This window comes from Prauserella oleivorans (assembly GCF_042685745.1).
GTDB lineage: Bacteria > Actinomycetota > Actinomycetes > Mycobacteriales > Pseudonocardiaceae > Prauserella_A > Prauserella_A oleivorans.
On sequence record NZ_JBHUNT010000001.1, the window covers coordinates 1,123,383 to 1,180,181 of the forward strand.

The following is a 56,799-nucleotide window of genomic DNA, read 5'->3' on the forward strand; positions in this document are numbered from 1 at the left end:
GTACCCCGGAACGCATCCCGATCAACGACACGGCCCCGCAGGAGCACGTCCAGATCACGGTCACCGTTCGGACGCCTGACGTCGCGCCGGTCGACTGCACGGTGTACTGGAAGATGGTCGACGAGGCCGGCCAGGCCCTGCTTCCCGGTTACCGCCCGATCTTCTTCGCCGTTCACGTGCGCCGGTAGGTCCAGGCCTGCAAGGCGTTTGCGGGCGACCGGCGACCGGTTCGTGTCGTCGTGTCTGCCGTTCCGGTAGCTGTGTCTGCGGTTTGCGTCGTGGTGTTGGCCGTTCCCGTTGCGGTGTCTGCCGTTCCGGTCGTCGTGTTGGCCGTCCAGGTTGTCGTCTTGGTCGCGCTGGGCGTGGTGGTGCGCGTTCGTGTCACCGTGTTCGCGGTGCGCGTCGCTGTGTTTGCCCTTCTCCTCGCTGTGTCGACGGTTCCGGAAGGCGTGTCCGCTGTTTCCGTCGCCGTGTCGGGCTGTTCTTGTTGCCGTGTCGGCCGTCTGTATCGCTGTGTCCGAAGGTTCAGGGTGGCGGGTCGGTCCGGCTGGTCACCATGTCGGCCCGGAATTGGTGTGAGTGGGCCATTCACGTTATTGGTTGTCGTTGTTGTGGTTGCCTTGGTTGCTTGGGTGGTTGGGTTTCAGGCACGCCTTCGGCGCGCCGTGGGAAACTGCCACTCCACACATGACCATGCATTGTCTGGTGGTTAGCGGCGGTTCCCCACGGAACGGGTTTCATGGTCACGTTCCGTTGTTTGCGGCTTCACCCATATGATTCGGTATTTCGCGGTAGAATCGTGGGCATGGGGGAAAGTTCTCTTGATGAGGTCGTTCGACTGGAGCGGGAGATTGCTCGGCTGCAGGCGTTGCAGGTGCGGGCTTTGGCGGAGTATTCGGCGTCGCGGGATGATGCTGCCGATGTGGCGTCGGAAGTGGCGCTCGCGTTGGCGATTTCGGAGAATGCGGCGCGGATTAAAATATGGTTGGCGCGGGATTTGGTGACTCGGCTTCCGGAAACGCTCGACGCCATGGCGCGGGGCGAGATTGATTTGTACAAGGCGTCGAAGGTGTCGGAGCCGACAGCGGTGTTGTCCGATGGCATGGCCGGGGAAGTGGATGCGGCGGTGGCGGGTCGGTTGGTGGGGCGGGGTCCGGCGTCGATTCGGCGGATGGTGAATCGGGCGGTGTACAAGGTGGATCCGGAGGGTGCTGCGGCGCGGGCGGAGGCGCGGCGGCGGGAGCGGCCGGTGGAGTTGCGGCACGCCGACGACGCGATGGCCACGTTGACCGCCGAGCTGCCCGCCGAGCTGCCCGCCGAGCTGCCCGCCGAGCTGCCCGCCGAGGTCGCCTCGGCGGCCTATGCCTGGATCGACCGGTGTGCGCGGGCGCTGCGCAACGCCGGTGACGAGCGGACCATGGATCAGCTGCGGGCGGACGTGTTCGCCAGCCTGCTGCTCGGTGGGGCTTCGGGTGGTGGGTCGGTGAGGGCGGAAATCTTCATCCACATCGACTTCGCCACCCTCATCGGGCTCGCCGACAAACCGGCCGACCTCGCCGGGCACGGCCCGCTGCCTGCCTCGATCGCGCGGGCGATCGCCTTCGACCCCAACTCCACCTGGCGGCGGATCATCACCGACTCCCACACCGGCGCCCCGATCGACGTGGGCCGCGAGCGTTACCGGCCACCGGCCGTCACCGCCGACCATGTGAAGGTCCGGGATCGGGAATGCCGGTTCGCAACCTGCCACCGCCCGGCGCACTTTGTCGATCTCGACCACGTCGTCCCGTACCAGCGCAACGGCGACACCAACACCGGAAACCTCATCGGCCTCTGCCGACGCCACCACCGCACCAAACACACCCCCGGCTGGCGATTCGAGCTGACCGACACCGGCGAACTCCACATCACCACACCAGCCGGGCGTACGCACATCGCCTCGGACGAGCCCGGCCGCCCCAACACGGCGTGAACCGTGAGCCGTCGCGACACACTCGGATACGCGCCGGTGCGGCCCGCTACGGACCGAGGCGTGCGATGGACCAGGCCAAAGACCAGCGGAGCCGTGGTCCAACCCGGCGGGCCTGTGACCTACCGGCCATCCAGGCCGAAGCCCTGCCAACTCAACGCGAAAACTCAAGCCGCCGTGGGCTCACTCCCGTTCACGTTGCCCAGAGCAGGCGGTGTTGTGGGCCGCCAGGCTTCGTCCTGCTCTCAGCCGTCGCGCCAGGCTTGGCGTCGCGGCAGCACTCGCCGATGCCGAGGGTGACGTGCCGGCCAACACGGCATCGGTCTCCAGCTCGCGGCGCCGGTTCCCACTCGGGCCTCCGCCGCCAGGTGCGTCGAACTCGGCAGCGGCCTACCTCGCGATCCGCGCTCGCCCACGGAGCGCGGAGCAGCCCCGCCCCACACCCCTCGATCAGCGCCCAGCCGCTTGCCGGGCGGCCTGCTCGAGCCGGTCGCGGTAATCGGCCCACCACTCCCGCTCCTCCTCGGGCAGGTTGCCCGTCTCCGGCCGGTGCCCGGCGGCGCCGTCGAGGTGTTCGCGGAGCAGGTCGGCGTGCCCTGCGTGCCGATGGGTCTCGGCGACCACGTGCACGAGAATCTGGTGCAGCGTCACGGGGTTCCGCCGCGGCGCCCAGTGGGGAACGTGACCGGGCGTGTCCAACTCCAAGGCCCCGATCGTCGCGTCGGAGTGCGCCCACGCCCGCCGATACAAGCCGACGATGTCCTCCCGCGACTCCTCCGGCTTCGCCCACATATCCACATTGGACTCCGACTCGTCCGCGAGCCATGCGGGCGGATCGGCCACCGGGCGAGCGAAGACGACCCCGAAGTAGATCATCTCGACGCCCGCGAGGTGCTTGACGAGCCCGAGCAGGTTGGTGCCGGTGGGCGTCAACGGCCGCCGGATGTCGTATTCGCCGAGCCCGTCGAGCTTCCACAGCATCACGTCGCGGCCGATCTGCAGGTAGCGGAGCAGGTCCGCCTTGGGGTTCGCCATACCGCGGAGTCTGGCACCGCGGACCGACAAGCCCGGCCTACTTCTGCCCGTAGCCGCGCAGCCGGTGGACGACGTGCTCGATCTCGCCGTGCGGCAGCAGCCGGGGAGACCCCGCCGACGCCGCCGTCAGCCACACCTGGCACAACCACTCCAGCTGCTCGGCGCGATGGTAGGCCGACTCCAGGTCGGCGCCGTAGGTGAGCGTGCCGTGGTTGGCGAGCAGGCAGCCGCGGCGGCCGTCGAGCGCGGCGAGCATGTTCTCCGCCAGCTCCGGCGTTCCGTACGTGGCGTAGGGCGCCACCCGCACAGTCGGCCCGATCGTCGCCACCAGGTAGTGGATCGGCGGCAGCTCGTCGGCCACAGTGGACGCGGCGGTCGCGTGCACGGAGTGCGTGTGCACCACCGCGCCGATGTCCTCACCGTCCGGATCCCGAGCCTGCCGGTAGACGGCGAGGTGCATCGGCAGCTCGCTCGTCGGCTTGAGCGCGCCGTCCGCGACGGATCCGTCCAGCCGGACGACCACGATGTCGGCGGGCCCGAGTTCGTCGTAGCTCACGCCCGTCGGCGTCACCGCCACAAGGTCGCCGGAGCGCACCGAAAGGTTGCCGGACGTCCCGACCACGAGCCGGTCGGCCACCATCCGGCGCGCGTACCGGCACACCGCGATCCGTGCCTCCGCCAGCAGCATGCCGGCCATTCTGCCGCTGCGTAGCGGGCCGGGTTTCCCCGGTGCCGCGGCGTGGAAGCCCGTGCGCACGGACCGTGCCCGAGTAAAGGAGTCGACGTGACCGACACCAACGACGCGCCCCAGCCCGACGAGGGCAAGCTCGAGAGGTCGCAGCGGCTGATCGACGAGGCGAAGCAGGCGGTCAAGGACGACCAGGAACTGGCCCGGCGGCAGGAGAACCGGGACGTCACGCCCTCGGGCAACGAGGGACCCGGCGGCAGGCCGACCTGACGTCACCGCCTGCCCTGCTCGTCGAGCACCATCCCGGCGATGTCCCGGCCCAGCAGCACCGGATCGTGCCCGCCACCATCCCGGTTGGTGAGCACCGCAACGACGAGCCGGGCCTCGGGATAGACCCGCAGGTAGGTGCGGCTGCCTGCCCACCTGCCGTCCTTGTCGGCGAACCTCAGCCCGCGGTCGGTGCCCGTGCCCCAGCCGTAGGCGTAGCGGTCGAGCCGGTCGGGCGGCGTCACCATGTGGTCCAGGGACGCCTTGCGCAGGATCGTGCCGTCCAGTACCAGACTCCCGAACCGGGCCATGTCGAGCACGGACCCTTCGAGCCCGCCGCCGAGCACCTTGTAGCTGTAGTCGTGTGGGGTCATCGCGGTGTTCTTCGCGGTGTACAGCGTCATCCTGCGCACCCCGCGATCAGCCGGGTCGACGGGCCGGATGCTGGTCAGGCCGTACCGGCGGGCCCAGTCGCTCACGAGGCGGCCGATCGGCTTGCCCGTGTACTCCTCCAGCACCCAGCCGAGCACCGAGTAGCTGTGGGTGCTGTAACGCCAGTCTTTGCCGGGCTGGCAGACGAGCGGAACGTCGGCGAACTCGGCGACCGATGCCCGCGCCGTGCGGTAGGGGCCGTCGGTGAACGTCGCCGCCGGGATCTGCCCGTAGTGGCCGACGCAGCCGCGCAGGTTGAGCAGCTGGCCGACGGTGTGCGTGTGGTGGGCGGGCAGACCGGGCAGGTGGTCGCGGGTGCGCTCGCCGAGCTGGAGCCGCCCCCCGCCGGACTCGATGAGGTCGAACGTCAGCGCGCCGGCGATCGCCTTGCTCACCGAGTTGTACGGACCGGACACCGTGCCGTCCATCCACACGTCCTTGCCCACGTCGGCGTGGCCGAACCCGCGCAGGTACCGCAGCGTGCCGCCCTGCATGACGGCGACGCTGATGCCGGGCACTCCGGTGGAGTCCAGCTCGTGCCGCACGCGCTGGTCGACGGCCTGCTTCAACGCCCATCGCGGGCGGTCGCTGTTCTGCCGCCACGTCCCGGCGTACCGGACGCCGTCGGCGGTGTCGTAGCGGTTGAGTCCGGTGAGGCGGTAGCCCTCGTCGAAGTAGCGCCGCCACCAGTTGACGAACCCCTGCGCGGTGAGGTCGCGGTGGGCCGCCCACGCGCGGTCGCCGGTGTTCTCCACCCAGATCGCCGCGTAGCGCTGGCCCGCGGGCGTGCGGACGGAGTCGACCGTCAGCAGCCGGAACGTGCCGCGATACCGCTCGAACGTGGCGCGGTACTCCTCGCCGGTGAGGCCGAGGTGGAGCCGCCACGGCACCTGTTCGGCGTTGTCGGCCCAGACGAGCGCGTACGACGGGCGGGAGCCGTACACGTCGACGTCCACGGGTATGCGGGAGCCGCGCTCCTGTTCATGCATCCGACGGGCGTCGGCGAGGGAGAGGTCGCGCCGCGACGTCCAGTCGAGATCACCGGCGTTCTCCACGAACACGCCCGCGTACCGGCGCGCCCCGTCCAGCAGGTAGCTCTGCTGGTCGACGAGTCGCAGGCCGGCCGCGCGCAGGCGGTGCGATTCCATGCCGAAGCGTGTGCCGTCGAGGTCCCGGAGCACGCGCCAGTCGAGGCCGTCGGTGTTGCGCTGGAAGACCGCTGCCGCGCGGTAGCGGCCGTTCGCCGTGTCGATGTCGAGGTCGACGGGAAGGTAGCCGTTCGCGCGGTAGGCGGTGAGGTGCCTGGCGAGCTGGGCGCGGTCCGCGTCCCGGACGGACGCCCACGCGGTGGAGGCGGGGTCGGAGAGCGGGGACGACGGATCGGCGTGCGCGGCGATCGGCAGCAGCGCGATGGGCAGGAGGACGAGGGCCAGGACGGCGGCGAGGGGCTTGCGGGAGCGGGATCTTCGACGCATGCCGCTGGTTCTACCAAGATCGCCGACCCGCCGATCGGGCCCGGCGGGTGTGTTGCACCGCCTGTCCGGGGATCACACCAGTCGCATGGCCTCGCCGATGAGCTCCAGCGCGTCCTCCGGCTCCGGACCAAGCTCACCCGAGAACGACACGGCGCCGACTCCCGCCTCCCGGAGCCTGCGCAGCCCCGCCACGAGGTCGTCCCGGTCGCCCGCGGCCATGAACAGGTCGAGCGTGCGGTCGCTGATCTCCGCGAGCCTGTCCGTCTCGCCGTCACGGGTCGCCGCCCTGGCCGCCGCCACTTCGCTGTCCGGGACGCCGTGGAAGGCCAGCAGCGGGCCCATGTGCGGCAGGAACGTCGCCAGCACGCGGCGGGCGCCGTGCCTGGCGAGCTCCCGGTCGCGATGCACGAAGGTCCAGTTCTCGGCGACCAGGTCGACATCCTCCGGCCGCCTGCCCGCTGCGACGGCGCCCGCGTGCAGCTCGGCGCGGATCACCTTCGTGACGTACGCGGGATCCCATTGGGCGGCGATGCGCAGGCCGTCGCAGTGCTCGCCGGCCAGCCGGGCGCCCTTGGGGCCGAGCGTGCCGAGGTAGACGGGGACGCGGCGGCCGGTGCCGAAGTGCAGCTTCGCCGACTTGCCGAGCGGGAAGACCTCCCCGGCGTAGCCGGTGCCGTCGCCGCTGATGACCTCGCGGATGACGTCGACGGCCTCGCGGAGCCCCCTGAGTGTCGCCGGGTTGCGCATGCCGACCAGGTCGTACATCGAGCCGCGCCCGATGCCGAGGACCGCGCGCCCTCCGGAGAGCTCGTCGAGGTGGGCGATGTTGGCGGCGATCTGCACCGGGTGGGTCAGGTACGGGTGCGTGACATTCGGGCCCACCTGGACGCGCGAGGTGGCGCGCGCGATGTCGCAGAGCACCGGCCAGGCGGGCCTGCGCAACAGGACGTCGTGCAACGTGACGTCCTCGAACCCGAGTTCCTCGGCGCGGGCGGCGAGGCGTGGGTACGCGTCGATGGGGAGGTTGCCGTGCAGTTGGAGCAGGTAGCGCATGGCGGTCACGCGCCCGAGCGTAACGGGCGGACTAGACCACGTTCGCCGGGTCGGTGGTTACCGCATCCGGTTTGCCCAGCTTGTTCAGGCAACTGACGATTCCGCCGACCGGACCCACGGGGGAGTACCGTGCGCAGACTTCGCTGGCTCGTTCCCGCCCTGCTCGTCATCGGTTGGCTCGCGGTCGGGGCGTTCGGTGGCCCTTACGCGGGCAGGCTGAGCGACGTCGCGGAGAACGACACCTCGTCGTTCCTGCCGGCGTCGGCCGAGGCCACCGAGGTCGCCGAGCTGCAGCAGCGGTTCTCCCGCAGCGACGCCGTGCCCGCCATCGTCCTCGCCGAGCGCGCCGGCGGCCTCACCGAAGCCGATCGCGACTTCCTCGAGCGAACCCGCACCCGCGCGGAGGGCGTGCCCGGTGCCACCGGACCCGCCTCGCCGGTGATCCCGGCGCGGGACGGGCGGGCCGCCCAGTTCGTCGTCGGCCTCACGGGAGAGCCGAACGAACCCGTGGAGGCGCTGCGCGGGCTCACCGACCGGGACCGTCCCGCCGGTCTCGACGTCCACGTCACCGGGCCCGCCGGTCAGATCGCCGACCTGAGCGAGGCGTTCGCCGGCATCGACGGCATGTTGCTGCTCGTCGCGGGCTCGGTCGTGGCGCTGATCCTCGTGGTCGTCTACCGCAGCCCGCTGCTGCCACTGGTGGTGATCGTCTCGGCGGTGTTCGCGCTGGGGCTCGCCAGTCTGGTCGTCTACCTCCTGGCCGACAGCGGCGCCCTCGCGCTGAACGGGCAGAGCCAGGGCATCCTGTTCATCCTCGTGTTCGGCGCCGCGACCGACTACGCGCTCCTGCTCGTGGCCAGGTTCCGGGAACAGCTGCGCGACACCGACGACCGGTTCCGGGCGATGCGGCGGGCCTGGCGGGGCACGGTGGAGCCGATCGTCGCGTCGGCGGGCACCGTGATCCTCGGCGTGCTGTGCCTGCTGTTCAGCGACCTCAACTCCAACAAGGGGCTCGGCCCGGTCGCCGCCATCGGCATCGCCGCCTCGCTGCTGGCGTCGCTGACCTTCCTGCCCGCGGTCCTCGCGCTGCTCGGCCGGGCGGCGTTCTGGCCGTTCCGGCCGGTGGCCGGATCCCCGCACCCGGAGGCAAAGGGGATCTGGGGCAGGGTCGCCGGGTTCGTGGGCAGGCGCCCGCGCGCGATCTGGCTGGTCACCGCGCTGGTCCTGCTGGCGGGTGCGGCGTTCGTCCCCCAGCTCAGGGCGAACGGCACCGCGCAATCGGACGTCTTCCTGACCCGGGTCGAGTCGGTGGCCGGGCAGGAGGCGCTGGGCAGGCACTTCCCCGGCGGCATCGGGTCACCGACGATCGTCATCGCCCAGGACCGGGCCACCGGTGCCGTGCTGACGGCGACGAACGACGTCGACGGCGTCGCGTCCGCACGGCCCGCCGGCGCCGTGGACGGCCTGGTGCGCATCGAGGCCGTGCTCGACGCGCCCGCGGATTCCGCGGACGCCGTGGGCACCGTCGAGCGGATCCGCACCGCCGTGCACGCCGTTCCGGGCGCCGAGGCGAAGGTCGGCGGCGACACGGCGGTCATGCTCGACACCCAGGAGACGTCGACGCGTGACCGCACGCTCATCATCCCGATCGTGCTGGTCGTGGTGTTCGCGGTGCTCGCGCTGTTGCTGCGGTCGCTGCTGGCGCCGCTGCTGCTGATCGCCACCGTGGTGCTTTCGTTCGCCGCCACGATGGGCGTGTCGGCGCTGATGTTCAACCACGTCTTCGGCTTCCCCGGCGCCGACCCGGCGGTGCCGCTGTTCGCGTTCGTGTTCCTGGTGGCGCTGGGCATCGACTACAACATCTTCCTGATGACCCGGGTCCGCGAGGAGGCCGTCGAGCGCGGCACCCGGGAGGGCACCCTGCGCGGGCTCACGGTGACGGGCGGGGTCATCACGTCGGCGGGCATCGTGCTCGCGGCGACGTTCTCGGCACTGGCGGTGCTGCCGATCCTGTTCCTCGCGCAAATCGCGTTCATCGTGGCGTTCGGCGTGCTGCTCGACACGCTGATCGTGCGCTCACTGCTGGTGCCCTCGCTGACCGTGGACATCGGCCGGAAGGTCTGGTGGCCCTCGCGGCTCGCGCGGTGACGTTTCCGGCCAACGCATTCGGGAATGCCTATGCGCGCATGCGTCTACGGAGGTGAGCCCGGATGGGTAAGTGCGAAGTCTGCGGCAACGAGTACGAGATGGCGTTCGAGATCCGCACCAAGGGCGGCGGTTCGCACACGTTCGACTCGTTCGAGTGCGCGATCCACAAGCTGGCACCGGTGTGTGAACACTGCGGCTGCCGGGTGATCGGCCACGGCGTGTCCGTGGACGGCCGCTTCTTCTGCTGCGCGCACTGTGCACGGGAGTCCACGGAGCAGGGTTCCCAGGCTCGCGACGCCGTGACCACAGCTTGACCGCCGCCTGACCACCGCCTGACCACCGCCTGACCGTGGTCGCGGCGCACAGGGCGGGCGTACCGGTCCCGTCCTGGCGTCGTCGTGCCGTCGACGCGGGCTGGCCTGCGTGCGTGGTGATCGCGTACGGTTCCGCACCGGGACGGCGGTGTCCAGGACACGGAGGTCGCATGGTCGACGATGCGCGAAGCCCGGATCATGCGGGCGACGGCGATCGAGCCGGGCTGACGTGGGGGCTGAAGCGCAGTTTCGTCGCCTACGTAGCGCGGCTCCGGGACGGTGCCTGTGGCGCCAAGGACGGCGGCTCGGTGGTCGACTCCAGCTATTTCCACTTCGAGCACGCGGACGGATCCGGTTACGACCCGGCCACCGGGAAGGGCGTGCTGAAGTTCCGCGGCGACGTCCGCCTCGTCGGCCACGCCGGGCTGCTGTACGTGATGCTGCTCGACCCGTGGCTGGAGTTCACCGGCGACGGGGCCGTGCTCAGCGTCGTGGACATCGAGCACTGGCCGGACCGCTCGCATCGCCTACCGCTCGCCACGCTCGACGTGGTGGAGCCGGCCGTCGGGGCAGGCGGTCGCACCTGGACCGGAATGCCCGCCTACCTCACCAGCGAGGGCCAGGAGGTCTTCAACGGCCAGTACGTGGTGGGCGAGCGGCTCGACCCTGTGTCCGTGGTCGTACCGGAGGACCGCTGAGCGGGTCACAACGGGGGTCCCTCCGACCGGTTGTCGTGGTTGAATTTTGATCGGACGATCGGCGAAGGGGTGGATGTGGCGAGGCTCGGAGAACTGGAGCGCGCGGTGATGGAGGTGCTCTGGGCGCGAGGTGAGCCGGTCAGCGTGCGTGAGGTACACGCGGCGCTCGCGGATCGGGACCTGGCCTACACGACCGTGATGACCGTGTTGACCCGGCTGGCCGCGAAGAACGTCGTGCGCCGACAGCGCGAGGGCCGGGCGTGGCTCTACGCGCCTGCGGCGAGCCGGGAGGAGTACGTGGCCGAACTGATGCTGGAGGCACTGGAGCTCACCGGAGACCGGGGATCCGCGCTGGTCCGGTTCGCGCAGTCGGTCAGCAGTGACGAGGCGGACGCGCTGCGCCAGGCGCTGGAACGGGGCGAGAAGACGTGACCCTCGCTGCGCATCACCTGGCAGCGGGCACAGCGGCCGTGCTCGTGGCGCTGTGGCTGCTGCGCAGTCGCTGGACGTACGCCTACCCGAGGGCTGCGTTGATCCTGTGGCAGATCAGTTCGCTGACCATGATCGTCGCCGCGGTCGGCGCGCTGCTGGGGTTCGGGCTCGCCCCGTACGGCCGGGGCCTGCTCCCGGCGTTGCTCGAACTCCCGTTGCACGCCACCGAGCTGGACATCTGGCACTTCGCCGCGGTGACGCTGGGGCTCGCGCTGGGCGGCTGGCTGGTGGTCAACCAGCTGCTGTGCCTGCGCAGCACTGCCCGGGCGCGGGCGCGGCACCGGCTGTTGCTGCAGCTGGTCGCCAGGCCGGACACCGGTGCGCTCGTGGTGGACCACCCGGTCGCGGTGGCCTACTGCCTGCCCGGCCGGACGCCACGGATCGTGGTGAGCGCGGGGGCCCGGCGGTTGCTGACCGATGCGGAGCTCGCGGCGGTGCTCGCCCACGAGCGTGCGCACGCGCGGGAGCGGCATCACCTGGTGGTCGCGCCGTTCCAGGCGCTGCGCAGGCTCCTGCCCAACAGCGCGCTGCTGACGCGGGTGTGCGCGACCATCGAGCTGCTCGTGGAGATGTGCGCCGACGACAAGGCGGCCCGGCAGCAGGGCAGGGAGCCGCTGGCCAGCGCGCTCGAACGGTTTCACGCCAACGGCAGCGGGGGCACTCCGGCCGGGGCGCTCGCCGTGGCCGACGCGCCGGTGCAGGCGCGGATCCGCAGGCTGCGGCAGCCCGAGCCGTCCGGCTTCCCGGTGGCGTGGCCGGTCGCGTGTGCGCTGACGGTGACGGCGCTGGCCACGTCGGTGTCGCTGTTCGCCGTGCCGCTCTGATCTTTACTACGTAATGTAGTAGATTTCCGTCATGGAGATCGTTTACAACGCACTGGTCGTGCTGCATCTGCTGGGCATGGCGGGCATCGTCAGTGGGGTGGTCGCGCGCCTCGTGGCGCCGGAGAGTCCCTCGGCCAAGATCATGCTGTGGGGTGCCGGCGCCCAGGTCGTCACCGGTGTCGCGCTGGTGGGCATCGCCTCGGCCGGGCTCGTCGACAACGAGGTGGACAACACCAAGATCGCCGTCAAGCTCGTCGTCGCGATGGCCGTGCTCGTGCTGGCCCACGTCCTGTGGCGCAGGCCCGAGTCCGGGCGCGGTCTTTTCTACTCGCTCGCCGGGCTGACGCTGGCGAACGTGCTCATCGCCGTGTTCTGGTAGGCGCGCTCCGGCGCAGCCACAGCAGCCCGATCACGGGCAGCACCAGCGGGATGAACAGGTAGCCCATGCCGTAGTTCGACCAGACGGCGGCGTCCGGGAACGCCGCCGGGTCGAGCACGCTGAGCGTCCCGACGACGAGCACGCCCGCCATCTCCACCGAGCACGCCGCGAGCGCCACCCGCCACCACGTCACGCCGGAGCGGGCGAGCGCGACCGTTGCGAGCACGTACACGACCGCGGCGAACGCCGAGAGCAGGTACGGCACGGGTGCCTCGTCGAAGCGGGTGGCGATCTGCACGGCCGCCCGCGACGTCGCGGCGATCGCGAAGATCGCGTAGACGGCCACCAGCACGCGGCCGGGGCCGCTCGACGTCGCGGGCCGTTCGGCGGTGTCAGGCATTCGCGCCACCCCAGACCTCCGTCATCCGCAGGATCAGCACCGGAACGGTCAGGCACGCGATGCCGAGCACGGCGGTGCTGGAGCGGGTCCGCTCGGCCAGTGCCCACACCGTGCCGAGCGGAAGGACGAGCAGCGACCCCGCCAGGTAGGCGACGAACGTGACCATGCTGCCGGGTCGCTCGCCGCCGATGAGCAGCGCCACCGCGATGACCACCTGGACCACCAGTAGCACCTCGACCGTCGCCAGCCCGAGCAGCAGCGGCTTCTCCGGCGGCCGGTTGAGCGCCACCTGCACGAAGGCCCACACCGCGACGGCGGCCGCGCAGAACGCCACCGCGAGGGCATAGCCAGTGATCACCGTGCGGGTACCTCCGCTTCTCTTGTACTACTACCCGTAGCATACGGGTGGTGGGACGGTCCGGTGTGGACCCTCAACCGGCCCGCAGGGCCTCCAGCGCGCTCCGCAAGGTGCCGGTGAGCTCGACCGGCCGCCGCGTCTCGCGGTCGACGAACACGTGCACGAAGTGGCCCTCCGCGACGCACTCCGAGCGGTCCGCGCGGTGGATTCCCACCTCGTAGCGCACGCTCGACCGCCCGAGATGACCCACGCGCAGGCCGATCGCCAGCCGTTCCGGGAACTCCACCGCGGCGTGGTAGTTGCAGTGTGATTCGACACAGAGCCCGATCACCGGGCCGCGATGGATGTCCAGCCCGCCCTCGGCGATGAGCCAGCTGTTGATGACCGTGTCCATCAACGAGTAGTGGACGACGTTGTTGACGTGGCCGTAGACGTCGTTGTCCTTCCACCGCGTCGGCACGACTTCCCAATGCGCATAACCCACGCTGCGTGAATGTACTGTCAGCCGGATCGGTGCATGGCGGCCTGCCGGTTCCTCGGGTAGCGTCGCCGGTGTACTGGCCGTGAGGCCCCGCCCACGCTGAGCAGATCGGAGTCCCCCGGGCGGTCGGCTTCCGAAGTCGCTGTTCAACAACCGGTCAGGCCGGTGGGGGTCCGGCCGTCTCGAGCCGAGCCGCACAGATTCGCGGTTGCGGGCGCCGTCCGTGGGTAAACCCATCTCGACGTTGCCTCGTCGTGCCAAGATCCCGAAGCAAGAGGTGTTCATGTCCCTTACCCAGACCCCGACCGAAACCAGACGACCGAAACCGATCATCTCGGGCAACAAGTCGCTGTCCGAGCACATCACCGTCAAGGCCTTCGTGCTGGCGCCGCTGGTCGCCATCGCCGCGGCCGTTCCGTTCGCCTGGGGCTGGGGCCTGAGCTGGCTGGACATCGCACTCGGTGCGTTCTTCTTCGTGGTCAGCGGCCTCGGAGTCACGGCCGGTTACCACCGCTTGTTCACCCACGGCTCGTACAAGGCCAAGCGCGGACTGCGGATCGCGCTCGCCATCGCGGGCAGCTTCGCCGCGCAGGGGCCCGTGACGATGTGGGTGGCCGATCACCGGCGCCACCACGCGTTCTCCGACCGTGCGGGCGACCCCCACTCGCCGTGGATGTTCGGCACGAGCCCGGCCGCGCTGGCGAAGGGCTTCTGGCACTCGCACATGGGCTGGCTTTTCGACCGCGAGGTCACCAACGCCGAGCGGTTCGCCCCCGACCTGCTCGCCGACCGCGACATCCGGACCGTCGACAAGCTGTTCCCGCTGTGGGTGGCGCTGAGCTTCCTGCTGCCCGGCGTGCTCGGCGGCCTCATCACGTGGTCGCTGTGGGGCGGTGTCACGGCGCTGTTCTGGGCCGGCTTCGTGCGGATCGGCCTGCTGCACCACGTGACGTGGTCGGTGAACTCGATCTGCCACATGATCGGTGAGCGCCCGTTCTCCAGCCGCGACAAGGCCGCCAACTTCTGGCCGCTGGCGATCTTCTCTTTCGGCGAGGCGTGGCACAACCTGCACCACGCCGACCCGACGTGCGCCCGGCACGGCGTGCTCCGCGGGCAGATCGACATCTCCGCCCGGCTCATCTGGATGTTCGAGAAGCTCGGCTGGGCGACGAAGGTCCGCTGGCCGACGCCGAACCGCCTCGACCGGCTGACCGTCAAGGCGTAACCACCACGACGAACGCGGCGCCCCCGTGGGTCCGGAATTCCGGGCCGGCGGGGGCGTTCGCCTGTCCGGACGTGCGGCGTACCGGATGCAACCCCCTGCAACCCTTTCGCTCGACCCGCTCGGTGGAGTGCCATAGAGGCACGGCGTCGATGGTGACGCCCGACACACCGGGAGGTGACAGGTGTCGTGTCCGGGGTGACGGCCGGGATCGTCGCGAACCCCGCGTCCGGGCGGGACATCCGGCGGCTGGTCGCTCAGGCGTCGGTGTTTCCCACGGCCGAGAAGGCCAACATGGTGCAGCGGCTGCTTGCCGCGTTCGCCTCGGTCGGCGTCGAGCGCGCCCTGGTTTCCACCGACCTCGGCGGCATCTCCTCCGCCGTCCTGCGCGCGCTGCGCACCCGGCGGCCCGGCAAGGACAGTCCGTGGCCCGAGGTGGAGTTCTGCGCCGACGACCCCATCACCGGCACCGCCGAGGACACCACCAACGCCGTCCGCCGCATGGTCGGCGCCGGTGCCCGCCTGATCGTCTGCCTCGGCGGGGACGGCACCGCGCGCGTGGCCGCCGCCGCGTGCGGTGACGTGCCGCTGCTCGCGCTGTCCACCGGCACGAACAACGCCTTCCCCCGGATGCGGGAGGCCACCGTCGCCGGGCTGGCGGGCGGTCTCGTCGCCACCGGCGCGGTCGCGGACGGCACCCGCCGGGCGAGCGTGCTCGAGGTGACCGCGGGCGCCCGCACGGAGATCGCGCTCGTCGACGTCTGCTCGGCCACCGCCCGGCACGTGGGATCGCGCGCCCTGTGGGACCCGGAGAGCCTCACCGAGCTGCTGTGCACCTTCGCCGAGCCCGACGGCATCGGCCTGTCGAGCGTCGCCGGCCAGCTGTGCCCCAGCCCGCGTGACGTGCCGCACGGCGTGGCGTTGACGTTCGCACCGCCCGAGCGGGCGCGCTGGGTGGTCCACGCACCGATCGCCCCCGGTCTCGTGGTCCCCGTCGGCGTCCGCGACTACCGCACACTGCCCGTGGACGAACCCGTCGAGCTCACCCAGCGCGGCGGCGTGATCGCCGTCGACGGCGAACGCGAGCTCGAGCTGCGCGACGACCAGCGCGCCACCGTGCGGCTGCGGGCGGACGGGCCCCGCTGCGTCGACGTCGCCGGCGTGCTCGCCGAGGCCGCGCGCCGCGGGCTGCTGCGCACCGAGTTGTCCCCTGTGTCGACGACAACGGCGACATGAGGAGGCCGGGACCGGATAGGCCGGAAAGTTAGGAGCGTCAACGATGACGGATACCTTGTCCACCGCGGCCAGGCACGAGCTGGACGAGAACGCACTGCTCGACGCCTACCGCACGATGCGTACCATCCGCGCCTTCGAGGAACGGGTGCACGACGAGTTCGCCACCGGGGACATCCCGGGGTTCGTGCACCTCTACGCCGGCGAGGAGGCATCCGCCACCGGCGTCTGCATGCACCTCGACGACCGGGACGCGATCGCCAGCACCCACCGTGGCCACGGGCACTGCATCGCCAAGGGCGTCGACGTCAAGGCGATGATGGCCGAGATCTACGGCCGCAAGACCGGATCCTGCCACGGCAAGGGCGGCTCCATGCACATTGCCGACCTGTCGAAGGGCATGCTCGGTGCCAACGGCATCGTCGGCGGCGGGCCGCCGCTGATCTGCGGCACCGCGCTCGCGGCGAAGCAGCAGGGCACCGGCGGCGTCGGCGTCGCGTTCTTCGGCGACGGGGCGAGCAACCAGGGCACCACGCTCGAAGCGCTCAACCTCGCGTCGGTGTGGAACCTCCCGGCGATCTTCGTGGCGGAGAACAACGGCTACGCCGAGGCCACGGCCAGCACCTGGTCGGTCGCCGCCGACAACATCGCCGACCGTGCCGCCGGATTCGGCATGCCGGGCGTGATCGTGGACGGCTTCGACTTCTTCGCGGTGTACGAGGCGGCGGGCGAGGCCATCGCCCGCGCCCGGGAGGGCGGCGGACCGACGCTCATCGAGGTCAAGTTCACCCGCTACTTCGGACACTTCGAGGGCGACCAGCAGACCTACCGCGCCGAGGAGGTCGCGAACGCGCGCGAGAAGCTCGACTGCCTCAAGCGGTTCCGGGCCCGCGTTACGGAGACCGGTGAGCTCGACGAGTCCACGCTGGACGCTGTCGACGCCCAGGTCGCCGACCTCATCGACGCCGCCGTCGAGGAGGCCAAGGCGGCGCCCAGGCCCGCTCCGTCCGACCTGCACACCGACGTCTACGTGTCCTACTGAGGGAGGCAGCCATGGCACGCACGATCAGTTACCGCGAGGCGCTCAACGAGGCACTCGCGCAGGAGATGGAGCGCGACGAGTCCGTCGTCGTGATGGGCGAGGACAACGCGGGCGGCGCGGGTAGCCCCGGCGAGGACGACGCCTGGGGCGGCGTACTCGGCGTCACCAAGGGCCTGTTCCACCGCTTCCCCGGCCGAGTGCTCGACACCCCGATCTCGGAATCGGCGTTCGTGGGCGCCGCAATCGGCGCGGCGACGCGCGGCCTGCGCCCGGTGGCCGAACTGATGTTCATCGACTTCATGGGCGTCTGTTTCGACCAGATCTTCAACCAGGCGGCCAAGTTCCGCTACATGTTCGGCGGCAAGGCCGAGACGCCCGTGGTCATCCGCACCATGTACGGCGCGGGACTGCGCGCGGCCGCGCAGCACTCGCAGGCGCTGTACCCGATCTTCACCCACATTCCGGGACTGAAGGTGGTCGTGCCGTCGAGCCCGTACGAGGCCAAGGGGCTGCTGATCCAGTCCATTCGCGACAACGACCCGGTGATCTTCTGCGAGCACAAGGCCATGTACGACGTCACCGGCGAGGTGCCGCAGGACAGCTACACCATCCCGTTCGGCGAGGCCAACGTCGTGCGCGACGGTGACGACGTGACGATCGTGGCCATCGGCCGGATGGTGTCCGTGGCCGAGGAGGCCGCCGAGCAGCTGGCGGCGTCCGGGGTGGAGGCCGAGATCATCGACCCGCGCACCACCAGCCCGCTCGACACCGAGACGATCCTGGAGAGCGTCGAGAACACCGGCAGGCTCGTGGTGGTGGACGAGGCCACCCCGAGGTGCAACCTCGCCACCGACATCTCCGCGCTCGTGGCGAAGGAGGCGTTCGGCTCCCTGCGTGCACCGATCGAGATGGTCACCGCGCCGCACACGCCGGTGCCCTTCGCCGACGTCCTGGAGGACCTCTACATCCCGGACGCCCAGCGCGTGACGAACGCCGTCAAGTCCGTTGTGGAGTGGAAGCGCTGATGGACGAACGTATCCGCAAGGTCGTCATGCCCAAGTGGGGCCTGTCGATGAAGACCGGCAAGATCACCGAGTGGATCGCCGCAGAGGGCGACGAGGTGGCCGACGGCGACGATCTCGCCGAGATCGACACCGACAAGATCGCCGGCGCGCTCGAGTCCTCCGAGGAGGGCGTGCTGCGCCGGGTGATCGCGCAGGTCGGCGAGGAGGTGCCGGTCGGCGGCACGATCGCGCTCATCGCGCCCGCCGACGTGCCCGATGCCGAGCTCGACGAGGCCGCCCGGGCGGCCCGGGAGGAGCTCGACTCGGGTGCCGTGGAGGAGGTGGCGGGCCCGGTCACCGGCACGGTCGAGGTGGACGGACGCACGCTCGCCTACGCCACCCTCGGCGAGGGCGAGGAGGTGGTGGTCCTCGTGCACGGCTACGGCGGCGACAAGAACTCCTGGCTGTTCGTGCAGGAGCCGCTGTCGCAGACGCGCACGGTGCACGCGCTCGACCTGCCGGGGCACGGCGAGTCGAGCAAGGACGTCGGCGACGGGTCACTGGACACCCTTGCCGGCGCGGTGCTCGGCTTCCTCGAGGCCAAGGGCATCGAGCGGGCGCACCTGGTGGGGCACTCGCTCGGCGGTGCGGTCGTGGTGGCCGCGGCGGCCAGCCGGCCGGAGCGGGTGGCGTCGCTGACGCTGGTCGCCCCGGCCGGGTTCGGTGACCGGATCAACGCCGACTACCTGCGCGGCTTCGCGGCGGCGACGTCGAGGCGGGAGCTCAAGCCGCACCTGACGGCGTTGTTCGCCGACCCGGAGCAGGTCACCCGAAAACTGGCCGACGACCTGATGAAGTTCAAGCGCCTCGACGGCGTGGACGCGGCACTCGACACGCTGCTGGGCACCCTGCTCGACGGCGACGCTCCCGCGCTGGACGTCGCGCCGCTGCTGTCGCGGATCGACGTGCCGGTGGCCGTGGTCTGGGGCAGGCAGGACGCGGTGCTGCCGGTGGAGAACGCCTCGGGGCTCGACGGGGTCGTCCACGTCGACGCGGCAGGCCACATGGTGCACATGGAGCAGCCGGGGGAGGTGGTGTCCGCCATCGGGACCGTTGTCAAGTGAGGGGGTTCTCCCGGACCGCCAGGCTTGCGACACTCGTCGGGTGCGCCAGGAGCACCTCGAAGCAGCGGTGCCGGCGGGGACGGACCTCCGGCGGTACACCCGCGTGCTGGCGCAGGTCCACGAGGCGGCGGTGGCCGGGCGGCGGCCACCCGCCTCGCCGCGTGCCGTGATCGCCGCGTCCTGGCAGCGCATGCGCAGGCTGGGGCTGGACCCTGATCGCGGCGGTCCGGGAGAACCCATCACGGTCGACGAGCTCGAGGCGCGGAGGCGGGCCGGTGGTCTCGGCGCCGTGCTGCCCGTGTTGCGCGGCGGTCTGATCGGGGTCGCGGAGGAGGCCGCGCACATCATGGTGGTCGTCGACGCCGACGGCCACGTGCTCTGGCGCGACGGCAGCACGGCCGTCCGGCACCGCGCCGACCGGCTCGGCTTCACCGAGGGTGCCTCCTGGAACGAGAACCACGTGGGCACCAACGCCATCGGCACGGCCCTGGTGGCGCGCAAGCCGATGCAGGTCTACTCCGCCGAGCACTACGTCCGCTCCCACCACGCCTGGACGTGCGCGGCCGCCCCGCTGCACGATCCACGCGACGGCAGGCTGCTCGGCGTGGTGGACCTGTCCGGGCCGGCCGACACCGTCCACGCCACCACGCTCGCGCTCGTCGCCGCGGTCGCGAGACTCGCGGAGGCGCATCTGCGCACCGGCCACCTCGCCGAGCTCGAACGGCTGCGGGCCACCGCCGTGCCCGTGCTGGCGAAGGTGGCCGGTCCGGCGCTCGTGACCGACGAGCACGGCTGGGTCGCCGCTTCCAGCGGGCTCGCCGCGCCCGACCGGGTCGCCCTGCCGTCCGGCCGCGTTCCCGGCGAGGCGTGGCTGCCCACGTTCGGGCGGTGCCACCTCGAACCGGTACCGGGTGGCTGGCTCGTCCGACCCGGTGACACCGAGGCCGAACCCCGCCGCGTGGTGCTCGATGTCCGATCGCCGCACGCCTGCACGCTCACGGTCAGCGGACCGGGTGGCACGTGGTCGCACCCCCTGAGCCCACGGCACGCCGAGATCCTCTACCTCCTCGCCCGCCACCGGGACGGCCGATCGGCCGCGCAACTGGCGGTCGACCTCTTCGGCGATCCGGCCCGGACCGTCACCGTCCGTGCGGAGATGTCGCGCCTGCGCAGACAGCTCGGTGCGGTCCTCGCGCGCAGGCCGTACCGGTTCGCCGACGACCTCGAGGTCGTGCTCGAGCAGCCGGACGCTCCCGAGCTCGTGCTGCCGCATTCCACGGCGCCCGCCATCCGAGGCTGAGCGTCACCAGGGCGGGTTACGGCGCCGCCACGATCTTGACCGGGTTGCCGGAGTCCTTGGTCGCGTCGTGGTGATCTCGGCTACGGTCATGCGGGTGCTGAAACTGGGTGGAGGAACGCGATGACGAGCACCGTGACCCGTCGCGGTCCGGCCGGGCAGCCGCTGCCCCGGACGGGACCGCCGGACGAGCCACGTGGTGGGCGTTCCGGCCTCGCCTGGCTGCTCGACCTGCCCGCCAACGCCGTGCGCGGGCTCCGCCGCTCGGCGGCGACGACTCCCGGCAAGCTGACGCTCATCGGCGTCGCGCTTGTGGTGCTGTCCCTGCTCGCGGGCGCCGTGGGCAGCGCGGCCATCGGGGAGCGCAAGGGCACGATCGACGGGCTCATCGACCACCGGGAGCCGCTGGCCGCGGCGGCTCAGGAGCTCTACCGCTCGCTGTCGGACGCCGACGCCACCGCCGCGAGCGCGTTCCTCTCCACCGGCGCCGAACCACCCGAACTGCGGCAACGCTACGAGCTCGACATCGCCACGGCCGGTGCCGCGCTGGCCAAGGCCGCGTCCGATTCCGGGGGTGTGCCCGAGGCCGCCGCCCAGGTCGACATGCTGTCCCGGCAGCTGCCCGTCTACACCGGACTCGTGGAGACGGCGCGCGCCAACAACCGCCAGGGCTTTCCCGTCGGCGCCGCCTACCTGCGCGAGGCGTCGGAGCTGATGCGCGCCAAGATCCTGCCCGCCGCGAACGAGTTGTACGAGATCGACGCCGACCGCCTCGCCGAGGAACAGGACGACGCCGCCGGGGTGCCGTGGCTGACGGCGTTGCTGGCGCTCGGCCTGCTCGGCGCGCTCATCGCCGCGCAGGTCTACCTCAAGCGCAAGACCAACCGGGTGTTCAACGTGGGCCTGGGCGTCGCCACGATCGCCGTGGGTGTCGCGGTCCTGTGGACGGCGGCGGCGGTGACCGTGCAGAGCGTGCTGGTGAGCAACGCCGCGGAGGACGGCACGGGGCAGGCGGACGTCCTCGTGCGGGCCAGGATCACCGCGCTGCAGGCCCGGGCCGACGAGACGCTCACCCTGGTCGCCCGAGGTGGCGGCGAGGCCTACGACAACGAGTTCAACGAGCTGTTCGGGCAGCTGGCAGGCGAGGACGGCCGATCCGGCCTGCTCGCGCAAGCCCGCGAACGCGCGGAGGATCTGCCCTCGGCCGAGCACGTCGATTCCGCCGTGCAGAACGCGGTGGCCTGGGGCGCCGCGCACGGTCAGGTGCGCGAATTCGACAACTCCGGTGAGTACGAGCGGGCGGTCTCGCTCGCGATCGACACCACCGACGAACAGAGTGCCGCGGCCGCGTTCACCCGGTTGGATGAGGACCTTGCCGCGGCCATCGGCTCCGGCAGGCAGATCTTCCTCGACGACACCACCAACGCGTCCCGGGCACTGACGCTGCTCGCCCCCGGGTTCGCCCTGCTGGCGCTCATCGCGGCACTCGGCACGACGCTCGGAATCCGGGAACGTCTTCGGGAGTACCGCTGATGAAGCGCACGACATGGTTGGGCTCGCTGCTGGTGACGGCCGCACTGGTCGCGGGCTGCGGCTCACCGGGAAAGCCGGTGGATCCCGCGCCCGTGGGGTCGGTGGAGCGGCCGATGCCCGCGGGCGCGGGCCTCGCGCGCGACGTGGAAGGCAACGGAACCGCCGACCGGAGCTGCGACCCCACCGCCAGCCTCGCGCCCGACCCCAGCATTCCGCCGGGGTCCACAATGGACGAGATCCGGGATCGCGGCTATCTCGTCGTCGGGGTGGACCAGAACACCTTCCCGTTCGGGTTCCGCAATCCGACGACGGGGCAGCTCGAGGGGTTCGACATCGACATCGCCCGCGAGATCACCCGGTCCATCTTCGGCAACCCGGACGCCGTGCAGTTCCGCGCCATCAGCTCGGCCCAGCGAATCGGGGTGCTCGGGGGCGACCCGGAGTACAAGGGCGAGCAGGTGGACATCGTCGTGCGCACCTTCTCCATCACGTGCGATCGGTTGGAGGACATCAACTTCTCGACCGTCTACTACGTCGCCGGACAACGTGTGCTGGTCAACGAGAACTCGTCGGCCCGTGGTCTCGGCGACCTCGGCGGCAAGCGCGTGTGCGCGGCCGACCAATCGACGTCGCTGCAGAACATCGCACGTGCCGAACCTCGGCCGGTGCCGGTGCAGGTGGACGACTGGTCGGACTGTCTGGTGCTGCTGCAGCAGGGGCAGGTCGACGCGGTCTCCACGGACGACACGATCCTGGCCGGAATGGCGCAGCAGGACCCGACCACGAAGGTCGTCGGCGAGCGGTTCACCGACGAGCTCTACGGGGTCGGCATCCCGAAGGACGACGAGGACATGGTGAGGTTCGTCAACGCCGTACTCGAGCGGGTGCGGGCGGAAACGTGGCGGGACAGCTACCGGCGGTGGGGGCTGCAGGACTGGCTCGGACCCGCCCAGCCGCCGGCCCCCAACTACCGGTGACATTCTTCGGAGGTAGCAGTGTCGGATGAGCCACGGCGTCCTCGGCACGCCGCGCCGGACGACGGCGAAGGCCGGCCGGAGCAGGCCGGGCCGCGCGCCGTGCCCGAGTCCGGTCCTCGACACGCCGCGGAGCCGCCTCGGCACCCCACCGGATCGGAGCAGCGGGCACCGCAGTCGCAGCAGGGCGGGACGGGCACCCAGCCCGGCCCGCAGGAAGCACGGCAACCGAGCCGGTCAGGTCGGCAATCGATCCAGCCGGGCGGCGGGCCGCAAGGCGCGCCCGGACCGCACACCACGTCCGGTCCGCCGTCGGGACCGAGCGCGCCCGGCGGGCCGCAGATCATGCCGGACACCCGGCTCGCGCGACCCGACTGGCAGAGCGGCAACAACGAACCCCTGCCCACCAGTGTGCTCGCCCAGCCGACGCCGGGCACCGAGCTCATCGCGCCGCCACCGCCACCGTCCGAACCCAGCGGACCGGTGTCGCTTCCCGACCCCGGCACCGGCAGTGTCCTGCCCCCGAGCACCAGCGACGGCTTCCGGCCCGGCACCAGCGATGCCTCCGCCCCGGGTACGGGAGCGGGCACCGGGTCCGGCACCGGCTCGGGAGCCTTCCCGCGCACGTCCAGGAGGACGTCGTCGCGGACGTCCCGTCGCGGACGGCTCGGTGCCGGGCTCGTCGAGGTCCCGCGAGTGCCCGAACGCGACCCGGCGTCGGCCGTGCTCACCAACCCCGTCGTATCGGAGTCCAAGCGCTTCTGCGGCTCGTGCGGTGCCAAGGTCGGCCGGGGCAAGGACGGCGAGCCGGGTGAGCCGAAGGGCACGTGTCCCAAGTGCGGCACGCGCTACTCGTTCGTGCCGAAGCTCCAGCCGCACGAGGTCGTCGGCGGGCAGTACGAGGTCCTCGGCGCGCTCGCCTACGGCGGGCTCGGCTGGATCTATCTCGCGCAGGACCGCAACGTCAACAACCGCTGGGTCGTCCTCAAAGGACTCATCAACACCGGGGACGAAGCGGCGATGACGTCCGCGGTCAACGAGAAGCAGTTCCTCTCCGAGGTCGAGCACCCGAACATCGTCAAGATCTACAACTTCGTCCAGCACCCGGACCCTGACACCGGCAACGCCGTCGGCTACATCGTCATGGAGTACGTGGGCGGCCAATCGTTGCGGCAGCTCGCGCTGGCCCGGCACCGGCAGAGCGGCACCGCCGAGCCGCTGCCTATCGCGCAGGTGATCGCGTACGGCCTGGAGATCCTGCCCGCGCTCGGCTACTTGCACAGCCAGGGCCTGCTCTACTGCGACCTCAAGCCGGACAACGTCATCCAGACCCACGAGCAGCTCAAGCTCATCGACCTCGGCGCGGTCCGCCGCATGGACGACTACAAGAGCCCGCTGTTCTTCACCACCGGGTACAGCGCCCCCGAACTGCCGACGCGCGGCGCGTCGGTGGCGTCGGATCTGTTCACCGTCGGCCGCACGCTGGCGGTGCTGAGCTTCGAGTTCACCGGCTACACCACCAAGTACAAGACGACGCTGCCCAGCCAGGACGAAGTTCCGCTGTTCAAGCTGTTCGGCTCGTACTACCGGTTCCTCCGCCGGGCCACGCACGCCGACCCCGACCGCCGGTTCGTCTCGGCCGAGGACATGGCCGACCAGCTCACCGGCGTGCTGCGCGAGATCATGGCGCTGGGCACCGGAAAGCCGCGGCCGGCACCGTCCACAGTGTTCGGTCCGGAGACCAACACCTTCGGCGTGGACATGGTGGTGCCCGAACGTGGCGCGGACGTCCCGCTGCCCAACCCCGCCGAGGTGGTGCTCGGGCTGCCCATCCCGCAGGTGGACACCGACGACGTGGGCGCGGGCGTGCTGGCCACCACCGTGGGCGCAGATCCCAGGACGGCCATCGAAGCGCTCGCCAACGCGCCGAGGGAATCCATCGAGGTGCGGCTGCGGATCGTGCGTGCCCGGATCGAGCTCGGTGAGCTCGCGGAGGCCGGCAGGCAGCTGCAGGCCGCGCAGTACCTGGCGATCAAGGCCGGCTATCCCCACGACTGGCGCATCGACTGGTACCGCGGCCTCATCGAGCTCGCGGGCGGCCGGGCGCGGGTCGCGCACGTGGCGTTCGACTCGGTGTACGACGAGCTGCCCGGCGAGATCGCGCCGAAGCTCGCGATGGCGTTCAGTGCCGAGAGCGTGGGCGACTACTTCACGGCGTCCCGGCTGTACGAGCTGGTGTGGCGCACCGACCGGTCGTACGTGAGCGCGGCGTTCGGGCTGGCGCGCGTGTACCTGGCGCAGGGTGCGCGGGCGAGTGCGATCGAGGTGCTCGAATCGGTGCCGCCGTCCTCGACGCACCATGTCGCCGCGCAGGTGGCCGCCATCAAGGTGAAGATCCGGTCCACCGGGGCGTCCGGGTACGTCGTGCAGGAGCGGGACCTCGTCGACGCGGGCGCCCGGCTCGAGCGGCTCGACCTCGACGCCGAGCGCCGCACCCGGCTCTCGGCGGAGGTGCTGGAGTCGGCCCTCGAGTGGGTGCAGTCGGAGGCGGGCAGGACGTCGCCGCGGACCCCGGGTGCCGTGGTGCTCGGGTGCGCCCTCGAGGAGCGGGCGCTGCGGTTCGGCCTCGAAGCGTGCTACCGCGCGCTGGCCCGGCTGGCGGAGGGCACCGAGCGGCGCATCGAGCTCGTCGATCGGGCCAACGCCATCCGCCCGCGCACGCTGACCTGAGCGGTCCTACCCGGCGTCCGGCCGCAGCTCGACGATGGTGATGTCCGGCGGCGCGCCGACGCGCACCGGCGGTCCCCAGAAGCCGGCACCGCGCGTGACGTACATCCTCGTGTCGCCGATGGTGTAGGAACCCGCGACCGCGCCCTGTTGCAGGCTGACGATCAGCTCGAACGGGGACAGCTGGCCGCCGTGCGTGTGGCCGGCGAGCACCAGGTCGACGCCGTGGCGGGCGGCGACGTCCACGTCGCGCGGCTGGTGGGCGAGCAGCACGACAGCGCGGTCTTCGTCCCGCCCGCGCACGGCGGCGGCGACATCGCCCGCGTCCTGGAACTGATAGGCCGTGTGGTCGTTGATGCCCCCCAGGTGGAACGTGCCGCCGTTGTGGGTGATGTCGACGTGCTCGTTGCGCAGCGGCCGGATCCCCAGCGTCGGCAGGTGGTCGACCCACTCCTGGTAGCCCGAGTAGTACTCGTGGTTGCCGGTGACGAAGAACGTCCCGTGCGTGCTGCGCAGGCCCGCGAGCGGAGCGGCGGCCTCGGCGAGGTCGGCGACCCGGCCGTCCACCAGGTCGCCCGCGATCGCGACGAGGTCCGGGCGCTCGGCGTTGACCATGTCCACGATCCGCTGCGTGAACGAGCGTCCGATGATCGGCCCGAGATGGATGTCGCTGATCAAGGCGATGCGGCAGCCGGCCGCACGGGGGTCGAGTCTGCGCACCGGCATCGGCACGCGGGTCACCGTCGGCGGGCCCATGGCCACCGTCACGCCGTAGCCCACCAGCCCCGTCGCCACCGCCCCGGCGACCGCGGCCGAGCCGCGCGCGAGCACGGTGCGCCTGCTCACGCCCTCGCGCTCCTCGTCCGGGACCTCCCGGCGCACCCACGGGCGCAGCGCCAGCCGTGGGATCTCGAACACGAGCAGCGCCACGAAGAGGTAGAAGAACATCGCCAGCCACAGGTAGCCGGGCCAGGCGAACCACTGTGCGATGTCCGGGTCGATGCTCGTGCCCGTGGTCAGCCCGGCGACCAGCAGCACGACGAGCGCCGCGAGCGCCCAGGTGCCGATCCTGCGCGCCCGCGTGCCCGGCTGCGTGGTGTCGGCCACCAGGCGTTTCCACAGGTACAGGTGAAGTACGGCCAGGCCGAGCGCCGCGACGATGATGAACATCAGGGGTTGATGTCCCAGTCCTGGCCCGCGGCCTGCCTCACGTCGCGGAATTGCGAGATCGCGTCGGCGTCACCGTGCTTGGTGAAGTGCTCCACGCCGACCGTCACGAACAGGCCACGCGCCCGCACGGCCACCGGGCCGTCCTCGGCGTCGAGCCTGCCCTCGGCACTGACGTAGGTCTTGCGCCTCGACACGCCGTCCAGCTTCGCCGCGATGTGCAGCGTGGAGCCCACCGGCACCGGCCGCACGAAGTCGGTCTCCAGGCGCGCCGTCACGGCGGGCCGGCGCAGCAGGTTGCCGACCGTGCTGCCGAGCGCCTCGTCGAACGCGCACGCCAGCAACCCGCCGTGGGCGAGCCCGGGCGCGCCCTGGTGATCCTTACCGACGGTGAACTTCGAGACCACTGTCATGTCCGAGGCGATCATCGAGCGGATGTGCAGGCCCGACTCGACGTCGTCCCCGCAGCCGAAGCATTGCGAGTAGTGCTCGCCGAGTTCGGTGCCCGATGGCGGTGCGTCCGGGTGCGGAGTCGCTGGTTCGGTGTCCTCCGGAGGCCAGTTCTCTGCGGCTTTGCTCACCCGGCCAAGTTAGCCCGGCGTCGTGCCGGGCGATGTGGCGGCGTCGGGCGAGGCGACCACGCCACGCAGCGGGATCGCTGTTCGTCTCCGGCCGCGTCGGAATCGCCGACCACGGCGGCCGTGGTGGCTCCGACCAGTGACAACGCCGGCCACCCGGGTTTCCGGCGAGCTCCACCAGGCGGCAGGCGAGGAACCGGCACCCTACCTGTGAACGCGGCCGGCGGGATGTCCGAGGCGATCGAGAAGGTGCCGTAGCGGTCCCGAGTGGGGAACATCGCAGGCGGTGTCGACGCCACGGGCCAGGAGCAGCACCACGTTCCGGCGGTCTTGCCACGCGTGCCGACGACGCAGGGTGCGGCGGGTTGCCCCGGCGCACCCTGCTCAGCGCGGTATGGATCTCACTGATCCAGTGCGGACAGCGCCGTCCACTCCTCCCACGAGTAGGTCCAGTCGTGGTAGTCCCCGTCCTCGGGACCGAGTTGCTGGGTGCTGCCCTCGATCTCCACCGGGTCGCCGATCTGCGCCAGCTCGAAATACTCCTGGGCGTCGTCCGGCGCCAGGTTGATGCACCCGTGTGAGACGTTGCGCACGCCCTGGTCGCCCACCGACCACGGTGCCGAGTGCGTGAACTCGCCGTTGTTCGAGATCCGCACGGCCCAGTTGACCTCGAAGTCCTCGTAGCCGTAGCCCGGGTTGTTCATGAAGTACGTCGAGTGCTTGCTCATCACGACGTGCACGCCGCTGTGCGTCACGCGGCCCGGATCGGAGTCGAGGCCGAAGCTGGCCGGGTAGTCGGCGATCTGCTTGCCGTCCTGGAACACGAGCATGCGGTGGGTCTGCGTGTTGGCCTTCACGACCTGCGAGCGGCCGATGCTGAAGTGCGAGGTCAGGTCCGCCTCGCCGAAGGTGCCCTCGCCCATGTCGACGCCGTAGAGGTTCGCCTTCACCGTCACCTTGGTGCCGGGCTTCCAGTACTCCTTCGGCCGCCAGTGCACCGATGTGTCGCTCTCCAGCCACGCCCACGAGCCCTCGGTCGCGGGTGACGTCTCGACCGACAGCGCCCGCTCCACCGCTGCCTTGTTGGCGACCGGTGCGTCGAAGGTCAGCGTGATGGGCATCGCGATGCCGTAGGTCTTACCGTCACCGACGTTGAGTCGGCCGCCCATGGTCGTGTCGGGTGCCACGGTGGTGAAGGAGCCCTTGATGGGTGTGCGCTTGCCGTCACCGCTGATCGCCGTGCCCGACCAGGTGTAGGTCTTGTCGTAGCCGAGGGGCTCGGTGACCTTCCACGTCCGCTTGTCGCCGGACAGCTCGCCCTGGACCTTCTGGCCCGCCGGATTGGTCAGCGCCACCTGCTGGATCGTGCCGTCGGTCACCGTCAGCCGGACCGGCTGCCGCGGAGTGACGTTGGTGGCCCCGTTCGACGGCTGGGCCACGACTTTGGCCGCCGGCGTCTCGGATCCGCCGGATTCCCCCTGGCTTCCCGTGTCGCCGTCACCCGTGCAGGCGGTCAGCGTCACCAGGAAGGCGAGCACGAGTGCCAGCAGTCCGCCGCCACGCACGCTCAGTTGTCTTCTCACGTCATATGCCCCTTTTGATCTCCCCTATGCCCCCAACTGACGCCCGATCGAGCGTGGCCGTTCACCTCTAGAATAGTGACTGCCATCACATTTTGCGGGACACGGTGTTCGCTTGGCGAGACGTGCCGCGACCAGGGTCGACGGCCACAGTCCCTGCCATCTGGGGTTATCGGAAGGGGGCGGAGTTATGCAACCTCGCCGGGACGGATCCCCCCGGTTGGACCAACCGGGGTTCCATGGGGGTTTCCAAACGGCCGGAGGCAGGTAGGCTGCCGAGTGGCCGTCGTTTTGCGTGTTCGTGGCTTCACACTCGCGGAACTTCTGACGCGGGCTGGAGCCGATGCGTGCTCTTCGCTCACTCCGTTGGAACCGCCCGGGGCGGCCGGGACCTCGCTTCGGCGGCGTCCATGCGGAACAGCAACGAGGAGTAAACGGTGGCGCAAGGCACTGTGAAGTGGTTCAACGCCGAAAAGGGCTTCGGCTTCATCGCCCAGGACGGCGGCGAGGGCGACGTGTTCGTCCACTACTCGGAGATCGAGGGCCGCGGTTTCCGCACGCTCGAAGAGAACCAGCGGGTGGAGTTCGAGGTCGGCCAGGGACAGAAGGGGCCGCAGGCTCAGAAGGTTCGCGCTCTCTAAGGGCGCCTCAGACGAAACGAGCCCCCGGCGGTGCATCCGCCGGGGGCTCGTTGCTGTCGTACTGCCGGCCGCTGCCGGGGCAGCTCGGCTCTGTCGGGAAACTCTGCGGGTTCTGTGGGCCGCCGGCTGTCCGCAACTCGGGCACTGTGCGGTTCCGCGTCCGGTAGCCGGCCCGGCCGGCGGGTCAGTGCAGCCGGCCGCCGGTGGGACGCTCCCAGCCGGAGCGGTCGAAGACGTACTCGTCGGTCTGTGGGTCCGCGCCCTGGGGCGCCGGGTACCCGGCCTCCGGGTATTGCCGGCCGGCGGACTGCTGCGGATCACGCTGGGAGGCCGCCTGCGCTTCCCAGGCGAGGCGCTCGAGCACCCATTCCTGGGCCAGCGCCTGCGGCGACGTGCCGCGCTCGGCGGCGAGGTCCCGGAGCTGCTGCCCGGCGAGGTGGGTCATGCGGAGCTGGTAGACCTGCGCGTCCCCGAAGCGCCTGCCCGACCCGGTGCTCTCCGGGTCGTTTTCGGGCGCCAGGGCCTTGAGGTAGCTGGAGAGCTCCTGGTCCTCGGCGGCGGGGTCCACGTCCTGCGCGGCAGCGTCCCGGCGACGTCCGCCGTTGACTGCCTTGAGGTTGCTGCGGCTGCTCAGCCGTCCGAAAGAGGGAATAGGCACGGCGGACACGATAACGGTTGTGTCTCGAACGCGAGGCATCTGTGACTGGACCCACCCGGTGTGTCGTCGAACCCGGGCGAAGTTGGGCTGTCCGGAGCAGCGTGCCATCCGCTCGGCGCAGCAGACGAATACCTGGAGTGGTTCGCTGAATGTCCGGGTGGGCCGATCGAGCCCAAGATCGAAATGATCCGGAAATGGAGAGGCCCCCGCGCCAGGGGGAGGAACGCGGGGGCCGGAGGGGATCTCCACAGGCGCTGACCGGGGGTGTGTCAGCACATCGATTGTTACATGACAGGGCGGCGACTCGCGAGTGTTGCGTTCGAAAAAGGCCTCCGACCTGTCATTTTCCGGTGGTGTGGCGTTCAGATTCCAAGACTCCCTGAATGGCCGCTCAAGTGGCGCAGCGTGTTCGGCGGTTCACTCTCCGGGGGGCTGTGGGGGTTTTCGGGCGCTGACTAGCCTCGGCGGCCAAGGTCGATCCGGAGCCCCTTGGAGGAGCCATGAGCGGATCTGTGGAAGTGCGGCAGTTCCTCGTTCGTCACGAAGGAGACGGACTCGCCGGGCTGGGCGTGCCGGCGCAGCGGGCGGGCCACGCCGAAACCCCGCGTGTCTCCGACGATCAGGTCCGCAGGGCCAGGCTTGCCGTGGCGCGGTGCGCGAGCGGGGCGGAGGACTGTGCCGAACTGCTCGACATGCTCGGGTTGAAGCCCGACGAGGATGGCCGCGCCCCGGTTCAGGGATAGCCGGACCCGGAGCGTGATGCTGGGCCCCCAGACTGCCCAGGTGCACACCCCCTGGTCGTGCACCTGGGCAGCACGCCGCCAAGCTACTGGCCGCGGCTCGGCAGGGGCAATCGATTGCCGCCACAACATCGTTTCGAATGAATTTCTTTCGCTTTCGTTAACGGACGCGCGGATCTTCGTAACGGCGTTGCGACGCTGTGCAGTCGGTGGCGCGGTCTTCGCTGGGTCTCGTGGAGTCGCGCGGACGGCCGTTGAGGTGGCGTCGCGTGGGGTCGGCGACAACTCCGGGAGTTGGTGACGTTTGAGCAGGTCAGACGTAAAGTGGTACCCGCTGCGCGGGGCCTCGGAGGGGTGTCCTAAACTAGTCATCGCTCCCAGGGGGACCTGAGAGCGCGGTCGGGTCGGTTCGCCGAACCGGCTGGGCTCCCATCGTCTAGCGGCCTAGGACTCCGCCCTTTCAAGGCGGCAACGCGGGTTCGAATCCCGTTGGGAGTACGCAGTACAACAGAACAGCATGGCCCTGTGGCGCAGTTGGTTAGCGCGTCGCCCTGTCACGGCGAAGGTCGCGGGTTCGAGTCCCGTCAGGGTCGCCAAAGCGTTCGGCTAGTGCCGGCGTTTCCGGCCAGGTAGCTCAGTTGGTACGAGCGTCCGCCTGAAAAGCGGAAGGTCGCCGGTTCGACCCCGGCCCTGGCCACCCACGTGAGAACCGTCTTGACGCAGGTCAAGACGGTTTTTTCGTGTCTGGGCGCGGTCGCGGCTGTGGCCGGGCTTGACCGTCGTTGACCGCCGGTTGCCGGTGCTCGTTGCCCGTATGTTGCCCGCGTATCGCTAGCGCTGCCCCAGCCCCGGTTGTGATCGCTGTAGCACCCAGAGCTCGTGTCCCGATCTACGGAAAGTCGGCGGTGTTGAGCCGAGCGGTAGGAGGTCCCCGCCTGCCACTGCCGTGCCGCCGTACCCCTGCGGCAGCGGCACAGCCCGGCACTATTCCTTCCCCGTTCCCTTCACCCTTGCCGGTCCTTTGCGCCGTGGTGGCCGGGTCAAGGGTGAGCGCAGCTCATCGCGCAGCGACGCCGTGGGCGCCCTTGATGTGGTCGGCGCGGCGTAAGACGATCGCCGGGCGAGAAGGGGACTTGCGAGGTGAGCCGCGGTTGCCCAATTTGCCTTGGCTGGTCGGTAGGCGTGCATGTCGGGTGCGCCGGGGCCGCCGGCCGGAGCGTCAGCGGGAGGCCGGGCGGGCCCCGGCGGCGGCGCGCTTGCGCGCCGCCCTTGACCTGTTAGAGGGCAATTCGGCAATACCTGCGGCGTCTCGGCGCGATGTTCCTGGAGACGTGCGGTGTCGCTCGCGGCGCCGTGGCCGGTGGTGTGCGGGGGTCTGGCGATCACGGGTGGCCGGGGGGTGTCCCTATGTGGTTGTCAAGCCGCAGCGGGTGTGGTCTTGGGTTGCGGGGTTCGGTAGTGGGTGCGGTTGCGGAGCATGGCGAAGAGCACGTCGCAGCGGCGGCGGGCCAGGCAGATGAGGGCGGCGTTGTGTTTCTTGCCCTCGGCTCTCTTGCGGTCGTAGTAGGCCCTGCTGGTGGGGTCGTGCAGGGCGGCGAAGGCGGCCAGGAAGAACGCCCGTTTGAGCTTGCGGTTGCCGGTGCGGGCGGGGTGTTCGCCCTTGATCGAGCTGCCGGAGGTGCGGGTGACGGGGGCGATCCCGGCGTAGGCGGCGAGGTGGCCGGAGCTCTTGAAGGCGGAGGCGTCGCCGATCTCGAGCAGGATGCGGGCGGCGGTCCTGACCCCGATGCCGGGCATGGAGGTCAGGACCCCGGCAAGAGGGTGCGCATCGAGGATCTCCTCCACCTCGTCGGCGACTGTTTTGCGTTGGTGCAGCACGGTTTTCAGGCTGTCGGCGAGCCGTGGGAGCACGGTGTCGGCGGCCGCCGTGCCGGGGACGGTCACGGTCTGCTCGTCCAGCGCGGCGAGGATGCTCTCGACCAGCTTGGCGCCCATGCGGGGCGCGTGCGCCGTGGCGATGGCGCTCAGTTTGCGGCGTCCGGCTGTGCGGATCCCGGCGGGGCCGCCGCAGCGGGAGAGGATCTCCAGCACGGCCGCGTGTGTGATGCGGGGTCCCAGGACGCGTTCCAGGGCGGGGTGGATGCCGGTGAGCAAGCCGCGGATGCGGTTGCCGAGGCGGGTGCCCTCACCGGCCAGGTCATCGTCGAACCCGACCAGCACCCCCAGCTCGGCAAGGGCGTCGTCACCGACATCGACCTGGCGCAGCGTGTGCGGCAGGCTGCGGGCGGCATCGGCGATGATGAACGCGTCCCGGGCGTCGGTCTTGGCGGTGCCGGGGTAGAGGTCGGCGATGCGGCGCATCGCCAGGCCGGGCAGGTAGGCCACCTGGTGCCCGCAGGCGCGGGCAACCGCGACCGGCAGCGCGCCGATCGTGGCCGGTTGATCGACCACGACCAGCAGCGGCCCGTGGGCGGCGAGCGTGTCGAACAACGTTCGCAGCTTGGGTTCGCTGTTGGGCAGTGGCCCGTCATGCAGCCGCTTCCCTGCCGGGTCCAGGCCGACGGCGTGGTGGTTGCCTTTGCCGACGTCCAACCCCAGGAACACGCCATAACCGCTGGTCATCCACCACGTCCTTCGTCCGTCGCGGGTGGTCGCCGGTCGAGCATCGATGGCCGGCACCCACGTTACGACGAGACCTACCCGAAGGCGGCCGTGTCCCTATTCAGCGGTCCCTCGATGCCACCAGGCCCGGCGACACCACCCCCCGGATCATGGACTCGACTGGGGGCATCAGTCATACCGAACCTGGCGACCACAGCTCCTTGATCAGGAACCACGAAAAAGGTAACGGGGTGGTGTTGCGCGGCGTGACCGGCGCCCGTGTGTCAGGCTGGTGGTTCCACCGTTAAGCCACAGCGGAGGGGCGCGCTGACGTGTACGTCGATGGCGCCGACCTGGGGGTCGGTGACGCTCGGAGTTTCCCGACTCCTCTGAGCCAGTTGCAGGATGCAAGACGGTTACGGCAACGGCTCTCCAGCCGGCTGGCTCCGTGGGTTGGCGAGAGTTCCCTCGATGTCGAGCTGGCTGTCGACGGGCTCCTCACGGTGGCCGCGTCGGTGCGCTGGCGGCTGCGCGCGGCTCACCTGGTCGCCAGGCCCGAGGGCCGCAACCTGAAGATCAGGATCGAGGTGCGGGGCGTAGTGGGCGAACCTTCGGGAGCTAGCGCAACCAGGCTGCCGCAGCGGTCGCTGGCGCGGGACTTGCTGGATGCCTGCGCGGCCGACTGGGCCGCTGACGAGGAGTACGGGCGCGTGTGCCTGTGGGTGGAACTTGTGCTGTCCGTGGCCGAGACGCCGCCGTCGTTGTTGACAACGAGCTTCACGTTCTCCCCTCCCACGTCTGCGCACCGGCACAGCCGCCTATGAGGTGGCGCCCTTCCACCAGGCGACGGCGGTTTCCGCTGCGGGGCCGCGTCGGGCCCGACGTCGCGCGGGCGAGGCTGAGGCCCGCTCGTGAGAGCGCTGGCAAGCTCGGGCGTCCGGACCTGCGCGCCTCCGCTGCCCAGCCAACGAGCGGCAGCGCCTGAGTGTGGTCAGCCGACGCCGTTCTCGGACGAGCGGGTGCGCGCCTCCAGCTCACGCAGTGCGACCTCGGAGGCGTTGTGCACGTGCTTCTCGCAGGCTTCGCGGGCGGCTATCGGATCCTGCCGCACCGCAGCGGCGTCGGTGATGTCGCCCAGCTCCCGAAGGATTTCCGCAGAGCGGCCAGGCGCCTGCATGGACAGCCCGCGCAACATCTGCACGCGGGCATGGATACCGCGCAACGTGGTTCGGATGACCTCGTTGTGCGCGCCGTCGATGAGCGCGGCGTAGAACTCGTCCTTGATCTTCAGGCGCGCCGGAAGTTCTGCTTTGCCGAGTGACTTCTCGACGGCCTTCAGTGCGTCGCGTAACCGCTTTCGCTCCTTGGCATCGGCACGTTGGGCGAACAACGAACCGGCCAGTCCTTCCAATGCGGCCCGGACTTCGAAGAGGGCGATCGCGTCCTCACGGGTGAGCTCGGCGACCACCGGCCCCTGATTGGGCACGCTGGACACCAGTCCCTCGGATTCCAGTTGCCGAAGGACTTCCCGGATCACCGTGCGCGAGACCTCGTACCTGGCGCACAGGCGCGACTCGACGAGCCGTTCGCCGGGTTCGAATTCGGAGCTCAGGATATCGGCACGCAGCAGATCGAGCACCTGTTCGCGCAGCGGTGCCGCGACGCGCTTGACCCGTGGTCCGGGCATTGCCTACTCCTGCTCCCGCTCGGAATCCGCCGGCGACGGATCCCTCGGCACAACGTAATACGGTCATCTTAGCTTCCGGCTCTGGCGTGCTCGCTCCCCGACAACCGGCGCTCGTCGTGGAGACCGATGACGGCCGCGTGCCCGGCGAGCTCCCCGGGATGCGCACGGAAGCGCTCCAGAGTCGTGGCGTCGTGGCCGGTCACGAGGTGATGCGGGCGCTCGGTGAGCAGGGCGCGGATGGTGTCGAACCCGGCATACATCGCGGGCAGGTCGGCCACCGAGATGAACGGCATGTCCTGCTCGAGTTCCTCGTAGAAGTGCACCGCATCCGAGGCCAGCAGAACCGGGCCTTCGGAGGTCTCCACCGTGACTGCGAGCTGTCCGGGTGTGTGTCCGCCGAGCTCCATGATCGTGATTCCGGGCGCGGGGTGGTCGCCGTCGGTGACGAAGCGCAGCCGCCCGGCGCGGTCGGCGGCCACCAGCTCGTCGATTTCGGCCTGTTCCGCGAAGTGTGCGAACTGGCGGCGGGTGGCCATGTCGGAGGTCCAGAATTCGTACTCGCGGTGGGACATCAGCAGCTCGCTGTTGGGCAGTTCGCGCACGTTGCCGATGTGGTCGTAGTGTCCGTGCGTGATGATCACCTGGTGTCGCCCGGCGGGGTCGACGCCGAGCGACCGCAGCGCGTCGACCGGGTGGAGCGTCATTGTCCGGTTGCGCTTGGCGCCGGCCTCGGGGCTGAACCCGGTGTCCACGATGATCGTGCGGTCCTGGTTGCGTAGCACCCAGAGGAAGTAGTCCACTGTGAACTCGGCGTCGGGGATGCCGTAGAAGTGGTGGTTGAGGAAGGCGTCACTGCGCCGGGTGGTCCTGGTGCCGTAGCGGACGATGACGACCTCGTAGTGCTCCTCAAGCACGGATGCTCCTCAGTTGGTGGTGATGTCGCGTCGATAGGTCTCGGGCAGCCACTTGATCAGCACCGGGGCGGCGAGCAGGGCGACCAGGGCCGGGTACCAGGCGGGTGCCACGGTGGTGCCGAAGGCGTTGACCAGCGCTGCCGCGACCAGCGGGCCGGGACCTGCGACCAGCAGCCCGAGGTTGTAGCCGAGTGCGCTCCCGCTCGAACGAGTGTCCGCGGGGAACAGCTCGACCAGCAGTACCACGTTGGTCACGCTGCACAGTGCCTGGCAGGCACCGAAGATCACCAGGCCGAGCACGACACCTACGGCGCCGCGGCCGCTCATCAGAGCGAACGCCGGCACGGACAGGAGCACGAAACCCACGGTGCCGATGATGTTGAGTCTGCGGCGTCCGATCCGGTCCGACAGCGCGCCGACCAGCGGGCACATCAGCAGATACAGGAAGAGGCCCACGCCGCTGAGTGCCAAACCGGTTGTCCGCTCGATTTCGAGGACCGAGGTGAGATGGTTGTTGACGTAGGTGGCGAGGTAGTAGATGCCCACCCCGGACACGCTCGAGCACGCGAAGGTCACCATCAGAGGTTTGAGGTCCCGGCGCCCCACGCGGCGCAACGGCGAGGTGTTGACCGCTTCTTCCTCGCGGAGTTTCTCGAAGGCCGGGGTGTCACCGAGCCGCAGCCGGATGTAGAGGCCGATCAGCGACAGGGGTGCAGCGAGCAGGAACGGCACTCGCCAGCCCCAGCTCAGCAGCGCCTCCGGTGCCATCCCCACACTGAGGACCAACGCCACCGCGCTGCCGACGAGGAACGCCAGCGCTGCGGTTCCCGAGATCAGGCTCGCGTACAGGCCACGCCGGTTGTCCGGGGCGTTCTCGACGAGGTAGGCCGCCGAGCCGCTCCATTCGCCGCCGGCCGCGATGCCTTGCACACAACGCAGCACGACCAGCGCCAGCGGAGCCAGAACTCCAACCTGCTCGTAGCTCGGCAGTAGCCCGATCAGCGTGGTGGCGGCGCCCATCAGAAGAACCGACAGCACCAGGGCGGCCTTACGGCCGTGCTTGTCGCCGACCGGCCCCAGCACGAACGCGCCAAGGGGTCGCATGACGAACGCGACCGCGAATACCGAAAGCGAGCTCAGCAACGCCACGACCGGCGTGGTCGCCGGGAAGAACAACTTGCCGATCATGGCCGCGAAGAAGCCGTAGATGGCGAAGTCGAACCATTCCATGAAGTTGCCGATCCCGACGGCGACGGCCGTCCGGCCGCGCGGTGATGCCGTCATCCGCGTAGGGGTATCCGCCGGCGTGACGTCCATGGGTGGCACTCCTCCTCGAGTCGCTCCAGGCGTACCGGCTCGGGTCGGCGCAGCGTTGGTGAGCGCTGCGGCCGTCGGCGTCGGCGCAAGACCTGCCACCGCCCTTGGTCCGCCGGGCTGGCCAGCAGGACCGTAGACCCGTATTACGGTATTAGTCAACAGCACGGAATCGTCCTTGACCCTCGTATATGACGGTATTACGCTCGCTCGACGTTTGCGACGTGTGGCATGTCGTGCTCACGACGGCGACCAGTCAACGAGGATTGGATTGGACCACCATGGCATCTGCTGCTCCCACGTCCGTGGAGCCATCGAACAAGACGTCCGGTACCCGAGCCAGGTCCAAGACCATCGGACTGATCGCCGGACCACTCGTTTCCCTCGCGATCTACCTGCTCCTGACCGTCACCGAGGCCGACTTGCCACCGGCCGGGCGCGGAGTCGCCGCCGTCGCCGGCCTGATGGCCGTGTGGTGGATGACCGAAGCGCTGCCGTTCGCGGCCACCGCGCTCCTTCCCCTGCTGCTGTTCCCGCTGCTGGCTATCACAGACTTCGACACCGCGGCGACGCCCTACGCCAACGACACCATCTTCCTGTTCCTCGGTGGGTTCATGCTCGCCGCCGCGATGCAGCGCTGGAACCTGCACGTCCGGATCGCCCTGCACATCGTTTCGCTGATGGGCACCAAACCGACCCGCATCATCGGCGGGTTCATGATCGCCAGCGCCTTCATCACCATGTGGGTCAGCAATAGCGCCACGACCATGATGATGATCCCGATCGGATTGTCCGTGCTGGGGCTGACCGAACGCAGCGGTGCAACCGACCGCAACTTCGGCATCTGCATGGTGCTGTGCATCGCCTACGCGGCCACGATCGGCGGCATGGCCAGCACGATCGGGGCAGCGCCCAACGCCATGCTTGCCGCCTTCCTCGGAGAGTCCTTCGGCGTGCAGGTCACGTTCCTGGACTGGTTCCTCATGATGTTTCCGGTAGTGGTGGTCTTCCTCGTACTTGCGTGGGCGTTGATGACCAAGGTCGTGTTTCCCATCGGCACCACCACGCTCCCGGGCGGGCGTGAGCTCATCGAACAGCAACGGCGCGACCTCGGGCCGATGTCGCGTGGCGAACGCCGCACGCTCGTGGTGTTTGCGGCAGGCGCCCTGTCGTGGGTGGTTTTCCCGCTGCTGGCTCAGACCGGCCTGGTCGAGCACGCACCGTGGCTCGAGCACCTCACCGATGCCGCCATCGCGATCGCCCTCATCGTCACGCTGTTCGTCGTCCCCGCTGATCGCGAGCACCGCCTGCTGACCTGGGATGACACCAAGAACGTGCCTTGGGGAGTGCTGTTGCTCTTCGGCGGTGGTCTGAGCCTGTCCGCCCAGTTCAAGGAAACCGGGCTCGGTGCCTGGATCGCCGAGCTGTTCGGCTCCCTCAATGGGGCGGCACTGATCGTCGTGGTCGCCGTGATGGCGCTGGTGGTGATCCTCGTTGGCGAGCTCATGAGCAACACCGCCGCCGCCGCGCTGTTCTTGCCCGTCGCGGCTGGGATCGCCGTCGCCATGGGCATCGAACCGGTCATTCTCCCGGTCGCAATCACCATGGCCGCCAGTGTCGGATTCATTCTCCCCGTCGCCACGCCGCCGAATGCCATCGCCTTCGCCACCGGGAAGGTCACCACCGGCCAAATGGCCAAGGCCGGCGCGCTGCTCGACATCTGCGGACTGGTTTTGATCTGCATCGCCGTACACATCACCGTCCCGTTGGTCCTCTGACAACACCACCACAGTGGACTCGGCGGTTCGCCGAGTCGGCCGTTGCGCCGACGGTAATACTGTATTACGGTCAATCTCATGTGTGCATGGCGCAAACCATGTGCACACGTCCACCAAGCCCACGCAGGAAGGCATCCGCATGTCCGTCCAACCGCAGGAATACATCGACGAAATGGCTCGCAAGCGCGGCTATGTGCTCGATTACCACAAGGTCATGGCCAAGCAGGACTTCGAGGTGCTACAGGCGGCCAACGGCCTGGTCTCGGCGGCCTACCTGTCGGACCGCACTTTGGACCGCAAAACCAAGGAACTGATCTTCATCGTCAGCCTGACCGTGATGCGTGCCTCCAAGGGGCACATTCAGAGCCACATCCGGGTCGCGCTCGACCTCGGGGTCAGCCCGCGCGAGATCCTCGAGGCTATCGAGATCTCCCTGCCCGAGGCAGGAATCGTCGCCTTCCAGACCGGTTTCGATGCCTGGCGCGAGGTCGTCGGCGCCGATGGGCTGGAGCCGACGGTCCAGGTGCACGAGGGCGGCAACGGCCAGGCCGGCTGACCACTCTCCACCTCACCGCGAACCGAAGGACACAGGCATGGAAAAGATAGCCTTCATCGGACTCGGCACCATGGGCCTGCCCATGGTGCGTAACCTCGCCAAATCGGGCGCTCCGCTCTCGGTGTTCGACGTCAACGCCGACGCGCTGTCGGCCGCGTCCAGCGAGACGGGTGCGACACCGCTGTCGGTCTCCGCCGACGCCGCTGAGGCGGACGTGCTCATCCTGATGCTGCCCGACAGCACGATCGTCAAGGCTGTGCTCGGCGATCCCGACGACCCGGAGAGCCTGGCCGGCAGGTTGCGTCCGGGCACGCTGGTTGTGGACATGGGCTCGTCCGCTCCCGAAGCCACCGCCGCTCTTGCGACGTCTCTGTCCGCGAAGAACGTTTCCATGGTGGACGCGCCCGTGTCCGGAGGCCCGAGAAAGGCCGCGACCGGAACGCTGACCATCATGGCCGGCGGAGCCCGCGACGACTACGACCGCGCACTGCCGATCCTGCGCACGATGGGCGAGTCGGTGACCCACGTCGGGCCCGTCGGCTCCGCACACGCGCTGAAGGCTCTCAATAACCTGCTGTCGGCCATCGGGCTCGTGGGCGCGCTGGAAGTACTCACCGTCGGCAAGAAGTTCGGACTCTCCCCGCATGTGATGCTGGGCGTGATCAACAAATCGACGGGACGTAACCAGGCGACCGAGGTCAAGATCGAACCGCAGGTCCTCGACGGCGGATGCAACGTCGGCTTTTCACTGCCGCTCACGGTCAAGGACATCACCACGGCCCTGAACCTGGCGCGCTCGCAGAACCTTGACCTCCCGGTCGCCGAGGCCTGCGTGCAGCTGTGCACCACGGCGTTGGAAGAGCTTCGAGCGGACGGCCTCGGCAACCCGGATCAATCCGAGATCGCCCGATACCTGGGACAACGCACCGGGGTTTCGCTCCTGCCCTGACCGTGAGGGTGACCGTCGCGGACCCACTGGGGCTCGCGCCGTCCGCCGGAGGCAATGACGGTTCGATGTGGACGATCCGCTCGGGCGGAAACCCGCTCACTCACTTGCCGGCTCTCGACAGCGGCCGCTCGACCGCCTCTCGGCCGTGCCCCGAGGGACATCCCGGTGGCCACCGCCAACCCACTGGCCCAGCGGTGTCGACGTCAAGGACGGTGAGTTGTCCGGCTTAGGGCAATATAGTGACTTACGTCACTTGTTTCGGGCATGGGGTCGCCGTAAAGTGCTCTATTGGCGCAATGGAAATTGACCAGATTCGCGCCGACCTTGCCGCTCATCCGGGAACTCGCCTTGTCGAGCTCAACGGTGACTCCTACGCCATCTACGATCCGCGCGGTGATCTTCCGCCCGAGCGGCAGCTGCCCTGGGCCACCATCGTCACCTCGGACGCGCACGACACCGCGTCCAATCTGGACCGTGCGGGCGTTTTCCGGCTGAACCTCGGTCTTCCTCGGGCGCGGTTTCGGGAACTCGTCGATCCGGGGCGCGACTACGACCTGACGGCGATCGACGTGCTGCTGCCGCACCCGGTCTACGGCGGCCAGAACTGGGTGTGCGTGCTGAACCCCGAGCGGACCTGGCCGCTCGTTCGCGAGCTGCTGGCCGAGGCGGCGGCCTTCGCGGTCCGCAAGTACGACAACGCCGAGCGGCGGCGCGCGGCCACGTAGGGGGCGGCGACCCGAGCACGGTGGCCCGGTCTCGGCAGGCAGGGCCACCGTCCGCCGGCCGCCCCACGTCATCGACTTGCGAAATCGCCACCACGCGCGTATGCATGAGTCATGCATGAGAGGACGGCGAACCTGCTCGGGGCCACGGCCTTGGCGGTGGCCGACCTGGTGCTGGCCGACGCGTATCGGCGCGTCGGGGTCAGCGCCAGCGGTGCGGCCGCGCTGGTGGTGATCGCCGCGAGCCCGGCGTTGAGCGTGACGGAGCTGGGCCGGAGGGTCGGGCTGAGTCAGTCGGCGGCGGCCCGGATGGTCGACTCGCTGGAGCGGCAACGATTGGTCACACGGCGTCGGCACCAGGGCCGGGAGGTTGCCGTCGCGCTCACGGCCTCAGGGCCAAGGGCGGTGCGACGGCTGCTCGACGCGCGCGGCGCCGGGCTGAGCGAGCTTCTCGAGGTACTCGATTCCGACGAGCAGGAGCAGCTGGCCGGTCTGCTGGCCAAACTGCTCACCCGCGCCTACGAGCACGTGGGCAACGCCGAGCTGCTGTGCCGGTTGTGCGATCGTGCGAGCTGTGTCCGGGACGCGGTGTGCCCGGTCGGGCAGGCCGAGCGGGACCGAGGCGGCTGACCATGGGCGCGCTGCTCGCGCTCGCCTCGGCGTTGTTCTACGGGCTCTCCGACTTCGCCGGTGGGCTGCTGGCACGCCGCGCCCCGTTCGGTGCGGTGGCGCTGGCGGGCCAGGTCGGCGGGTTGGTGCTGGCGGCCGCCGCCGCGCCGTTCCTGCACGCCGGTGACGTCGCGGCCGCCGACCTGGGCTGGGGCGCACTGTCCGGGGTCGGCACCGGGGTGGGAATGCTGTTCCTGTTCCGCGGGCTCGGCCGCGGAGCGATGAGCGTGGTCGTACCGACCAGTGCCGTGGCCGGAGTGGCGTTGCCCGTGCTCGCCGGGGTGGCCTTCCTCGGAGAGCGGCCGTCGCCGCTGTCCTGGCTGGGCATCGTGGTCGCTGTGCCGGCGTTGTGGCTGGTCTCCCGAGGAACGCGCACCGAGCTGGGACCGGCGGGCCCACCAACTCTCGACGGGCTGATCGCCGGCGTCGGCATTGCCGTGCAGTACCTCGCTCTCGCGCAGGCCGACCCGAGTGCGGGGGTGTGGCCGATCGTCGCCGGTCGCGTGGCCGCGATCATCACCATCCTGCCCTCGGCCGCCAAGGCGTCACTACGGTTGCGGGGCCCCGTCGCGATGTGCGCGGCATTGACCGGCGTTGCCGCAGCCCTCGCGCTCCTGTGCTATCTGTTCGCCACCCAGTACCAGCTCGTCGTCATCGCCGTGGTGCTGTCGTCGTTGTATCCCGCGATCCCGGTGTTGCTCGGCATCACGATGCTGCGCGAACGCCTGTCCCTGGCCCAGGCGGGTGGTCTGGCCGCGGCGGCAGCGGCCATCGCGCTGTTGACCACGACGTGACTCCGCCGTTCCACAGGGGATTCACAGGACATGCATCGGATGCGGGTGCACGGTGCCGTGCTGCGCGCCTGGATTTTGCCGGCGTCTCAGCTGTGGATGCCGTTGATGAGCGCGTCCATGAACAGGTCGGCGAGCTCCTCCGGCGAAAGCTCGCCCTCGCTGGTGAACCACAGGTACGTGTAGTTGAGCATGCCCAGGATTCCCTTGACCAACAGACGAGGTGTCGGCCGAAGCACGCCACTGCGGACGCCGTAATCCAGAGCCTGACGCCAATATCCCTCGTAACGTTCGCGGGCCGCGATGACGCGGTCACGCCGGTCCCCGGTCAACGCGTTGTACTCACGAAAGAAGACGGTCCACTCGGCGCGATGGACGGCGATGTTGCGCAGCAGGCCACGAGCCATCTCGCGCAGCGCCGCCTCCGCGTCGAGACCACTGTCGAGCACCTGCTCGGCATAGGCGTTCATCTTGTCGACCTGGTCTTTGCTGATCGCGTAGAGAACGGATTCCTTGCTGCCGATGTAGTGGTACAGCGCTCCCCGGCCGAGGCCGACGGCGCGTCCGAGTTCGGCGATCCCGGTCGCGTGGTAGCCGTTGCGCGCGAACAGCTCGGCCGCTACGGCGATGATTCGCCCCCGATTCGTTTCGTAGGTCGCCGTCATCGGCGTGTACCGCCTTGTCTCGCATAACACTCGTGTCGTACCAAGCCTATTCTGACCTGGCCGGGGGCTCGCACGTTCCCAGCCTCGCCATCGCACGAGCGCGGCCTCCACGTGGGCACCCCGCCCTGCGCGCTCACCCGTAGCACGCAGGGCCTTTCGTGGGTGATGACTACTGGGGGACGGCGTCGAACGCGTCGTCGAACTGGTATCCGGCGAGCAACTCCCGGGCGGCGACCATGTATTGGATGGTCGGCGGTCCTTCCTCGAGCCAGTTCAGGCGCGCGTCCCGATAGAGCCGCTCGATGGGATATTTCCGGGTGTAGCCGATGCCGCCGTGCACGAGCAGAGCCCGGTCGGTCACGCGTCCGACGGCTTCCAGGCCGAACTGCTTGACCAGCGAGGACTCGGCCGGAACCCGGCGTTCGCGGTCCCACTTGCCGGCGACATCGGCCAGCATCCCGCGGAGTGCGTAGACATCGGTGGCCATCTCGGCGAGATAGCGTTGAATGGCTTGCCGTTCGGCGATCGGCTTGTTGAACGTGACCCGCTCCTTCGCGTACTTGAGGGACAGGTCCAAGGCGTAGGTGGCGGTGCCCAGTGAGGAGGCCGCGATGAAGACGCGGCTGATTTCCAGAGCGCGTTCGAGGTGATCGATGCCTTCACCCTCCGCGCCCACGAGGCCGGTGGCGGGGGCGCGGACATCGGTGAAGGTGAGCTCGCCGTGCTGGCCACCCTTGCAGCCCATCGTTTCGGGCAGGGGTTTGATGGTGAGCCCGGGGGCGTCGCGCTCGACGATGATCGCCGAGACCTCCTTCTCCGCGGTCTTGGCGAGCACGAGGAAGTGAGAGGCGAAGTCGGAATTCGTGATGAGCCATTTGCGGCCGTTGATGACGTAGTCGCTGCCGTCGCGGCGGGCCGAGGTCGACAGATCCATCCCGGTGCCGTTGCCGGGTTCGGTCAACGCGAAGGCCAGCGACTTCTCGCCGACCGCAGCGCCGGGCAGGATACTTTGCTTCTGCTGCTCGTTGCCGATTTCCGAGAGCGCGTGCGCGAACGAGTTGTGCACGTGTATCAATGCTCGAATTCCGCCCTGGATCTTCGCGAACTCGGCCAGGATCGGCAGGTACTGCGAGATCGACAGTCCGGAGCCACCGTATTCGCGCGGGACGATCAGACCGAAGGCGCCGCATTCGCGCAGGGCCGGCATCACCACGTCGTAGGGAATTTTCTCGGTGTCCTCGATCTGCTTTTCGAGCGGGTCGAGCTCGTTCCAGATCGTGGTGAAGACTCGCTGTCGAAGCTTGCCGTACTCTTCGGCGGGCAGGCCGATACTCACGTCGATTCCTCCTCGATTCACAGGGACCAGCCGCCGTCAGCGGCAAGCACCGTGCCCGTGCAGAACGTCGCGTCTTCGGACAGGAAGACGGCTGCACGTGCGATTTCGTCCACCGTCCCGAATCTGCCCAGGAGTGTTTCCGAGGCGATCTTGCGCCGGGAGCCGTCCGGGACGGCCGCGGTCATGTCTGTCTCGACGAATCCGGGGGCCAGGACATTCACCCGCACGCCGTCGGGAGCCAGTTCCTTGGCCAATGATCGAGCGAAACCGACAGCGGCGGCCTTCGTGCTCGCATAGGCGGTGTCGCCCGCGAACCCGACCTCGCCGACCACCGAACCGACGATCACGATGCTCGAGTTGTCACCTTCCGCCAGCATCGGGATCGCCGCGCGAGCAATTGCCGCGGTACTACGCAGGTTCGTCTCGATGACGCCCCACCAGCCGCTCGGGTCCATCTTCGCGAGCTTGCCGCCCGACCACACGCCTGCGTTCAGGATCAGCGAGTCCAGGCGGCCCCACCTGGCCCGGATCTGCTCGACGGCAGCGGGCGCACCGTCAGGATCGGTGAGGTCGAGGTGCACCGGAAGCACGAGCTCGGGATAAGCCAGGGCGAGTTTCTGCACATTTTCCTGCCCTGACCGATATGTCGCGGCGACCTGCAATCCTCGATCGAGCAAGTGACGGGCTATACCGGAGCCGATTCCGCGCGATGCTCCCGTCACGAGCGCGGTGCGTCTTTCTGCTTTTCGGTTGGCGGTCATGAAATCACTGTACCGGTCGGTCCAAACTGATGACCAGGTCATCGTTGCGATGAGAGATGAAGGAAAACTAGGTCGAGATCCGGTGTTTCTGGACTTTTCCCGACGTCGTCCGGGGAAGTGGCTCGGTGGTGAAATGGTACATGCGAGGCACCTTGAACCCGGCCAGGCGCTCGCGCAGGTAGGTCTCCACGGTGTGGTGGTCGAGCTGCACACCGTCACGGACCACCACCTGTGCGACGCCGACCTCGCCCCATGTGTCGTCGGGCTTGCCGACCACAGCGGCCTCGATGATGTCGGGATGCGCGGCCAGGACTCGCTCGATCTCCGCCGGATAGACGTTGAGACCGCCGGTGATGATCATGTCCTTGGCCCGGCCGGCCATGAAGACGAAGCCGTCCTCGTCGTGCTTGGCCAAATCACCGGTGCGCAGCCAGCCGTCGGCCAGTGTCGCCGCGGTGGCGTCCGGTTTGTTGTAGTAGCCCACCATGCACGCCGGCGACCGGCAGATGATCTCACCGATCGTGCCGGCCGGGACGTCCTGGCCGGACTCGTCGACGATGCGGACGGTGGCCGCCGAGCAGGCCTTGCCGGTCGACTCGGTGCGCTCCTGGGCGTCCTTGCCGGTGATGAACAGCATCAGGGTGGGGAACTCGCTCATCCCGTACACCTGGAGCACGTCACAATGCGGTAGCCGTGCCTTCAGGCCTTCCAGCGAAGAGGGAGGAACCGGCTCCCCACCACTGAGGACCATCCGCAGCGATGACGTGTCGTGGCCGTCGAAATCGGGGTGGTTGAGGACTCGCTTGAGGACGGTGGGGACCAACAGGACCTTGGTGACCCGATGACGCTCCACCTGCGCGAGAAACGCACCCGGATCGAAACCGGTGCTGCGCCCAAGCACCACCTGGCCACCACGCCACAACGTGGCAAGTGCCAAGTCGTGGAACCCGGCAGCCCAGCACAGTGCCGGCACGACGTAGTAGACGTCGTCAGCAGCGACGTCGAAGTCGACGATCTGGTGGTAGCTGTTCCACAACACGGTGGAGTGCGTGTGCATGGCGCCCTTGGGGAAGCCGGTCGTGCCGGACGTGTACTGCAGCAGGAACAGGTCGTCCGCACGCACCTCCGGGAATGCGGCCGTACTGCCGGCGGGTGTCCTCACCAGATTCTCGTAGGCGATGCCCAGACCGCTGTGCTCGCCGATCTCGATGACGGTCCGGGTGGGGTTGCGCTCCAGCGCGGGCTTGACGGCGTCGGCCAGTGTGTCCTCGACGGCGATCCAGCGCGCTTCGCTGTCGTCGAAGATGTACTCCATTTCCGACGCGGCGAGCAGGTAGTTGATAGGGACGATCACGCCGCCGATCTTGGCCAGCGCGAAGAACAGCTCCACCCATTCGGGCCGGTTGTACATGACCACGGCAACTTTGTCGCCCTTGGCGAAGCCCGCGGCGAGAAGTCCGTTCGCCAGCCGGTCCGACCGATCGTCGAGTTCGGCGAAGCTGATGTGCCGGTCGTCGAAGGTCAGCGCGATCTTGTCCGGACCGGCTCCGGAGTCGGTCACGGTCTTGGTCAGGATGTCCCGCAGTGTGTACGCATCCATGGTTGAACTCCTGGTCGTGACGGCAGGGTGGGAGGGACGGCGATGACCGCGATGGCGCTAGGGCGTGTCCTGTAAATGATCTAGCTGCGGATGGGGTTTGATCTTGTCCGTGGTTGGTCGGGGTGAGTTGACGGATCGGGCCTGGGCGCGGATTGAGCCGCTGCTGCCGGCGGTGTCGGGGCCGGGGCGGCGGTGGCGGGATCACCGGCAGGTGATCAATGCGATTCTGTGGAAGCTTCGGACCGGCGCGCCCTGGCGTGATCTGCCCGAACGGTATGGGCCGTGGAAGACCGCCCATGAGCGGCTGCGGTTGTGGACCAAGGACGGTACCTGGCAGCGGATTCTGGACGAGGTGATCGTCAAAGACGACGCTGTCGGGGACGTGGAGTGGGTGATCAGTGTCGATTCCTCGGTGGTCCGGGCTCACCAGCATGCTGCGGGAGCCCGGAAAAAGGGGGCTGCACGCCCGCCATCGAGGCGATCGCGGTCGACGGCGAAGGACTCGGACGTTCCCGCGGCGGATTGAGCACCAAGATCCACCTCGTGGTCGAGGGACGCGGGCTGCCCATGCGGGTTGTGCTCACCCCGGGGCAGGCTGGTGACAATCCACAATTGGTGCCGCTGCTGGACGGGATCCGTGTCGCTCGCACCGGGCCTGGCCGCCCACGCCGCCGTCCCGAGGTGGTGATCGCGGACAAGGCCTATTCGCACCCCTCGACCCGCCACGCCCTGCGACAACGCCGGATCCGGTTCGTCAGCCCCGAACGCGACGACCAAATCGCCCGCCGCGCCGCGCACGGCTCACGGGGCGGACGCCCGCCCGCCTTCGACGCCGAGTTGTACAAGCAGCGCAACGTCGTCGAACGCTGCTTCAACCGGCTCAAACAGTTCCGCGACCTAGCCACCCGCTACGCCAAACGCGCCGCCTACTACCAGGCAGAACTCACCATCGCCGCCATCATCCTCTGGCTACGATGAATTGCAGGACACGACCTAGCCGCTGCTCCGGTTTCCGATCGGTAGTACGCCGGGTAGCGCAGGCACCGGCTTCCCGGTGCGCCCACCCGGAATGCCCGCGAAGCGGTACGGAGTAGGTGGCCGCCCGGGTTGCACGACGACGACCTCGCCGGGATTGTTTCCCAGGGCGCAGTCCACCAGCGCGGCAGCCACATCGGACACGGTCAGCAAGGGGAATTCCATCCGGGCCAGTTCTTCGCGGGCGGCACCGAGCAAGGCGGTGTCCACCAGCCCGGGACACACCGCATGCAGCCCGATGCCGTCCTCGGCCAGGGTGGGTGCACAGCTGCGCACCAACCCGATGAGGGCATGTTTCGTCATCGCGTAGACGGGGTCGAACGGCACGGCGGTCAACCCGGCCAGCGATGCCGTGATGACAGCGTGGCCGCGCGTACGCCGCAGCAGCGGTATGAGCGCACGGAGGCCGTACACCACTCCGTCGACGTTGACCGACCACGCCCTCCGGTAGGCGGCCGGGTCCACGTCGAGCAGGTCGGCCTGGCCGAGTGCGACACCCGCGTTGAGCATCACCGCGGCCAACGGCAGGCCCAGAGTGGCCAGGTGCTCGGTGACGGTGTCCCAGGCACAGGGATCACCGACGTCGAGGGTGATCGCGGAACCGTCGCAGCCGGCGGCCGTGGCGGCGGCTGCCTCGCCATCCACATCCGTGACGACCACATGCAGGCCGTGAGCGGCGAGCCGATGCACGAGCTCGCGCCCGATATCGCCCGCGGCTCCGGTGACCACTGCGGCAGCGTGCCGGCTCATGGCACGACGTCCGGCTTGTGTCTGCTCGTTCTCATACCGTGCTTTCTGGATGGATCTGCGGTTGAGGGCCTCGGGGTCCCATGGCAAGGGCTTGGTGTCGGTGCTCCGGCGGGGACGGCCGCCCCGCCGGAGCACCGAGGTGTCAGCCCGCTCGGGTGCCCGGCCAGCCCCAGGTGGCCGGCCGCCACGGCGGCCAGTGATCGTCGGCCGTCGGCACGTCGACGGAGAGGTGGTGGAAGCAGTCTTGGCATTTGGTGACCATCCGGGGGCCGATGAAGTTGGCGACCGGATAGCGGGCCACGTCGGTCGACCCGCACGCGGGGCACGTCGCCTCGACCGGCTTGCGGGGCACGGAGATACGTTCTTCCTCCGGCCGCGGGAAGAGCATGCGCTCAACTCCCATGGGGAGCTCCTTCCTGAGGGCCGGCCCCGCACGTCGGGTGCCGGCTGTCGTGCGCAGTGGTTTGCTGGTTCACCGAATCCACTCGAGGGGGCATGCCGTGGGTACCGTCCAGCGACCGGCGTCGCGGGCCGCGGCGAGCTCGGCGCGCCGGGCCTTCGTGGCCTCCTCGTCGATCGCGGTGTCCCCGGCGAAGACGACGCCGTAGGCCTTTTCCGCGTAGGCCTTGGTGTGCATACCGTCGAGGACGTCGTCCAGCACGTTCCCAGTGGGGCGCGCGAGCGGATCGCCCCAGCCACCGCCGCCGCCGATGATCACCCGGATTGCCTGACCGGGCTTGAGCACGATGCCCGACACCTTCGCGCTCGCGTACTTCGTTCCCAGGCCGAAGGTTCCGCCGTCCGGTGAGGGAATGCCGTCGTCGTCGAACATGCCGAACAGTGGCTCGGCGGTGCGCAGATCCAAGACGTTCAGGCTGCTCGGCGACGCCGGGTCGAAATCCGGAATCAGCCAGCCGTAGAACGGCATGCCGCGGCCACCACCCTTGGTGCCCGGCGTGCCGATCCGGGTCCGGTCGCCCGTCACCGTGATGGCCGTTTCGGACAGTGCCGTGATGGTGTAGACCGCGCCGTTGCCACCGCGGTGCTGCCCGGCGCCGCCGGAGTCCGGCATGATCTCGTGTTGCACGACGACGAGCGGGGATTCCCGTTCCACGTGCTCCTGCACGGAGGTCCGGCAGTTCCCGATCGCCAGCGTGCAGAACGTCAGCCCGTCGCCTTTCCAGGTCGCGCCCCAGCCGCCACCGGCGAGCGCGAACGATGCCCACGGGTTGCCGACGTGGCCGGGCCGGTCGTCCACACCACCCAGGCTGAGCATGCCGAGCGTGCCGGAGTCACAGCCGATGGCCTTGTCGCCCATGGCCTTGCCCATGGCCTGCGCGACCAGGTTGACGACCCGGCCTCCGATGTCGACGTGGTTGGACACCGAGGTCGGCGGTAGCGAGCACACGGCGCTTCCCGGCGGCATGATCGCCTCGACGGGCCTGAGCGTCCCGCTGTTGACGGGCGAACTCGGGTCGACGATGAACTTGATTCCCTCGATGCAGCGGGTCGCCTCGCACCAGGCGGTACCGACGTTGCCCAGCGGCTGCCGGCCGGTTCCGGAGTAGTCGACCTCGATGGAGTCGCCACGCTTCTTGAGCGTCATGACGAGCGGCACGGACTCGTCGGTGACGCCGTCCTCGTCGATGACGTCCTCGGCACGGTAGTCGCCGTCCGGGATCTCCCGGATGCCGGCGCGCATGGCCGCTTCCGTCATCTCGACGCCGTAGATGGCGCCCTTGCGGACGAGCTCGTGGTCGTACTTGTCGATCAGCTCACGCAGCCGGCGCTCCCCGATGACGAGGCAGCCGTTGAGCGCCCGCACATCACCGAGCACGGAGCCCGGGACGCGCACGTTCTCGAGCAGGTAGTTGAACGCGGCCTTGACGGGGCGGTCGTTCGCGTAGAGCAGCGTCGGCGGGAACCGCAGCTGTTCCTCGAACGCCGTTTGCACCCCGTTGGCGAACCCGCCGGGGATGGGCCCGCCGAGGTCCACCACGTGTGAGGTCGAGTGCAGCACGAACTCGGCCCTCCCGTTGATGAGAATCGGCCGGAGGATGTTGATGTCCGCGCAATGGATGGCGCCGCGCCAGGGATCGTTGACGAGGATGACGTCGCCGTCCTGGAGCTGCTCCTCGTCCCACTCGTTCATCGTGAAGTTGCAGATGTGCTGCGAGGTGAAGGCGTGCTGCATGCAGCCTTCCCAGCTCGCGACCATCTCCCAGCCGTTCTCCGTGCGCATGTGGATGGCGGCCGTGCAGTCGTTGATGTCGCGGACGATCGGGGAGAAGGCCGACCGCATCAGGGCCTGGTGCATGTCCCGGGCGACCTCGATGAGGCCGTAGCGCACCGTCTCCAGGTCGACCAGGTGTTTCGCGTCGCCCTCGGCCACGCCGCGCGCACCGTTGGGCTCGATCGTGGTGGTCATGCGGAGTGTTCATCCTTTCGGTCGGAGAAGATCCGGAGGATGCCGGTGGCGTCCTGCACAGCGGATGATCCGCTGTGGACGACCGTGGTGGCGTAGTCCTCCACGATCAGAGCCGGGCCGGGCACGTGCTCGTCGATGGGCAGCAGGTCGCGGCGGTAGACAGGGGTGTCGTCGTGGGTGATGCCGTTGAGCCTGACCGTCGTGCGCCGGAGAACCGGTTCCTGCTCGCCGGCGCGGGAGGTGTGCTTGGGCAGGGTCGCGCGTGGCGCGCGTCCGGTCACCTCGATGGTGGTCACGATGATCGGCAACTCCTCGGCACTGAAGCCGTAGCGCTGCTGGTAGAAGTCGTGCACCTGACCGATCAGCTGCTTGACCCGGACGTCGTCGATCTCGCCGGGGTCGATGTCCAGCCGGTTGTCCCAGGTCTGACCCGCGTACATCACGTAGATGGCGCGTTCGAGGGCGATGTCCTCCTTCGCCGCGCCCTGGCTGCCCAGGTTGCGCGACACCTGTTCCTCGAGCTCGGTGAACATGCCCTCCCAGTCGGTGCCGCCCTCGGTCGACAGCACCGACATGGGAGACCGCGCGGTGGAAACCCGGAGATCACTCGTGAGCAGGCCGAAGGCGGAGAACTCGCCGGGGGCCTGGGGCACCACGACCTTGGCCACGCCCATTTCGCGGGCGACCTGGTGCGCGATCATGGGGCCCGCCGAGCCGAAGGCGAGCAGCCCGAAGTCCCGGACGTCCAGGCCCCGGTAGGTCGAGATCGAGCGAATCGACCCGGCGACGTCGGAACACGCCAGTCGATAGGCGCCGTCCGCGAGTTCCTCGACCGACATGCCCAGTGGTTCGGCGACGGTCTTGAGCGCGGCGCGGGCGAGTTCGACGTCCAGGGTCAGCGCGCCGCCGGCGAAGAGGTCGGGTTGCAGGATCCCGAGCACGACGCAGGCGTCCGTGAGCGTGGGGCGTTCACCGCCACGCCCGTAGCACGCGGGCCCGGGTACCGACCCGGCCGATTCGGGCCCGACGCGCAAGGTGCCGACCGAGTCGAGGTGGATGATGCTGCCGGCGCCGGAACCGACCGAGCCGACGTCGACGACCGGCATGGTCATGGTGAGCCCGAACTCGACGGCCCACGTGTCGGTCATCGGCGTCGTGGCGTTGCGGACCGCGGCCACGTCGGTGCTCGTGCCGCCCATATCCATGGTCAGGACATTGCTGTCGCCCGACGAGCGGGCCAGATCGACGGATCCGGCCACGCCGCCGACAGGTCCGGAGACCAGCTGGAAGACCGGCGCCTTCAGCGTTTCGGCGACGGACCCGACGCCTCCGTTCATCGTCATGATCCACAGCGTCCCGCGGAAGCCCGCGCCTTCCAGCGCGCCTTCGAGGCGGTTGAGGTAGGTGGTGACGATCGGTCCGACGTAGGCGTCGAGAGCGACGGTGACGGTGCGTTCGTGTTCCTTGGTGACCGGGTAGATCTCGGAGGTCTGGATGTAGACGCCGGGAAGCTCCTCCCGGAGGATCGCGGCCGCTCGCTGCTCGTGTGACTGGTTCAGGTAGGAGTTCAGGAAGCACACCGCCACCGCTTCGATGCCGGCGGCCCTGATCTCGGCAGCGACCTCCCGGACTTGCGCCTCGTCGAGTGGCACCACTTCCTGCCCGTCCCAGCCGATCCGGCCGCGGATGCCGTACCGGTGGCGTCGCCTGGCGACCGGTCGCTCCTGATGCGGGCGCAGCCACGTCGGGTCGTAGAAGCGTGGGCCGAACTCGCGGTCCATCCGTCCGATGTCGAGCAGATCGCGATGCCCTTCGGTCGCCAGCAGCGCGACGGACGCGCCCTGCCGGCTCAGCACGGCGTTGATGCCCGCGGTATGCCCGTGCACGATCTCGGCGATGTCTTCGAGCGGTATGCGGAGGCCCTGGAGTGCGGCCAGTACGCCGTCCTCGAGTCGTCCCTTGGTGGTGAGCACCTTGTGATCGCGGGTTTCGCCGGTTTCGCGGTGCATCGCGATGACGTCGGTGAAGGTTCCGCCGACGTCGATCCCGACCCACCACGACGGCGTGGCGGCAGTATTCGCCACGGAAGCTCCTTTCCTTAGGCTTTGACGAGCGACATTGCCCGACGCGCGGCAGCGCTTCGCCGAATCCCGTGATCGCGTTCGCCGGATTCGATTTCGTGGCACTGGCCGTGCAGCCGGATGAGCTGCCTTGGATCCTGGACGAGCTCCGCACCCGGACGAGAGTCGAACCGATATTCACCTGCTTTGGACCAAGCGGTCCAAAGCAACGTGTCAGCAGAAGCCAGATGATCTGCCGCGGTGCCAGCGAGCTGGTATCGCAGCAGTTCACAGGCGCGACAGCGCGCCGACGTGGCGTGGAGCACAGCCGAACCATAATTGGAACGGACCGGTCGGTACAAGCCCCGATTCGGCGAGGATCGCCGGCAATGGGGGTCGGTGTCCGTCGCCATGAGTGACCGAATGCGCTGAGTGAGCTCGGTATCTCTCGGGGGCGGCTGATCGGTGCGGCGACCGAACCCGGGAGCGCGGTCGCGGACTCGATCGGGCGGTGCCGGCCGACGAGATGGGGGTCCGGCCGCTTTATCGCGCCGTCCCGGCCGGGTGCGGGGCGCACGCGCGCTCCGCGATCAGGTGGTGACCCGCCCGGCGCACCCACCCCGCCGACCGTGGTCGCGGTGTTCTCGTGCCGCTTCTCGCGCCCGTCCGGTCAGGACGGGCGCGTCGTCACCTGCTCGCGCGGGAACCCTGGCCCGGCTCGCCGCGGGGCGCGGGCGCCGGCGCGGTGGCAGTGTCCACTGTGGCCACAGAGGCGAACCACGACGCGACCTGCGTACGGGAGGAGACATCCAGCTTGCGCAGGATCCGCTCGACATGGCCGTCCACTGTGCGTGGTGAGATCGTCAGCGTCTCGGCGATCTCCTTGTTGCTCAACCCCTGCGCGATCAGCTCGACCACCTGGTGTTCCCGCCGCGTCAGCCGCACGTCGGCCGACGCCGCGGGCGCCAGCGGCCGGCTCCGCCACACGCCGGGCGTGCGTGTGGTCACGGGCTCGCCCGCCTGATCGGCGAGTTCGATGCCGAGCGCCACCGCCTGCTGCACCGTGACCCGGGAGTACCGGGCCCGGATCTCCCCGGCTCGCTCCGGGCCCAGCTCGGCGTCGATCCGCAGGGCACAATCGCGACCGTCGGCGAGCGCGTGCGGGCCGAACGCCGCGAGGCTGGTGCCGAGTTGCTGCCACACCGAGGTGGCCGCGCCGGCCAGCGCCGCGGCGTTCTCGTAGTGCCCGAAGGCGGCGGCGACCCACGAGGCCACCTCCGTGCTCAGGGCCGTGCAGACGCCGTCGCGGAACTCCCGCTCGATCTCCATCGTGGCCTTGATGGCGTCCCGGGCCTCGAGGCGGTCACCGAGGTGGACCTGGCAGATCGCCCGAACCCAGAACGCGTAACCGCGGGCCCACAACTCACCGTGGCGGGCACTGCGCCGTTCGACGTCGAGGCACGTTCGCAGGGCGTCCTGCGAGCGTCCCGCATACGTTTGCGCCATCGCCAGCTGATAACCAGCGGTGAGCTCCGCACCGAGATCACCCGCCGATCGGTGGATGTCGATGGCCTGGTGGTACAGGGCGATCGCGGGCAGCAAGTCGCCTTCGAACAGGTTGAGCAGCGCACGCCAGTGGGCGGCGTGTCCCCGCATGGCGAGGTCGCCGAGGTCCTCGGCGAGCCGGGCACACTCATTGAGATAGGTCCGGGCCACACCCCGGTCGCCCTGGATCAGCGCCACCCACGCGGCCACCCACAGCGCGTGCCCGCGTTCCGGCACCCCGGGATCGAGCCGGTCGAGCAGCCGCTCCAGCCAGCGCCTGCCGTAGGTGAGGAAGCCGCCCGCGATCCAGTGGTAGCGCAGCAACGCGGCCAGGTGCGCGCCCGCACGCGCCTCGCCGGGAGTCTCGGCCGACCAGGCGAGCGCGGCGAGCAGGTTCGGGTGGTCGTCGCGTAGCTGCGCGAGGTCCTCGGCCTGGTGCGGGCCACACCACCGGTCCACCATCGTGGCCGCCCGGCGCGTGTAGTGGTCCCGGTGCCTGCGGTGCAGCAGCTCCGCCTCACCCGATTGTTCGAGCAGCTCCGCGCCGTACTCGCGGAGGGTGACGAACTGGCTGTACCGCACCCGCTCGTGGTGCCGCTCCACCGACACCACCGACTTGGCCACGAGCCCGTCGATCGCTTCGAGCAGCCGGTCGCCGCTGAGCTCGCCGAAGCCGCAGACCTGCTCGATGCTCTCCAGGTCGGCCGGTGCCGGGAACACGGCCAGCCGCGCCCAGAGCAGCCGCTCGTCGGCGTCGCACAGCTCGTGGCTCCAGTCGATCAGCGCCCTCAGCGACCGCTGCCGGGGGTCGGAGTCGCGGTTGCCGGTGCTGAGCAGCTGGAAGCGCCGATCGAGCCGCTCGACGATCTGCGCCACGGACAGTGACCGCAGGCGGACGGCGGCCAGCTCGATGGCGAGCGGCATCCCGTCCAGCTGCTTGCACAGCTGCGCGACGGACTCCCGGTTGTGCTGGTTCACCGCGAAGCCGGGAACCACGCTGCGTGCCCGGTCGGCGAACAGGCGGACGGCGGGCACGTGTTCGAGGGTGCCGGCGCTCGCCAGATCGGCGTCGCTGGGCACCGCCAGCGGGCCCAGCCAGTGGACCTGCTCACCGCTGAGGCCGAGCGGCTCCCTGCTGGTGGCGAGGATGCGCAGATCCGGGAGTGCCTCGAGCAGCCGGGTGACGAACCGGACGCCGGCGTCGAGCAGGTGCTCGCAGTTGTCCAGGACGAGCAGGGTGCTGCGGCCGGTCAGGTGACTGATGATCCGGTCGACCGCGGCCCGGTTCGACTGGTCGGCGACGCCCAGTGCCGTGGCGGCCGCCGGGGCCAGCTGGGTGGGGTCGGTGACGCTGGCCAGCCAGACCGTGTGCACGCCGTCCGGGAACGCCGACCGCATCCGCTCGGCGACCACCAGGGCCGTGCGCGTCTTCCCGACACCTCCCGGCCCGGTGACCGTGACCAGGCGGGACTGCTGAAGGTACGTCGTCAGCGAAGCGAGGTCGCCCCGTCTGCCGACGAAGCTGGTCAGTGCCTGGAGTGCCGACCCGACGTCGCCCATGACGCCTCCTGCGCTCGTTCGTGCGTGTGACGTCTGAGCATGGCATGAGCACGCCACCCGGGTGGTGACGCAACGGCAATGGGGTGATGAATGGGGTGATCTCGCCCTGTCCGGCCGACTGTGTCCCCCGACACGCTGAGCGGTGCAAGGACGCACATCACACCAGCCAGAGAGGCAGGTTCGCCGTGGCGGCTTCAACGACGACAGCCCCCCAAGACCACGACGCGATCATCGTCGGTGCCGGGTTCGCCGGGCTCTACGCGATCCACAAGCTCCGCGACCAGCTGGGACTCGACGTCCAGGCGTTCGACGCGGCCGGGGACGTCGGCGGCACCTGGTACTGGAACCGCTACCCCGGTGCACGGGTCGACATCGAGAGCGTGCACTACTCGTACTCGTTCGACGAGGACCTGCAGCGGGAATGGCATTGGACGGAGAAGTTCTGCGCGCAGCCGGAGATCCTCTCCTACCTCAGCCACGTGGCCGACCGCTTCGACCTGCGGCGCAGCATCCGGTTCGGAACCCGGATCACCAGCGTCACCTGG

Annotated in this window: 53 protein-coding genes and 3 tRNA genes (2 of these 56 running past the window's edge); 32 read left to right on the top strand and 24 right to left on the bottom strand. The window is 69.5% G+C overall.

The genetic code is table 11. From position 1 onward, the window contains the following. Both ACFSZT_RS05600 and ACFSZT_RS05605 read left to right on the top strand, forming a co-directional pair. Positions 1–188 carry the final stretch of an NBR1-Ig-like domain-containing protein gene (locus ACFSZT_RS05600; protein WP_377390111.1) on the top strand. The gene continues 847 nt to the left of window position 1, outside the view, so the window shows 188 of its 1,035 coding nt (coding positions 848–1,035); the start codon falls outside the window, past its left edge; the stop codon is at positions 186–188. A 617-nt stretch (positions 189–805) separates the two neighbouring features. After that, a complete protein-coding gene (locus ACFSZT_RS05605) occupies positions 806–1,972 on the top strand; it encodes an HNH endonuclease signature motif containing protein (RefSeq protein ID WP_377390113.1) in 1,167 nt (388 codons plus the stop codon). A gap of 447 nt (positions 1,973–2,419) precedes the next feature. Here ACFSZT_RS05605 and ACFSZT_RS05610 read toward each other — a convergent pair whose 3' ends face one another. Together ACFSZT_RS05610 and ACFSZT_RS05615 are read right to left on the bottom strand one after the other, a co-directional pair. Then, a complete protein-coding gene (locus tag ACFSZT_RS05610) occupies positions 2,420–3,004 on the bottom strand; it encodes a DinB family protein (RefSeq protein WP_377390115.1) in 585 nt (194 codons plus the stop codon). Positions 3,005–3,041: 37 nt separating this feature from the next. Next, a complete protein-coding gene (locus ACFSZT_RS05615) occupies positions 3,042–3,692 on the bottom strand; it encodes a class II aldolase/adducin family protein (protein ID WP_377390117.1) in 651 nt (216 codons plus the stop codon). A 96-nt stretch (positions 3,693–3,788) separates the two neighbouring features. Between ACFSZT_RS05615 and ACFSZT_RS05620 the strand changes: the two genes are divergently transcribed. Then, entirely contained in the window at positions 3,789–3,962 is a 174-nt protein-coding gene (locus tag ACFSZT_RS05620) for a hypothetical protein (RefSeq protein WP_377390119.1), read from the top strand. Between the two features lie 2 nt (positions 3,963–3,964). On the opposite strand, the gene ACFSZT_RS05625 is transcribed toward ACFSZT_RS05620, so the two are convergent. Both ACFSZT_RS05625 and ACFSZT_RS05630 read right to left on the bottom strand, forming a co-directional pair. Continuing rightward, positions 3,965–5,866: a serine hydrolase gene (locus tag ACFSZT_RS05625; RefSeq protein WP_377390121.1), complete on the bottom strand. Its 1,902-nt coding sequence runs from the start codon at positions 5,864–5,866 to the stop codon at positions 3,965–3,967. Between the two features lie 72 nt (positions 5,867–5,938). Then, on the bottom strand, positions 5,939–6,919 hold the full coding sequence (locus tag ACFSZT_RS05630; RefSeq protein ID WP_377390172.1) for an LLM class flavin-dependent oxidoreductase: 981 nt from the start codon (positions 6,917–6,919) through the stop codon (positions 5,939–5,941). Between the two features lie 129 nt (positions 6,920–7,048). Here ACFSZT_RS05630 and ACFSZT_RS05635 point away from each other — a divergent pair, with 129 nt between their 5' ends. The 6 genes from ACFSZT_RS05635 to ACFSZT_RS05660 all read left to right on the top strand — a co-directional run bounded on the left by ACFSZT_RS05635 (position 7,049) and on the right by ACFSZT_RS05660 (position 11,774). Further along, positions 7,049–9,067: an MMPL family transporter gene (locus tag ACFSZT_RS05635; RefSeq protein ID WP_377390123.1), complete on the top strand. Its 2,019-nt coding sequence runs from the start codon at positions 7,049–7,051 to the stop codon at positions 9,065–9,067. Positions 9,068–9,129: 62 nt separating this feature from the next. Next, positions 9,130–9,381, top strand: coding sequence for a Prokaryotic metallothionein (locus ACFSZT_RS05640; protein ID WP_377390125.1), 252 nt, complete (start codon positions 9,130–9,132; stop codon positions 9,379–9,381). Positions 9,382–9,551: 170 nt separating this feature from the next. Then, on the top strand, positions 9,552–10,079 hold the full coding sequence (locus ACFSZT_RS05645) for an HtaA domain-containing protein (RefSeq protein WP_377390127.1): 528 nt from the start codon (positions 9,552–9,554) through the stop codon (positions 10,077–10,079). A 69-nt stretch (positions 10,080–10,148) separates the two neighbouring features. Beyond that, complete coding sequence (locus ACFSZT_RS05650) at positions 10,149–10,511, top strand: BlaI/MecI/CopY family transcriptional regulator (RefSeq protein WP_377390174.1); 363 nt, start codon at positions 10,149–10,151, stop codon at positions 10,509–10,511. Beyond that, entirely contained in the window at positions 10,508–11,395 is an 888-nt protein-coding gene (locus tag ACFSZT_RS05655; protein WP_377390129.1) for a M56 family metallopeptidase, read from the top strand. The genes ACFSZT_RS05650 and ACFSZT_RS05655 overlap by 4 nt, the downstream gene beginning before the upstream one ends. A gap of 31 nt (positions 11,396–11,426) precedes the next feature. Continuing rightward, entirely contained in the window at positions 11,427–11,774 is a 348-nt protein-coding gene (locus ACFSZT_RS05660; protein WP_377390131.1) for a hypothetical protein, read from the top strand. On the opposite strand, the gene ACFSZT_RS05665 is transcribed toward ACFSZT_RS05660, so the two are convergent. From ACFSZT_RS05665 to ACFSZT_RS05675, 3 genes are all read right to left on the bottom strand, one after another. Then, the gene (locus tag ACFSZT_RS05665) at positions 11,755–12,174 is read right to left on the bottom strand and encodes a hypothetical protein (protein WP_377390133.1); all 420 of its coding nucleotides are present in this window, start codon (positions 12,172–12,174) and stop codon (positions 11,755–11,757) included. The genes ACFSZT_RS05660 and ACFSZT_RS05665 overlap by 20 nt on opposite strands. After that, the gene (locus ACFSZT_RS05670) at positions 12,167–12,532 is read right to left on the bottom strand and encodes a hypothetical protein (RefSeq protein WP_377390135.1); all 366 of its coding nucleotides are present in this window, start codon (positions 12,530–12,532) and stop codon (positions 12,167–12,169) included. Before ACFSZT_RS05670 ends, ACFSZT_RS05665 begins: the two co-directional genes overlap by 8 nt. A 73-nt stretch (positions 12,533–12,605) precedes the next feature. After that, a complete protein-coding gene (locus ACFSZT_RS05675) occupies positions 12,606–13,016 on the bottom strand; it encodes an acyl-CoA thioesterase (RefSeq protein WP_377390137.1) in 411 nt (136 codons plus the stop codon). A 280-nt stretch (positions 13,017–13,296) separates the two neighbouring features. Between ACFSZT_RS05675 and ACFSZT_RS05680 the strand changes: the two genes are divergently transcribed. From ACFSZT_RS05680 to ACFSZT_RS05720, 9 genes are all read left to right on the top strand, one after another. Next, on the top strand, positions 13,297–14,238 hold the full coding sequence (locus ACFSZT_RS05680; protein WP_377390139.1) for an acyl-CoA desaturase: 942 nt from the start codon (positions 13,297–13,299) through the stop codon (positions 14,236–14,238). A 186-nt stretch (positions 14,239–14,424) separates the two neighbouring features. Continuing rightward, positions 14,425–15,471, top strand: coding sequence for an ATP-NAD kinase family protein (locus tag ACFSZT_RS05685; protein ID WP_377390141.1), 1,047 nt, complete (start codon positions 14,425–14,427; stop codon positions 15,469–15,471). A gap of 43 nt (positions 15,472–15,514) precedes the next feature. After that, positions 15,515–16,510: a thiamine pyrophosphate-dependent dehydrogenase E1 component subunit alpha gene (locus ACFSZT_RS05690; RefSeq protein ID WP_377390143.1), complete on the top strand. Its 996-nt coding sequence runs from the start codon at positions 15,515–15,517 to the stop codon at positions 16,508–16,510. A gap of 11 nt (positions 16,511–16,521) precedes the next feature. After that, on the top strand, positions 16,522–17,535 hold the full coding sequence (locus ACFSZT_RS05695; protein WP_377390145.1) for an alpha-ketoacid dehydrogenase subunit beta: 1,014 nt from the start codon (positions 16,522–16,524) through the stop codon (positions 17,533–17,535). Next, on the top strand, positions 17,535–18,638 hold the full coding sequence (locus ACFSZT_RS05700) for an acetoin dehydrogenase dihydrolipoyllysine-residue acetyltransferase subunit (RefSeq protein WP_377390147.1): 1,104 nt from the start codon (positions 17,535–17,537) through the stop codon (positions 18,636–18,638). Before ACFSZT_RS05695 ends, ACFSZT_RS05700 begins: the two co-directional genes overlap by 1 nt. 40 nt (positions 18,639–18,678) lie before the next feature. Then, positions 18,679–19,938, top strand: a complete 1,260-nt coding sequence (locus ACFSZT_RS05705; RefSeq protein WP_377390149.1) for a helix-turn-helix domain-containing protein — start codon at positions 18,679–18,681, stop codon at positions 19,936–19,938. Positions 19,939–20,058: 120 nt separating this feature from the next. Beyond that, positions 20,059–21,468: a hypothetical protein gene (locus ACFSZT_RS05710; RefSeq protein WP_377390151.1), complete on the top strand. Its 1,410-nt coding sequence runs from the start codon at positions 20,059–20,061 to the stop codon at positions 21,466–21,468. Continuing rightward, positions 21,468–22,445, top strand: coding sequence for a glutamate ABC transporter substrate-binding protein (locus ACFSZT_RS05715; RefSeq protein WP_377390153.1), 978 nt, complete (start codon positions 21,468–21,470; stop codon positions 22,443–22,445). Before ACFSZT_RS05710 ends, ACFSZT_RS05715 begins: the two co-directional genes overlap by 1 nt. 18 nt (positions 22,446–22,463) lie before the next feature. Further along, a complete protein-coding gene (locus tag ACFSZT_RS05720; protein ID WP_377390155.1) occupies positions 22,464–25,172 on the top strand; it encodes a tetratricopeptide repeat protein in 2,709 nt (902 codons plus the stop codon). 6 nt (positions 25,173–25,178) lie between these two features. Here ACFSZT_RS05720 and ACFSZT_RS05725 read toward each other — a convergent pair whose 3' ends face one another. The 3 genes from ACFSZT_RS05725 to ACFSZT_RS05735 all read right to left on the bottom strand — a co-directional run bounded on the left by ACFSZT_RS05725 (position 25,179) and on the right by ACFSZT_RS05735 (position 28,497). Continuing rightward, positions 25,179–26,339, bottom strand: a complete 1,161-nt coding sequence (locus ACFSZT_RS05725) for a metallophosphoesterase (protein WP_377390157.1) — start codon at positions 26,337–26,339, stop codon at positions 25,179–25,181. Next, positions 26,339–26,917 carry a PaaI family thioesterase gene (locus tag ACFSZT_RS05730; protein ID WP_377390159.1) on the bottom strand — a complete coding sequence of 193 codons (579 nt, stop codon included), beginning with the start codon at positions 26,915–26,917 and terminating at the stop codon, positions 26,339–26,341. The genes ACFSZT_RS05725 and ACFSZT_RS05730 overlap by 1 nt, the downstream gene beginning before the upstream one ends. 398 nt (positions 26,918–27,315) lie before the next feature. Continuing rightward, positions 27,316–28,497, bottom strand: a complete 1,182-nt coding sequence (locus tag ACFSZT_RS05735; protein WP_377390161.1) for a L,D-transpeptidase — start codon at positions 28,495–28,497, stop codon at positions 27,316–27,318. A gap of 434 nt (positions 28,498–28,931) precedes the next feature. Here ACFSZT_RS05735 and ACFSZT_RS05740 point away from each other — a divergent pair, with 434 nt between their 5' ends. Further along, a complete protein-coding gene (locus ACFSZT_RS05740) occupies positions 28,932–29,135 on the top strand; it encodes a cold-shock protein (RefSeq protein ID WP_009156738.1) in 204 nt (67 codons plus the stop codon). A gap of 184 nt (positions 29,136–29,319) precedes the next feature. Here the strand turns inward: ACFSZT_RS05740 and ACFSZT_RS05745 are convergent, their stop codons facing one another. Then, positions 29,320–29,793 carry a hypothetical protein gene (locus ACFSZT_RS05745; RefSeq protein WP_377390164.1) on the bottom strand — a complete coding sequence of 158 codons (474 nt, stop codon included), beginning with the start codon at positions 29,791–29,793 and terminating at the stop codon, positions 29,320–29,322. 500 nt (positions 29,794–30,293) lie between these two features. Between ACFSZT_RS05745 and ACFSZT_RS05750 the strand changes: the two genes are divergently transcribed. From ACFSZT_RS05750 to ACFSZT_RS05765, 4 genes are all read left to right on the top strand, one after another. After that, a complete protein-coding gene (locus ACFSZT_RS05750) occupies positions 30,294–30,536 on the top strand; it encodes a hypothetical protein (RefSeq protein ID WP_377390166.1) in 243 nt (80 codons plus the stop codon). A gap of 422 nt (positions 30,537–30,958) precedes the next feature. Then, a tRNA-Glu gene (locus ACFSZT_RS05755) sits at positions 30,959–31,031 on the top strand. Positions 31,032–31,052: 21 nt separating this feature from the next. Continuing rightward, positions 31,053–31,129: transfer RNA gene (locus tag ACFSZT_RS05760), tRNA-Asp, on the top strand. A gap of 27 nt (positions 31,130–31,156) precedes the next feature. Next, positions 31,157–31,230 (top strand) — tRNA-Phe (locus ACFSZT_RS05765). Positions 31,231–31,949: 719 nt separating this feature from the next. On the opposite strand, the gene ACFSZT_RS05770 is transcribed toward ACFSZT_RS05765, so the two are convergent. Continuing rightward, positions 31,950–33,155 carry an IS110 family transposase gene (locus tag ACFSZT_RS05770; RefSeq protein ID WP_377478178.1) on the bottom strand — a complete coding sequence of 402 codons (1,206 nt, stop codon included), beginning with the start codon at positions 33,153–33,155 and terminating at the stop codon, positions 31,950–31,952. 311 nt (positions 33,156–33,466) lie between these two features. On the opposite strand from ACFSZT_RS05770, the gene ACFSZT_RS05775 reads away from it, so the two are divergent. Further along, positions 33,467–33,958 (top strand): hypothetical protein, encoded by a 492-nt coding sequence (locus ACFSZT_RS05775; protein ID WP_377393985.1) that lies wholly within the window; start codon positions 33,467–33,469, stop codon positions 33,956–33,958. A gap of 167 nt (positions 33,959–34,125) precedes the next feature. On the opposite strand, the gene ACFSZT_RS05780 is transcribed toward ACFSZT_RS05775, so the two are convergent. From ACFSZT_RS05780 to ACFSZT_RS05790, 3 genes are all read right to left on the bottom strand, one after another. Then, positions 34,126–34,773, bottom strand: a complete 648-nt coding sequence (locus tag ACFSZT_RS05780) for a GntR family transcriptional regulator (RefSeq protein ID WP_377393987.1) — start codon at positions 34,771–34,773, stop codon at positions 34,126–34,128. A 116-nt stretch (positions 34,774–34,889) separates the two neighbouring features. After that, a complete protein-coding gene (locus tag ACFSZT_RS05785) occupies positions 34,890–35,735 on the bottom strand; it encodes an N-acyl homoserine lactonase family protein (protein ID WP_377393989.1) in 846 nt (281 codons plus the stop codon). A gap of 9 nt (positions 35,736–35,744) precedes the next feature. After that, a complete protein-coding gene (locus tag ACFSZT_RS05790) occupies positions 35,745–37,019 on the bottom strand; it encodes an MFS transporter (protein WP_377393991.1) in 1,275 nt (424 codons plus the stop codon). A 254-nt stretch (positions 37,020–37,273) separates the two neighbouring features. On the opposite strand from ACFSZT_RS05790, the gene ACFSZT_RS05795 reads away from it, so the two are divergent. From ACFSZT_RS05795 to ACFSZT_RS05820, 6 genes are all read left to right on the top strand, one after another. Continuing rightward, positions 37,274–38,827 carry an SLC13 family permease gene (locus ACFSZT_RS05795; RefSeq protein WP_377393993.1) on the top strand — a complete coding sequence of 518 codons (1,554 nt, stop codon included), beginning with the start codon at positions 37,274–37,276 and terminating at the stop codon, positions 38,825–38,827. Between the two features lie 100 nt (positions 38,828–38,927). Beyond that, positions 38,928–39,383, top strand: coding sequence for a carboxymuconolactone decarboxylase family protein (locus tag ACFSZT_RS05800; protein WP_377393995.1), 456 nt, complete (start codon positions 38,928–38,930; stop codon positions 39,381–39,383). A gap of 37 nt (positions 39,384–39,420) precedes the next feature. Further along, a complete protein-coding gene (locus tag ACFSZT_RS05805; protein ID WP_377394011.1) occupies positions 39,421–40,332 on the top strand; it encodes an NAD(P)-dependent oxidoreductase in 912 nt (303 codons plus the stop codon). A 296-nt stretch (positions 40,333–40,628) separates the two neighbouring features. After that, a complete protein-coding gene (locus ACFSZT_RS05810) occupies positions 40,629–41,057 on the top strand; it encodes a DUF6194 family protein (protein WP_377393997.1) in 429 nt (142 codons plus the stop codon). Between the two features lie 111 nt (positions 41,058–41,168). Further along, a complete protein-coding gene (locus tag ACFSZT_RS05815) occupies positions 41,169–41,684 on the top strand; it encodes a MarR family winged helix-turn-helix transcriptional regulator (RefSeq protein ID WP_377393999.1) in 516 nt (171 codons plus the stop codon). Positions 41,685–41,686: 2 nt separating this feature from the next. Continuing rightward, positions 41,687–42,517 carry an EamA family transporter gene (locus tag ACFSZT_RS05820; protein WP_377394001.1) on the top strand — a complete coding sequence of 277 codons (831 nt, stop codon included), beginning with the start codon at positions 41,687–41,689 and terminating at the stop codon, positions 42,515–42,517. Between the two features lie 86 nt (positions 42,518–42,603). Here ACFSZT_RS05820 and ACFSZT_RS05825 read toward each other — a convergent pair whose 3' ends face one another. The 4 genes from ACFSZT_RS05825 to ACFSZT_RS05840 form a co-directional block, all read right to left on the bottom strand. Further along, on the bottom strand, positions 42,604–43,179 hold the full coding sequence (locus ACFSZT_RS05825; protein ID WP_377394003.1) for a TetR/AcrR family transcriptional regulator: 576 nt from the start codon (positions 43,177–43,179) through the stop codon (positions 42,604–42,606). Positions 43,180–43,348: 169 nt separating this feature from the next. After that, complete coding sequence (locus ACFSZT_RS05830; RefSeq protein WP_377394005.1) at positions 43,349–44,515, bottom strand: acyl-CoA dehydrogenase family protein; 1,167 nt, start codon at positions 44,513–44,515, stop codon at positions 43,349–43,351. 17 nt (positions 44,516–44,532) lie between these two features. Next, a complete protein-coding gene (locus ACFSZT_RS05835; RefSeq protein WP_377394007.1) occupies positions 44,533–45,276 on the bottom strand; it encodes an SDR family NAD(P)-dependent oxidoreductase in 744 nt (247 codons plus the stop codon). Positions 45,277–45,343: 67 nt separating this feature from the next. After that, positions 45,344–46,876, bottom strand: coding sequence for a class I adenylate-forming enzyme family protein (locus ACFSZT_RS05840; RefSeq protein WP_377394009.1), 1,533 nt, complete (start codon positions 46,874–46,876; stop codon positions 45,344–45,346). Between the two features lie 109 nt (positions 46,877–46,985). Here ACFSZT_RS05840 and ACFSZT_RS05845 point away from each other — a divergent pair. Beyond that, positions 46,986–47,854, top strand: a protein-coding gene (locus ACFSZT_RS05845; protein WP_377478175.1) for an IS5 family transposase whose coding sequence is annotated in 2 segments (ribosomal slippage) — positions 46,986–47,351 and positions 47,354–47,854 — 867 coding nt in all. Because the reading frame shifts where the segments join, the coding sequence is not laid out codon by codon here. Between the two features lie 15 nt (positions 47,855–47,869). On the opposite strand, the gene ACFSZT_RS05850 is transcribed toward ACFSZT_RS05845, so the two are convergent. The 5 genes from ACFSZT_RS05850 to ACFSZT_RS05870 form a co-directional block, all read right to left on the bottom strand. Next, positions 47,870–48,661: an SDR family oxidoreductase gene (locus ACFSZT_RS05850; protein ID WP_377389683.1), complete on the bottom strand. Its 792-nt coding sequence runs from the start codon at positions 48,659–48,661 to the stop codon at positions 47,870–47,872. Between the two features lie 142 nt (positions 48,662–48,803). Continuing rightward, a complete protein-coding gene (locus tag ACFSZT_RS05855; protein ID WP_377478181.1) occupies positions 48,804–49,064 on the bottom strand; it encodes a hypothetical protein in 261 nt (86 codons plus the stop codon). A 69-nt stretch (positions 49,065–49,133) separates the two neighbouring features. Further along, positions 49,134–51,089 (bottom strand): hydantoinase B/oxoprolinase family protein, encoded by a 1,956-nt coding sequence (locus tag ACFSZT_RS05860; RefSeq protein ID WP_377389679.1) that lies wholly within the window; start codon positions 51,087–51,089, stop codon positions 49,134–49,136. After that, positions 51,086–53,173: a hydantoinase/oxoprolinase family protein gene (locus ACFSZT_RS05865; RefSeq protein ID WP_377389677.1), complete on the bottom strand. Its 2,088-nt coding sequence runs from the start codon at positions 53,171–53,173 to the stop codon at positions 51,086–51,088. Before ACFSZT_RS05865 ends, ACFSZT_RS05860 begins: the two co-directional genes overlap by 4 nt. A 663-nt stretch (positions 53,174–53,836) precedes the next feature. Next, positions 53,837–56,254, bottom strand: coding sequence for an ATP-binding protein (locus tag ACFSZT_RS05870; RefSeq protein ID WP_377389675.1), 2,418 nt, complete (start codon positions 56,252–56,254; stop codon positions 53,837–53,839). A gap of 185 nt (positions 56,255–56,439) precedes the next feature. Here ACFSZT_RS05870 and ACFSZT_RS05875 point away from each other — a divergent pair, with 185 nt between their 5' ends. Then, positions 56,440–56,799, top strand: the start of a protein-coding gene (locus ACFSZT_RS05875) for a flavin-containing monooxygenase (protein ID WP_377389673.1). The gene runs 1,290 nt beyond the window's last position; only the first 360 of its 1,650 coding nucleotides appear in the window; its start codon is at positions 56,440–56,442; its stop codon lies beyond the right edge, outside the window.

Coding starts and splice junctions, on each gene's coding strand:
- ACFSZT_RS05605 (WP_377390113.1), top strand. CDS start 806: ATGGGGGAAAGTTCTCTTGATGAGGTCGTTCGACTGGAGCGGGAGATT.
- ACFSZT_RS05610 (WP_377390115.1), bottom strand. CDS start 3,004: ATGGCGAACCCCAAGGCGGACCTGCTCCGCTACCTGCAGATCGGCCGC.
- ACFSZT_RS05615 (WP_377390117.1), bottom strand. CDS start 3,692: ATGCTGCTGGCGGAGGCACGGATCGCGGTGTGCCGGTACGCGCGCCGG.
- ACFSZT_RS05625 (WP_377390121.1), bottom strand. CDS start 5,866: ATGCGTCGAAGATCCCGCTCCCGCAAGCCCCTCGCCGCCGTCCTGGCC.
- ACFSZT_RS05630 (WP_377390172.1), bottom strand. CDS start 6,919: ATGCGCTACCTGCTCCAACTGCACGGCAACCTCCCCATCGACGCGTAC.
- ACFSZT_RS05640 (WP_377390125.1), top strand. CDS start 9,130: ATGGGTAAGTGCGAAGTCTGCGGCAACGAGTACGAGATGGCGTTCGAG.
- ACFSZT_RS05645 (WP_377390127.1), top strand. CDS start 9,552: ATGGTCGACGATGCGCGAAGCCCGGATCATGCGGGCGACGGCGATCGA.
- ACFSZT_RS05660 (WP_377390131.1), top strand. CDS start 11,427: ATGGAGATCGTTTACAACGCACTGGTCGTGCTGCATCTGCTGGGCATG.
- ACFSZT_RS05665 (WP_377390133.1), bottom strand. CDS start 12,174: ATGCCTGACACCGCCGAACGGCCCGCGACGTCGAGCGGCCCCGGCCGC.
- ACFSZT_RS05680 (WP_377390139.1), top strand. CDS start 13,297: ATGTCCCTTACCCAGACCCCGACCGAAACCAGACGACCGAAACCGATC.
- ACFSZT_RS05690 (WP_377390143.1), top strand. CDS start 15,515: ATGACGGATACCTTGTCCACCGCGGCCAGGCACGAGCTGGACGAGAAC.
- ACFSZT_RS05695 (WP_377390145.1), top strand. CDS start 16,522: ATGGCACGCACGATCAGTTACCGCGAGGCGCTCAACGAGGCACTCGCG.
- ACFSZT_RS05700 (WP_377390147.1), top strand. CDS start 17,535: ATGGACGAACGTATCCGCAAGGTCGTCATGCCCAAGTGGGGCCTGTCG.
- ACFSZT_RS05710 (WP_377390151.1), top strand. CDS start 20,059: ATGACGAGCACCGTGACCCGTCGCGGTCCGGCCGGGCAGCCGCTGCCC.
- ACFSZT_RS05715 (WP_377390153.1), top strand. CDS start 21,468: ATGAAGCGCACGACATGGTTGGGCTCGCTGCTGGTGACGGCCGCACTG.
- ACFSZT_RS05725 (WP_377390157.1), bottom strand. CDS start 26,339: ATGTTCATCATCGTCGCGGCGCTCGGCCTGGCCGTACTTCACCTGTAC.
- ACFSZT_RS05750 (WP_377390166.1), top strand. CDS start 30,294: ATGAGCGGATCTGTGGAAGTGCGGCAGTTCCTCGTTCGTCACGAAGGA.
- ACFSZT_RS05770 (WP_377478178.1), bottom strand. CDS start 33,155: ATGACCAGCGGTTATGGCGTGTTCCTGGGGTTGGACGTCGGCAAAGGC.
- ACFSZT_RS05790 (WP_377393991.1), bottom strand. CDS start 37,019: ATGACGGCATCACCGCGCGGCCGGACGGCCGTCGCCGTCGGGATCGGC.
- ACFSZT_RS05805 (WP_377394011.1), top strand. CDS start 39,421: ATGGAAAAGATAGCCTTCATCGGACTCGGCACCATGGGCCTGCCCATG.
- ACFSZT_RS05810 (WP_377393997.1), top strand. CDS start 40,629: ATGGAAATTGACCAGATTCGCGCCGACCTTGCCGCTCATCCGGGAACT.
- ACFSZT_RS05815 (WP_377393999.1), top strand. CDS start 41,169: ATGCATGAGAGGACGGCGAACCTGCTCGGGGCCACGGCCTTGGCGGTG.
- ACFSZT_RS05820 (WP_377394001.1), top strand. CDS start 41,687: ATGGGCGCGCTGCTCGCGCTCGCCTCGGCGTTGTTCTACGGGCTCTCC.
- ACFSZT_RS05825 (WP_377394003.1), bottom strand. CDS start 43,179: ATGACGGCGACCTACGAAACGAATCGGGGGCGAATCATCGCCGTAGCG.
- ACFSZT_RS05835 (WP_377394007.1), bottom strand. CDS start 45,276: ATGACCGCCAACCGAAAAGCAGAAAGACGCACCGCGCTCGTGACGGGA.
- ACFSZT_RS05840 (WP_377394009.1), bottom strand. CDS start 46,876: ATGGATGCGTACACACTGCGGGACATCCTGACCAAGACCGTGACCGAC.
- ACFSZT_RS05850 (WP_377389683.1), bottom strand. CDS start 48,661: ATGAGCCGGCACGCTGCCGCAGTGGTCACCGGAGCCGCGGGCGATATC.
- ACFSZT_RS05855 (WP_377478181.1), bottom strand. CDS start 49,064: ATGGGAGTTGAGCGCATGCTCTTCCCGCGGCCGGAGGAAGAACGTATC.
- ACFSZT_RS05860 (WP_377389679.1), bottom strand. CDS start 51,089: ATGACCACCACGATCGAGCCCAACGGTGCGCGCGGCGTGGCCGAGGGC.
- ACFSZT_RS05870 (WP_377389675.1), bottom strand. CDS start 56,254: ATGGGCGACGTCGGGTCGGCACTCCAGGCACTGACCAGCTTCGTCGGC.